General features: G+C 46.4%; 59 protein-coding genes, 1 pseudogene and 2 riboswitches (1 of these 62 only partly in view). Of the genes and pseudogenes, 16 read left to right on the top strand and 44 right to left on the bottom strand.

Features of this window, described 5'->3' with window-relative positions; genetic code table 11:
* Positions 1 to 291: 291 nt before the first annotated feature.
* Positions 292 to 849 (top strand): TetR/AcrR family transcriptional regulator, encoded by a 558-nt coding sequence (locus R5H20_RS03140; RefSeq protein ID WP_006638788.1) that lies wholly within the window; start codon positions 292 to 294, stop codon positions 847 to 849.
* 49 nt (positions 850 to 898) lie between these two features.
* On the opposite strand, the gene R5H20_RS03135 is transcribed toward R5H20_RS03140, so the two are convergent.
* The 13 genes from R5H20_RS03135 to R5H20_RS03075 all read right to left on the bottom strand — a co-directional run bounded on the left by R5H20_RS03135 (position 899) and on the right by R5H20_RS03075 (position 11247).
* Entirely contained in the window at positions 899 to 3061 is a 2163-nt protein-coding gene (locus tag R5H20_RS03135) for a Tex family protein (RefSeq protein WP_006638787.1), read from the bottom strand.
* 80 nt (positions 3062 to 3141) lie between these two features.
* On the bottom strand, positions 3142 to 3741 hold the full coding sequence (locus R5H20_RS03130) for a PP2C family serine/threonine-protein phosphatase (RefSeq protein ID WP_006638786.1): 600 nt from the start codon (positions 3739 to 3741) through the stop codon (positions 3142 to 3144).
* Positions 3738 to 4529: an RNA polymerase sigma factor SigB gene (gene sigB, locus R5H20_RS03125; RefSeq protein ID WP_006638785.1), complete on the bottom strand. Its 792-nt coding sequence runs from the start codon at positions 4527 to 4529 to the stop codon at positions 3738 to 3740. Before sigB ends, R5H20_RS03130 begins: the two co-directional genes overlap by 4 nt.
* A complete protein-coding gene (gene rsbW, locus R5H20_RS03120; RefSeq protein WP_006638784.1) occupies positions 4495 to 4977 on the bottom strand; it encodes an anti-sigma B factor RsbW in 483 nt (160 codons plus the stop codon). Before rsbW ends, sigB begins: the two co-directional genes overlap by 35 nt.
* On the bottom strand, positions 4977 to 5303 hold the full coding sequence (locus R5H20_RS03115) for an anti-sigma factor antagonist (protein WP_006638783.1): 327 nt from the start codon (positions 5301 to 5303) through the stop codon (positions 4977 to 4979). The genes rsbW and R5H20_RS03115 overlap by 1 nt, the downstream gene beginning before the upstream one ends.
* 58 nt (positions 5304 to 5361) lie before the next feature.
* Positions 5362 to 6369 carry a PP2C family protein-serine/threonine phosphatase gene (locus tag R5H20_RS03110; RefSeq protein ID WP_006638782.1) on the bottom strand — a complete coding sequence of 336 codons (1008 nt, stop codon included), beginning with the start codon at positions 6367 to 6369 and terminating at the stop codon, positions 5362 to 5364.
* Positions 6370 to 6379: 10 nt separating this feature from the next.
* A complete protein-coding gene (locus R5H20_RS03105; RefSeq protein ID WP_006638781.1) occupies positions 6380 to 6781 on the bottom strand; it encodes an anti-sigma regulatory factor in 402 nt (133 codons plus the stop codon).
* A gap of 2 nt (positions 6782 to 6783) precedes the next feature.
* Positions 6784 to 7149 (bottom strand): STAS domain-containing protein, encoded by a 366-nt coding sequence (locus tag R5H20_RS03100; protein WP_006638780.1) that lies wholly within the window; start codon positions 7147 to 7149, stop codon positions 6784 to 6786.
* Between the two features lie 3 nt (positions 7150 to 7152).
* Entirely contained in the window at positions 7153 to 7980 is an 828-nt protein-coding gene (locus R5H20_RS03095) for an RsbT co-antagonist protein RsbRA (RefSeq protein WP_006638779.1), read from the bottom strand.
* A gap of 119 nt (positions 7981 to 8099) precedes the next feature.
* Entirely contained in the window at positions 8100 to 8450 is a 351-nt protein-coding gene (gene ndoA, locus R5H20_RS03090) for a type II toxin-antitoxin system endoribonuclease NdoA (RefSeq protein ID WP_003179128.1), read from the bottom strand.
* Positions 8451 to 8454: 4 nt separating this feature from the next.
* Positions 8455 to 8736: a CopG family ribbon-helix-helix protein gene (locus tag R5H20_RS03085; protein WP_006638778.1), complete on the bottom strand. Its 282-nt coding sequence runs from the start codon at positions 8734 to 8736 to the stop codon at positions 8455 to 8457.
* 104 nt (positions 8737 to 8840) lie between these two features.
* On the bottom strand, positions 8841 to 10016 hold the full coding sequence (alr, locus tag R5H20_RS03080) for an alanine racemase (protein ID WP_006638777.1): 1176 nt from the start codon (positions 10014 to 10016) through the stop codon (positions 8841 to 8843).
* A gap of 214 nt (positions 10017 to 10230) precedes the next feature.
* Positions 10231 to 11247 carry a LolA family protein gene (locus R5H20_RS03075; RefSeq protein ID WP_087962525.1) on the bottom strand — a complete coding sequence of 339 codons (1017 nt, stop codon included), beginning with the start codon at positions 11245 to 11247 and terminating at the stop codon, positions 10231 to 10233.
* Positions 11248 to 11528: 281 nt separating this feature from the next.
* Between R5H20_RS03075 and R5H20_RS03070 the strand changes: the two genes are divergently transcribed.
* The gene (locus R5H20_RS03070) at positions 11529 to 12128 is read left to right on the top strand and encodes a rhomboid family intramembrane serine protease (RefSeq protein ID WP_006638775.1); all 600 of its coding nucleotides are present in this window, start codon (positions 11529 to 11531) and stop codon (positions 12126 to 12128) included.
* Here R5H20_RS03070 and R5H20_RS03065 read toward each other — a convergent pair.
* The 6 genes from R5H20_RS03065 to R5H20_RS03040 form a co-directional block, all read right to left on the bottom strand.
* Entirely contained in the window at positions 12125 to 13606 is a 1482-nt protein-coding gene (locus R5H20_RS03065) for a PH domain-containing protein (RefSeq protein WP_040348458.1), read from the bottom strand. The genes R5H20_RS03070 and R5H20_RS03065 overlap by 4 nt on opposite strands.
* On the bottom strand, positions 13596 to 14075 hold the full coding sequence (locus tag R5H20_RS03060; RefSeq protein ID WP_006638773.1) for a PH domain-containing protein: 480 nt from the start codon (positions 14073 to 14075) through the stop codon (positions 13596 to 13598). Before R5H20_RS03060 ends, R5H20_RS03065 begins: the two co-directional genes overlap by 11 nt.
* 101 nt (positions 14076 to 14176) lie before the next feature.
* Positions 14177 to 15640 carry a degradosome RNA helicase CshA gene (gene cshA, locus R5H20_RS03055; protein ID WP_006638772.1) on the bottom strand — a complete coding sequence of 488 codons (1464 nt, stop codon included), beginning with the start codon at positions 15638 to 15640 and terminating at the stop codon, positions 14177 to 14179.
* Between the two features lie 412 nt (positions 15641 to 16052).
* The gene (locus R5H20_RS03050) at positions 16053 to 16742 is read right to left on the bottom strand and encodes an alpha/beta hydrolase (RefSeq protein ID WP_006638771.1); all 690 of its coding nucleotides are present in this window, start codon (positions 16740 to 16742) and stop codon (positions 16053 to 16055) included.
* Positions 16743 to 16831: 89 nt separating this feature from the next.
* Positions 16832 to 18202: a UDP-N-acetylmuramoyl-tripeptide--D-alanyl-D-alanine ligase gene (locus tag R5H20_RS03045; protein WP_006638770.1), complete on the bottom strand. Its 1371-nt coding sequence runs from the start codon at positions 18200 to 18202 to the stop codon at positions 16832 to 16834.
* Between the two features lie 148 nt (positions 18203 to 18350).
* The gene (locus R5H20_RS03040) at positions 18351 to 19436 is read right to left on the bottom strand and encodes a D-alanine--D-alanine ligase (protein ID WP_006638769.1); all 1086 of its coding nucleotides are present in this window, start codon (positions 19434 to 19436) and stop codon (positions 18351 to 18353) included.
* 157 nt (positions 19437 to 19593) lie between these two features.
* Here R5H20_RS03040 and R5H20_RS03035 point away from each other — a divergent pair, with 157 nt between their 5' ends.
* From R5H20_RS03035 to fbpB, 3 genes are all read left to right on the top strand, one after another.
* Positions 19594 to 19914, top strand: coding sequence for a thioredoxin family protein (locus tag R5H20_RS03035; protein ID WP_006638768.1), 321 nt, complete (start codon positions 19594 to 19596; stop codon positions 19912 to 19914).
* Between the two features lie 463 nt (positions 19915 to 20377).
* On the top strand, positions 20378 to 20524 hold the full coding sequence (locus R5H20_RS03030; RefSeq protein ID WP_006638767.1) for a Fur-regulated basic protein FbpA: 147 nt from the start codon (positions 20378 to 20380) through the stop codon (positions 20522 to 20524).
* Positions 20505 to 20648, top strand: coding sequence for a Fur-regulated basic protein FbpB (gene fbpB / locus R5H20_RS03025; RefSeq protein WP_006638766.1), 144 nt, complete (start codon positions 20505 to 20507; stop codon positions 20646 to 20648). Before R5H20_RS03030 ends, fbpB begins: the two co-directional genes overlap by 20 nt.
* Before the next feature lie 28 nt (positions 20649 to 20676).
* Here fbpB and R5H20_RS03020 read toward each other — a convergent pair whose 3' ends face one another.
* The 8 genes from R5H20_RS03020 to R5H20_RS02985 form a co-directional block, all read right to left on the bottom strand.
* Entirely contained in the window at positions 20677 to 21846 is a 1170-nt protein-coding gene (locus tag R5H20_RS03020) for an acyl-CoA dehydrogenase family protein (protein ID WP_040348455.1), read from the bottom strand.
* 101 nt (positions 21847 to 21947) lie between these two features.
* Positions 21948 to 22277: a hypothetical protein gene (locus tag R5H20_RS03015; RefSeq protein ID WP_006638764.1), complete on the bottom strand. Its 330-nt coding sequence runs from the start codon at positions 22275 to 22277 to the stop codon at positions 21948 to 21950.
* A 100-nt stretch (positions 22278 to 22377) separates the two neighbouring features.
* A complete protein-coding gene (locus R5H20_RS03010; RefSeq protein WP_006638763.1) occupies positions 22378 to 23145 on the bottom strand; it encodes an ABC transporter permease in 768 nt (255 codons plus the stop codon).
* Positions 23129 to 24064 (bottom strand): ABC transporter ATP-binding protein, encoded by a 936-nt coding sequence (locus R5H20_RS03005; RefSeq protein ID WP_006638762.1) that lies wholly within the window; start codon positions 24062 to 24064, stop codon positions 23129 to 23131. The genes R5H20_RS03010 and R5H20_RS03005 overlap by 17 nt, the downstream gene beginning before the upstream one ends.
* Before the next feature lie 72 nt (positions 24065 to 24136).
* A complete protein-coding gene (locus R5H20_RS03000) occupies positions 24137 to 25381 on the bottom strand; it encodes a dicarboxylate/amino acid:cation symporter (protein ID WP_006638761.1) in 1245 nt (414 codons plus the stop codon).
* Between the two features lie 74 nt (positions 25382 to 25455).
* A riboswitch (cyclic di-AMP (ydaO/yuaA leader) is annotated at positions 25456 to 25596 on the bottom strand.
* Positions 25597 to 25667: 71 nt separating this feature from the next.
* Positions 25668 to 26708, bottom strand: coding sequence for an AI-2E family transporter (locus R5H20_RS02995; RefSeq protein ID WP_006638760.1), 1041 nt, complete (start codon positions 26706 to 26708; stop codon positions 25668 to 25670).
* A 290-nt stretch (positions 26709 to 26998) separates the two neighbouring features.
* Positions 26999 to 27436, bottom strand: coding sequence for a glucose starvation-inducible protein GsiB (gene gsiB, locus R5H20_RS02990; RefSeq protein ID WP_006638759.1), 438 nt, complete (start codon positions 27434 to 27436; stop codon positions 26999 to 27001).
* Positions 27437 to 27552: 116 nt separating this feature from the next.
* Positions 27553 to 28245, bottom strand: a complete 693-nt coding sequence (locus R5H20_RS02985; protein WP_006638758.1) for a DUF4937 domain-containing protein — start codon at positions 28243 to 28245, stop codon at positions 27553 to 27555.
* A gap of 126 nt (positions 28246 to 28371) precedes the next feature.
* On the opposite strand from R5H20_RS02985, the gene R5H20_RS02980 reads away from it, so the two are divergent.
* The gene (locus R5H20_RS02980; protein ID WP_040348472.1) at positions 28372 to 29664 is read left to right on the top strand and encodes a Na+/H+ antiporter NhaC family protein; all 1293 of its coding nucleotides are present in this window, start codon (positions 28372 to 28374) and stop codon (positions 29662 to 29664) included.
* A gap of 38 nt (positions 29665 to 29702) precedes the next feature.
* On the opposite strand, the gene R5H20_RS02975 is transcribed toward R5H20_RS02980, so the two are convergent.
* Positions 29703 to 30524 (bottom strand): EcsC family protein, encoded by an 822-nt coding sequence (locus R5H20_RS02975; protein WP_006638756.1) that lies wholly within the window; start codon positions 30522 to 30524, stop codon positions 29703 to 29705.
* Positions 30525 to 30895: 371 nt separating this feature from the next.
* Between R5H20_RS02975 and R5H20_RS02970 the strand changes: the two genes are divergently transcribed.
* A complete protein-coding gene (locus tag R5H20_RS02970; RefSeq protein WP_224254457.1) occupies positions 30896 to 30988 on the top strand; it encodes a DUF2188 domain-containing protein in 93 nt (30 codons plus the stop codon).
* 28 nt (positions 30989 to 31016) lie between these two features.
* Here R5H20_RS02970 and R5H20_RS02965 read toward each other — a convergent pair whose 3' ends face one another.
* Positions 31017 to 32213 carry a macrolide family glycosyltransferase gene (locus R5H20_RS02965; RefSeq protein WP_006638753.1) on the bottom strand — a complete coding sequence of 399 codons (1197 nt, stop codon included), beginning with the start codon at positions 32211 to 32213 and terminating at the stop codon, positions 31017 to 31019.
* Positions 32214 to 32519: 306 nt separating this feature from the next.
* Between R5H20_RS02965 and aspA the strand changes: the two genes are divergently transcribed.
* From aspA to R5H20_RS02940, 5 genes are all read left to right on the top strand, one after another.
* Positions 32520 to 33941, top strand: coding sequence for an aspartate ammonia-lyase (gene aspA, locus R5H20_RS02960; RefSeq protein ID WP_006638752.1), 1422 nt, complete (start codon positions 32520 to 32522; stop codon positions 33939 to 33941).
* A 97-nt stretch (positions 33942 to 34038) separates the two neighbouring features.
* On the top strand, positions 34039 to 34299 hold the full coding sequence (locus tag R5H20_RS02955) for a GlsB/YeaQ/YmgE family stress response membrane protein (RefSeq protein ID WP_006638751.1): 261 nt from the start codon (positions 34039 to 34041) through the stop codon (positions 34297 to 34299).
* Positions 34300 to 34478: 179 nt separating this feature from the next.
* Positions 34479 to 35759, top strand: a complete 1281-nt coding sequence (locus R5H20_RS02950; RefSeq protein WP_006638750.1) for an Nramp family divalent metal transporter — start codon at positions 34479 to 34481, stop codon at positions 35757 to 35759.
* Positions 35760 to 35816: 57 nt separating this feature from the next.
* Complete coding sequence (locus R5H20_RS02945; RefSeq protein WP_006638749.1) at positions 35817 to 36365, top strand: GNAT family N-acetyltransferase; 549 nt, start codon at positions 35817 to 35819, stop codon at positions 36363 to 36365.
* A 67-nt stretch (positions 36366 to 36432) separates the two neighbouring features.
* The gene (locus tag R5H20_RS02940) at positions 36433 to 36684 is read left to right on the top strand and encodes a hypothetical protein (RefSeq protein WP_006638748.1); all 252 of its coding nucleotides are present in this window, start codon (positions 36433 to 36435) and stop codon (positions 36682 to 36684) included.
* A 79-nt stretch (positions 36685 to 36763) separates the two neighbouring features.
* Here R5H20_RS02940 and R5H20_RS02935 read toward each other — a convergent pair whose 3' ends face one another.
* Positions 36764 to 37594, bottom strand: coding sequence for an SDR family NAD(P)-dependent oxidoreductase (locus R5H20_RS02935; RefSeq protein ID WP_006638747.1), 831 nt, complete (start codon positions 37592 to 37594; stop codon positions 36764 to 36766).
* A gap of 114 nt (positions 37595 to 37708) precedes the next feature.
* On the opposite strand from R5H20_RS02935, the gene R5H20_RS02930 reads away from it, so the two are divergent.
* Positions 37709 to 38677 carry a helix-turn-helix transcriptional regulator gene (locus tag R5H20_RS02930; RefSeq protein ID WP_029418966.1) on the top strand — a complete coding sequence of 323 codons (969 nt, stop codon included), beginning with the start codon at positions 37709 to 37711 and terminating at the stop codon, positions 38675 to 38677.
* 38 nt (positions 38678 to 38715) lie between these two features.
* On the opposite strand, the gene R5H20_RS02925 is transcribed toward R5H20_RS02930, so the two are convergent.
* A complete protein-coding gene (locus R5H20_RS02925; protein ID WP_006638745.1) occupies positions 38716 to 40437 on the bottom strand; it encodes a pyruvate oxidase in 1722 nt (573 codons plus the stop codon).
* Between the two features lie 111 nt (positions 40438 to 40548).
* Entirely contained in the window at positions 40549 to 42369 is a 1821-nt protein-coding gene (locus tag R5H20_RS02920; protein ID WP_006638744.1) for an APC family permease, read from the bottom strand.
* Positions 42370 to 42472: 103 nt separating this feature from the next.
* A riboswitch (cyclic di-AMP (ydaO/yuaA leader) is annotated at positions 42473 to 42619 on the bottom strand.
* A gap of 438 nt (positions 42620 to 43057) precedes the next feature.
* On the opposite strand from R5H20_RS02920, the pseudogene R5H20_RS02915 reads away from it, so the two are divergent.
* Positions 43058 to 43605 (top strand): annotated as a pseudogene (locus R5H20_RS02915) (class I SAM-dependent methyltransferase).
* Positions 43606 to 43943: 338 nt separating this feature from the next.
* Here the strand turns inward: R5H20_RS02915 and R5H20_RS02910 are convergent.
* Positions 43944 to 46127, bottom strand: coding sequence for a DNA topoisomerase III (locus tag R5H20_RS02910; RefSeq protein ID WP_006638741.1), 2184 nt, complete (start codon positions 46125 to 46127; stop codon positions 43944 to 43946).
* A 63-nt stretch (positions 46128 to 46190) separates the two neighbouring features.
* Positions 46191 to 46625, bottom strand: a complete 435-nt coding sequence (locus R5H20_RS02905; protein ID WP_006638740.1) for a transcriptional regulator LrpC — start codon at positions 46623 to 46625, stop codon at positions 46191 to 46193.
* Between the two features lie 116 nt (positions 46626 to 46741).
* Between R5H20_RS02905 and R5H20_RS02900 the strand changes: the two genes are divergently transcribed.
* Positions 46742 to 47152, top strand: a complete 411-nt coding sequence (locus R5H20_RS02900; RefSeq protein WP_006638739.1) for a carboxymuconolactone decarboxylase family protein — start codon at positions 46742 to 46744, stop codon at positions 47150 to 47152.
* 75 nt (positions 47153 to 47227) lie between these two features.
* Entirely contained in the window at positions 47228 to 47524 is a 297-nt protein-coding gene (locus R5H20_RS02895) for a DUF3817 domain-containing protein (RefSeq protein WP_006638738.1), read from the top strand.
* A gap of 35 nt (positions 47525 to 47559) precedes the next feature.
* Here the strand turns inward: R5H20_RS02895 and R5H20_RS02890 are convergent, their stop codons facing one another.
* The 10 genes from R5H20_RS02890 to R5H20_RS02845 form a co-directional block, all read right to left on the bottom strand.
* Entirely contained in the window at positions 47560 to 48507 is a 948-nt protein-coding gene (locus R5H20_RS02890) for an LCP family protein (protein WP_006638737.1), read from the bottom strand.
* 163 nt (positions 48508 to 48670) lie between these two features.
* On the bottom strand, positions 48671 to 49474 hold the full coding sequence (locus R5H20_RS02885) for a lipid II flippase Amj (RefSeq protein ID WP_006638736.1): 804 nt from the start codon (positions 49472 to 49474) through the stop codon (positions 48671 to 48673).
* Between the two features lie 100 nt (positions 49475 to 49574).
* Positions 49575 to 49850: a hypothetical protein gene (locus R5H20_RS02880; protein ID WP_006638735.1), complete on the bottom strand. Its 276-nt coding sequence runs from the start codon at positions 49848 to 49850 to the stop codon at positions 49575 to 49577.
* A 75-nt stretch (positions 49851 to 49925) separates the two neighbouring features.
* Positions 49926 to 50348 carry a pyridoxamine 5'-phosphate oxidase family protein gene (locus tag R5H20_RS02875; RefSeq protein ID WP_006638734.1) on the bottom strand — a complete coding sequence of 141 codons (423 nt, stop codon included), beginning with the start codon at positions 50346 to 50348 and terminating at the stop codon, positions 49926 to 49928.
* A gap of 312 nt (positions 50349 to 50660) precedes the next feature.
* On the bottom strand, positions 50661 to 51164 hold the full coding sequence (locus R5H20_RS02870) for a D-lyxose/D-mannose family sugar isomerase (protein WP_006638733.1): 504 nt from the start codon (positions 51162 to 51164) through the stop codon (positions 50661 to 50663).
* A gap of 15 nt (positions 51165 to 51179) precedes the next feature.
* Positions 51180 to 52049 (bottom strand): SDR family oxidoreductase, encoded by an 870-nt coding sequence (locus tag R5H20_RS02865; protein ID WP_034326168.1) that lies wholly within the window; start codon positions 52047 to 52049, stop codon positions 51180 to 51182.
* A 114-nt stretch (positions 52050 to 52163) separates the two neighbouring features.
* The gene (locus R5H20_RS02860) at positions 52164 to 54242 is read right to left on the bottom strand and encodes a BglG family transcription antiterminator (RefSeq protein WP_006638731.1); all 2079 of its coding nucleotides are present in this window, start codon (positions 54240 to 54242) and stop codon (positions 52164 to 52166) included.
* A gap of 268 nt (positions 54243 to 54510) precedes the next feature.
* Positions 54511 to 55662, bottom strand: a complete 1152-nt coding sequence (locus R5H20_RS02855) for a mannitol-1-phosphate 5-dehydrogenase (protein ID WP_006638730.1) — start codon at positions 55660 to 55662, stop codon at positions 54511 to 54513.
* The gene (locus R5H20_RS02850) at positions 55659 to 56099 is read right to left on the bottom strand and encodes a PTS mannitol transporter subunit IIA (RefSeq protein WP_006638729.1); all 441 of its coding nucleotides are present in this window, start codon (positions 56097 to 56099) and stop codon (positions 55659 to 55661) included. Before R5H20_RS02850 ends, R5H20_RS02855 begins: the two co-directional genes overlap by 4 nt.
* Positions 56100 to 56172: 73 nt before the next feature.
* Positions 56173 to 57017 carry the 3' portion of a PTS mannitol transporter subunit IIBC gene (locus R5H20_RS02845; protein WP_006638728.1) on the bottom strand. The gene runs 589 nt beyond the window's last position, so only the last 845 of its 1434 coding nucleotides appear in the window; the start codon falls outside the window, past its right edge; the stop codon is at positions 56173 to 56175.

Raw genomic sequence — 57017 nt, 5'->3', positions numbered from 1 at the left:
CGGCAGAAAAAGCCGCCTGCTAGCCTTGTCCTTGCTGTTTTTCATTACTTCATCACTTTATTCGCAAAAGTGAAAGATCATACATTTTACAGGATAACTGCTGAACCGCTTGATTTACTTATCGGCTGATGACCGTTGATATTTGAAGAGTTGAAAAAGATAAACATCTATTGATTAATAAACACATGTTCATTATAATTTGGGGCAAATGCGGTGTTCAATCGGCAATTGGGATTGAGATGTTCAATAATGAACAACATACGTAAATTTGTCTATAAACGGAGGCTACCGATGGAGGATAGAAGGGCAATTAAAACAAAGAGAGCGATAAAAGAGGCTTTTTTAAAGCTGCTTCATGAGAAAGAAATCAATAAAATTACCGTTTCCGATTTATCGAGGCGCGCTGATTTAGGACGCGGAACTTTTTATCTACATTATCGTGATGTTTTTGATTTGTATGAACAAATCGAGAATGAGCTGTTTGATCAGCTGGGGAAATTTTATGATGATTATTTTCCGAGCGAAGATCCGCACCATCTGCTCACCTTCATCGAAAAAACGACCGAATATATTTATCAAAACGCTGCGATCTTCACTTTATTGACGAAACCGAAAAGAAATATTTTGACCATCAATAAATTTAAAGATTTTTTTAAACAGAAGATTTTTGAAGAATTGAGCATGATGCAGCAATCAGGGAATGAGATGGCATGCGATGAAATGGAAATAACATTTCTAGTATCAGGAGCGGTCGGCATTCTGGAAGAGTGGATCAACGACGGCATGGTTCAGACGCCGGCACATATTGCAGGCGTCGTCCACCGCATCCTGTTAAAAATCGCGATGTAAAAGATAAGCCCGCCGGAATATAAAGCTTCCGGCGGGCTGACCTCAAGTCCTACCGATCTTTTACCATCGATAAGGAGACCCTTCCTTTTGCAGCGTCGACATCTTCCACCCATACGGTGACGATGTCCCCGACCGACACAACGTCGAGCGGATGCTTGACGAAGGAATGGCTGAGTTTGGAAATATGGACGAGCCCGTCTTGTTTGACGCCGATGTCGACAAATGCCCCGAAGTCAACGACGTTCCGCACTGTCCCCTGCAGCTCCATCCCTTCTTTTAAGTCCTCCAATTGAAGCACATCGGTTTTTAAGAGCGGTTTAGGGACTTCATCCCTCGGATCACGTTCAGGCCGTGTGAGCTGGGCGCAAATGTCTTTCAGGGTGATTTCCCCGATTCCCAGCTGTTCAGCTGCTTCTGCAATATTCAATTCGTTGATTTTGTCCTGAAGCTCTTTTGTGCCGATTTGGGCTGTTGACAGGCCGAGCTTTTTCAGGAGCTCTCTCGTCTCTTTATAGCTCTCCGGGTGGATGCCTGTCCGGTCGAGCGGTTCATCGCCGTCAGGCACCCTTAAAAAGCCGATGCATTGCTCATACGTTTTCGCGCCCAGGCGCGGAATGTCTTTCAGCTCTTTCCGGCTCGTGAATTTTCCGATTTCATCCCGTTTTTTGACGATGTTGGCCGCGACTGTTTTCGATAGCCCGGCCACATATTGCAAGAGCGCGGCTGACGCCGTATTCACGTTGACGCCGACTTGGTTGACGACGGTTTCCACGACGAAGCGGAGCGAATCGTTTAGTTTTTTCTGGCTGACATCGTGCTGGTACTGGCCGACACCGACCGACTTGGGATCGATTTTGACGAGTTCGGCGAGCGGGTCTTGGAGTCTGCGTGCGATCGACACGGCGCTCCGTTCTTCAACCTGCAGATCGGGGAATTCTTCCCTCGCAAGCTCTGATGCCGAATAGACGCTGGCTCCCGCTTCATTGACGATCAGATAGTACACCTTTCTGTCGATGTTCTTCAAAAGATCAGCGATAAACTGTTCCGTCTCTCTTGATGCCGTTCCGTTCCCGATTGCGATGACCTCGATTTGAAAGTCTTCGATGATGCGTTTCACTTTTTCGATGGCGGCGCTTTTCTTATTGACGGGAGGGTGCGGGTATATGACGTCGATCTTGAGCATCTTTCCCGTCTCATCCACGACTGCCAGCTTGCAGCCTGTGCGGAATGCCGGGTCGACGCCGAGGACGAGCTTTCCTTTCATTGGCGGCTGCAGCAGCAGCTTGCGCAGGTTCTGGGCGAAAATGTGAATCGCCTGATCTTCGGCTTTTTCTGTCAGTTCTTTTCTGATTTCTCTTTCGATGGACGGCTGAATCAGACGTTTGTATCCATCCTCTATTGCATCCTTCAGAACGTCTTTTGCCGTCGTCTGCTTCTGTTTGACGATTTGTTTTTCCAAATACGCCTGGATGTGATCTGCCGGCGGTTCGACGGATACCTTCAAAATGCCCTCTTTTTCGCCGCGGTTGACGGCGAGCACCCGATGGGGAACGACTTTCTGTATCGGTTCTTCATATTCATAATACATTTCATAAATTTTCTTTTCGTCGGCTTCTTCATCCTTGACCGCGGATTTTAAGGTTCCTTTTTTAAAGGTCTCTTGCCGGATCCATCTTCTGTATTCCGGTTCATCGGAAATCCGTTCCGCCAGAATGTTCTTCGCTCCTTCAAGCGCTTCTTCTGCCGTGAAAACTTCTTTTTCTTCATTTATGTACTGCCGGGCTTCAGCCAATATGTCTTTGTTCTGCGGAAGCGCGATAATGAAATCGGCCAGCGGCTCAAGCCCCCTGCTTTTGGCGATGGTTGCCTTCGTTTTTCGTTTTTGCTTGTAAGGCCGGTATAAGTCTTCGACCTCCTGCAGTTTCTCCGCTTTTTCAATTTTGCGCTTTAATTCGTCCGTCAGCTTGTCCTGCTCGCCAATCAGCCGAATCACTTCTTCTTTGCGCTGATTTAAGTGCTGAATGTATCCCCAGCGTTCGGAAATCGTTTGAATTTGCACTTCATCCATGGAACCTGTTTGTTCCTTGCGGTATCTCGCGATAAAAGGGACGGTGTTTCCATCCTCCAATAATTGAATCACATTGCCGACATGTTTGGCTGTCAGGCCGGTCTCTTTTGCGACTTGTTTGACGATTAACGCTAAAGTATCCATTGTAGCCTCCATAAGAATATTGTCTTCTTAGTGTACCAAAAGATTTTAAAAAACACCTATATCAAAAGGACAGCTTTCCGTTAAAAAAGCTGTCCGATGATATAGGTTAAATCGTCATTTCCCATTTTTGTGTACGCCTCGAGCTGATTGGAGATGTCTTCGGGCGTAACGTGATGCTTCAAATACGTACGGAGAGACGAAACGGCGAGTCCGTCAGAATGAATGATAAACCTAGATCCTTTTTCATACGTATAGGTGAATGTTTTATATGTTTGCGGTTTTCCAGATAAGTACCCCGTGACGGGAAGAGGGTAAATGTATTTGTCTGAAGGAGCGTACAGAATAAAGCGGATATTGCCGACAGAGCTGTAGACGATGGTCCTCGTTTTAAAATCGGCTTTTAAAATCGAAACGGTCGCACCCCTTTTTTGTTTCAACGCTTGATTGCAGCGTTCCATCAAACTTGAGACATCGTCATCCCTGTGCTCTTTGACAATGCTGCTGATCGCTGAAGAAGATTCATGAGCCATTGAACCGCTGCCGAGTCCGTCAGCCAGCGCACATATCATTCCTTCGTCCGTCGCATTGAAATAAAAACTGTCTCCGCAGACGGATTTTCCTTCTTTCGGCAGCTGATAAACGAGTGCTTGAATATGTTCATTCGACTCGGTCCAGATCATCGCCTGATCTCCATAAACGGATCTTCCGCCAAGGCTTCCCGCAGCCGTTTAACGGCTTTTCTCTGCAGTCTTGATACGTGCATTTGCGATATACCCAGGATGTCCCCGGTTTCCTTTTGGCTCTTATTTTGGACGTATGTCAGCTCAATGATTTGCTTTTCACGGTCAGACAGGACGTGCAATACGCTTTCAAGCATCAGCTTCTGGTTCACTTTCTCATAGCCCTCTTCCTGGGAGCCGACGATATCGAGGATTGTCACCGTGCTGCCGTCGGCATCCGCCTCGATGCTGTGGTCTACGGACAGCGCCTGATAGCTTTTGCCCATTTCCATCGTTTCCAGGACTTCCTCTTCTGTCACTCCAAGAAAATCGGCAATCTCGTCGACTCGCGGAGAACGCTGGGTTTCTGCGGTTAATTGATCAACCGCCATTTTGATCCTCGGTCCCAATTCCTTGATCCTTCTTGGAACGTGGACACTCCATGTTTTGTCTCGGAGAAATCGCTTGATTTCCCCGACGATGGTTGGAATGGCAAAGGCCTCAAACGATTTTCCCACTTCAGGATCATACCGCTTGATGGCTCCCAATAAGCCCAGCATTCCGACTTGGCAGAGATCTTCATGGAAGCTTTTTCCCCTTGAATATTTTTTGGCCAGCGTTTCGACCAAACTGCTGTACGATTTCACAAGGGTCAGTTGAGCGTCTGCATCCTGGCTGGTCTGGTATTCTTTAATCAGACGATCCACTTCATCTTTAGTTAGTTTCGTAGTTTTGGACGGTTGTGCCATCATCAACTCGCTCCCTGTTTAAGAACTTTGTCATCGATACGGTCACGCCTGAGTCAATCTGCACATTCACTTCATCCATCAGCGTCTCCATCAAATATAAGCCGAGCCCTCCTTCTGATAATTGTTCTGCCGTATGCTCCGGGGAGTACGGGCCGAGCCCCCTCTGCTTATCTTTTATATCAAAACTGTCGCCCTGGTCCGCGACAACGATTTCGAGACGGTCTTCAAAAACGCCGAATCTGACGGATACCTCTCCGTCTTTATCCGCTTTATAAGCATGCTGTACGGCGTTGGTACAAGCTTCGCTCACTGCGATTTTCAAATCTTCGATATCATCGTACGAATACCCCATCTTGCTCGCGATTCCCGACAGGGTCAAACGAATGATCCCCACATATTCCGGTTTGGCAGGTGACCTCATTTCAATGTAATCAACTGCTCTCTGCATTATAATCCACCCTCTGACTTTCCAGAAATATCAATGATGTCCTTTAAGCCTGTGATATCAAACAAACGGATCAAACGGTCGGACAGATTTTCAAGCACTAAAGAACCTCCTGTTTTGTTTACGGCTTTATATATCGCTACAAATACACCCAGTCCCGTGCTGTCCATATATGAAACATCTTCCAGACAAACTCTGAGGTCTCTCCCTTCTTCGGCGAGCGGCATCAGCTGTTCACGCAATGCGGGAGCGGAGTGTACATCAATTTCTCCCGCTACATTTACCTCTATCACATGATCGTTTTTTTTCGTATCGACTGCCAAATTCACAATATCACCTCTGATTCTCATTAATCACTATGATTTTGTTACCCGGCAAAGAAAGACGTTAAACCTTTCTTTTTAAAACAATGAGGGTGAAATCATCATGGAGCTGAAAATCCTGAAGCTTGAGCAGACTGTCGTAAATATTTTCAGCCATTTGCTGTGCAGGCTCTCCCATATGTACGGAGATCATGTTTTGGAGGTCTGATCGTTCTAAAAATCCGGTTTCTGTTCTGCACTCGGTCACTCCATCCGAAAAGAGGATAATCATATCGCCTATGTCGAGCTTTTGCTCATATTGTTCATACTCATAATCCGATGATATGCCGAGAACGAGCCCTTTTCCTTTTAAATCGCGGAACTTGTCTTCCCTGCAATTATAATAAAAGCCTGGTTCATGACCGGCAGATGCAAACGTAAATAGGTGTTTTTCCAAGTGGTAATTCCCGTAGAACATCGTAATAAACATGCTCGGGTCCACATTTTGTTCGACGACCCTGTTTAAACTCTTCAGCACTTGCGAAGGGTGCGTTCCCGAGTCTGGCAGGGAATCCATCGCATATTTGATCATCGACATGCATAATGCTGCCGGTATCCCTTTTCCGATCACATCCGCAATGGCGATATTGATCGATTTCTTATCCCGGACAAAATGATAATAATCGCCGCTCATTTGCTTCGCCGGAACGCTGATCGCCCCGATATCAAGCGTTTCGTCTTTCGGGATTTTCGTTTCCAGGAGCGTCTGCTGCACATTTGCGGCAATTTCAATCTCGGATTTAATTTCCTGCTGAATGCCCCGGAGTGTCTGGTGCTCTTGATAGGCCAAGCCGTATCCAATCATTACTTCAATTAAAAAGTCGAGCGAATGGAACACATCTTCCGGAAGATCTGGATACAATTCAGACAGAACTTTTCGGTGTATGCTGATGATTTCTTCCGGCGGCACTTGATGCTCGATCGTTTTTCTGCTGAATTTCTGTCCCTGATATAAGGACGTCTCTGTTAAATCAGATATATAACGGCTAAGCAGCTGACGATAGCGCTGCTCAATCACTTCCCTGAAATCCATTCCTTCCCTCCTACCGAAGCCACTTTACGGCTTTTATCTCCGTTCCCTTTTCAGCGTCTGAATTCAGCTCAAATTGGTCCATCAGACGCTTTACTCCAGGCAGGCCGGCTCCGAGGCCCCCTGAGGTTGAAAAACCGTCTTCCATGACTTTGCGGATGTCGGCTATCCCAGGCCCCTCATCTTCCGCAATGATTTTCACCCCTTTTTTACCCCTTTCTTCAACCTCTTCAATACAAATCTGGCCTTTTCCCGCATATAAATAGATATTCCGGGCCAACTCCGAAATAGCCGTCGTGATTCTGGCCTGATCAACTGTGCCGAATCCAAGTTCTTTTGCGACATTTCGCCCGAGCTGTCTGGCAGCTACTATATCCCATTCTGTCAAAATCTTTACACAGGACTGGTCTTTCATACTTATTCCCCCAATTCCCGCTGCAATGTCTCGAGCCCTTTTTCGAGATCGAGGGCTGTCTCGATCTCGTCCAATGAAATGCCGAGTTCAATCAATGTCACCGCAACAGCCGGCTGTATGCCAGTCAGGACGACTTTAGCCCCCATAAGTTTTGACATTGTAATCACATCGCCGAGCACTTTGGCGATGAATGAATCGATGATGTCGACAGAGGTCAGGTCGATCACCACTCCGTTCGATCCCGTCTCATAAATTTTATTAAGCAAATCTTCTTGAAAATTTAGAGCGGTTTGGTCATCGAGCTCTACCTGGATGGAAACCAATAAAAAGTTGTAGAGTTTTAAAATTGGAATTTTAGGCACTCTCAAAACTTATTCCTCCAACGAAACAATTTTTCGGTCTGTCATTTCCAGTGCGGTTTGAATTCCTTTTTGCAGGGTATTTTTCGTAATAACCTGTGTTAAATCAATGCCTAAATTGACAATCGTCTGCGCGATTTCCGGACGGATTCCGACGAGCAGGCATTTGGCGCCTACCAATCTGACGGCTTCCGAGGCCTGGATGATATGGTGTGCAACCATCGTATCAACAACAGGGACTCCCGTAATATCGATTAAAACGACTTCAGAACGGTGCTTGACGACGCCGTTCAGCAGATTTTCCATAATCTTTTTGGCCCGCTCGGTATCGATCGTTCCGACAAGAGGCATCACTGAAATATTTTCAAAAACCGGAATCAGCGGCGCTGATAGCTCTTGCAGCGCGACCTTCTGCATGGCGACGGTTTTTTCCCAGGAAATGGCGTACTGATTTAAAATTTCGCTGTTAATCGGATCGATGAATTTGTCGATTTCCCAAATCAGATCATAGCACTGCTGATCTTCGGGGCGATCCTTGTTCATTTCATAGTAAAGGTTCTTCCAAAAAGCTGATAAACCTGAAGACAGGAGCTTTAAAGGAACACCCATTTGTACGGCTTTGGAAGAAAACTGATAAATATTGTCGATGACTTTCTCATCTTCAGCTCCCGAACCATTCATTAAAATATGAATATATTCGTTGCTGATCGTCTGATACATCTGTTCGGTCAGTTTCGAGTTTGACAATGTGCCATTCAACTCTTTCAGAATATCCGCCAAGCTTTCGGCAAGCTCGTTTTGATGTTCCGAAATATACTTTACTACCAATTGATTCGACATGTTTATCCCCCCAACTACATACAGTAACAATTTTTTGCCTAACATTTTCATTATATCGTTTGTCAATTTTGAAAACAAAAAAAGTTGCTCTTTCTTCTTGAGCAACTTTGTTCTCTTATTTAAAAATCGATAAGTGCCAAACTGATTTGTAAGGCTTCATTGACCTTTTCCATCATTTCATCATCGAGATGAGTGATTTTGTCCGTTAATCTTTGCTTATCAATCGTCCGGATTTGTTCGAGCAATATAACGGAATCTCTTTCAAAACCATATCGTTTCGCATCAATTTCGACGTGGGTAGGTAATTTTGCTTTCTGTATTTGGGCTGTTATGGCTGCAACAATAGCAGTTGGGCTGAAGCGATTGCCGATGTTGTTTTGAATCACTAAAACCGGGCGCACCCCGCCTTGTTCTGAGCCAACAACAGGAGATAGATCAGCAAAATAAACATCGCCGCGTTTAACAATCAAATGATTATCCTCCGCTTACTAAGCGCTCTACTGTGTTTTCAGCCTCATACTCTGCAAATTGTGCCTCTGAAGAGATGTTCAAATTGATCTTTGCCATCTCCATATAACCGCGTCTCATCGATTCTCGAATTTGTCGATTTTTGCGTTCACGCAAATACATTTTTGTGGCTTGGTAAATCAGTTCATTTCTGCTCCCGTTATCTTGCATGACGACACCATCCAGTTCTGATACTAAAGCCTCTGGCAAGCGAATCAAAATTTCAGTTGTAGCGCTGGATTCAGACAAAAACATACACCTCCACCAAACTTACGGATACAACACTCTATCCATTCCAATCATAATCATATCATTATTCTTTCCGCAAGCAAAGCTGTTTTTCAGCTTATGATTTATTTTTCAATATCATTCGGTAAGATCGGATTCCTTATTTCCATTATACTCCCTTTTTCCAAAAACATACGGGGGACCCTGGAACTTATCATACAGGTAATTTCATAATTGATCGTTTGCAGTTTTTTGGCGATTTCGTCGACTGAAATCGATTCGTCTTTTTGTTTACCGATTAATGTAACTTTCGTACCGACGGGATATTCTTCTGAAAGGGAGATCATAAATTGATCCATGCAGATTCTTCCGGCGATTTTCTGCCGTTTTCCGTCGATCAGCACTTCGCTTCCCGCAAGGCGCCGGAGCCAGCCGTCCGCATAGCCGACAGGTACGGTTCCGATCCATTCATCATGCTCAGCCGTATACGTCGCTCCGTAGCTGACGCTTTCCCCTTTATGGATTTTTTTCACATGGACGAGCTCGGTATGCAGGGAAAACACTTCCTTTAGCGGAAACGGAAGCTCGTCTTTTATTTCAGATGAAGGAGACAACCCATACATGCTGACGCCAAAGCGGACCGCATTAAAAAGCTGTTCCTTGAAGCGCATGCCGGCGGCGCTGTTTGATGAATGCACCATTAAACGGTCAAGCGGAAGGGGCTTGATCAGCTCCTTAAAACGGTCAAGCTGCATGTTGAAGTAATCTGTCTCCTTTTCATCCGCTGTCGCGAAATGGGTGAAAACGCCGCGGCAGTTCAGCTTGTCCGACGCTTCCGTCATGTCCATCATTTCTTTGATTTCTTCTTCTGTTTTACAGCCGAGACGCCCCATGCCCGTGTCGATTTTCAAATGAAAATCGAGGGGGACGCTGACGCTGCCGATGAAACCGAGCACGTCTTTCAGCCAGCGCACTGAATATGCAGTCACAGTAATGCGATGTTCTGCGGCGATGCCGACATACTCCGGAGGGACCGCTCCAAGCACGAGAATCGGGGCGTCTATCCCTTGCCCCCTTAAAGAAAGCGCTTCATCTAAAAAAGCCACAGCAAGAATAGACGCCCCTTCTTCAAGGGCCGCCTTCGCCACTTGGGCGTCTCCATGGCCGTAAGCATTCGCCTTGACGACCGCCATCAAGTGAACCCGCCCGCCGATATGCCGTTTCATATTCCTCACATTTTCTTTTACAGCTGTTAAGTCGATCTCAGCCCATGTCTTTCTGTAGAATGGTTTTAAGCTCATACTGACACTTCCTGTTCCTTGTTCAACTCAGTCTTTCCCCATCATACTAAAAATGCGGCAGAAAGGGAAATCCTGTACAGTGTTAGACGGGAAAACGCGAACAAAAGTTGTTGGTTTTATATACATTTTGCGGAAAAACAGATGAAAACATGCACAAAAAATAAAACAGCCCGTTCCCCGCAGGACCGGAGAACAGGCTGCTTGAAATGGAGGGCTATTTGGATGATTGGCCCTGCATGCTTTTTGCTACCATCAGGAGCTCATCCTGGGACAGATCCTCAGATGAAATGTAATAATCGACTCCTTCATATGTCCATGACAATGACTTTTCTGAAAGCGCGCCGACCGTAAATCCGAGATCAACAGGCTCGCCGTTCATGGAGACGGATGTTGACGTTTTGGCGACGCGGGCTTTTTCCTGAATTAATGTAAATGACTTTTCACCGCCGTATGTGATGACGATTCGTTTGCCGTCATCTGTGGCCATTTCTTTTTCTTCAAGCTTTTTCACGCCTTGAGGCAGATCAAGCGGAGTCTTGACGGCAAATGAGTCGGATGGTTCAGTGCTTGTGGCCACATCGATTTGCGAAAGCGTCATGTTTTTCTTTTCATCGAACGAACCTTTGTCAAGAGGCTTATCAAATTCAAAGCTCTCAAACTCCACCTTGACCATGGCTTTTCGGTCTGTATCCATCACTTTTACAGATGAAGGGGCCATATTTTTTTTATGAAAAACAATTTCCTGTGTCGGCAGCATTTGGTTATGCTGATAGTTTGTTTTCGTTTCGAAAATATACTTTGAATCCTTTGCCTTAAAGGATGCTTCTCCATCGCTTTTAATGTCTTTCACGAGTGATTCAAACAAGTACACCTGGCTGCTGTTGTTGGGCCAATCGCTGTGAAAACGGAAGCTTTTATTCAGGGACGGTGTAAGAACGAATACGCCGTTTTCATTCCGCAATATCACCTGGCTCTGGTCTTTTTTAGGGTTTTCTAAATAGACCCTGTAGAAGGAAGGTTTTTTATGCCAGATCTCCACGTTGTACTCCTGCGGTTCATTTCCCGTTTCAATCGTCATTTTTGCTTTTGCCTTATAGGACGTGTATTCTTTTGCCTTCTTGTCGAGCCCCGTGACAACGTCTTCTTGCGATTTTTGGCCGCAGGCAGAAAGCATCAAGACAACAAGCAGCCCCGTTAAAAGCAAAACAAAGCTTTTTCTCACCTTTTTCAACCCCTTTTTAATCATTGATGTAAAAAGGAAGAAACCGCTTGTTCGACTTAACGGTACGCCTGAAAAAAGGGGCCGGCTGGTTCGGCATGCGTACCATAAAAGCCTGCAACGACTTGTCTCCCTTATTGCACTACCCAATATATGAGGGAGGTGGAGACAATATGCAGACTAGCATGACAACCTTTTGATTGATTTTATGTCCGTACTATTTAGCGAAATGATGTCATAAACGTGTTACTATGTATGTACAAGATGATTGCAAAGGGGCTTATGACAAAAACATGTTTATCAGAACGGAAAATTTTCGGACGTTTATCAGGCTCTACCCGGCCACTGCCGCCATATTGGCCCTGCAGCTTGCGATATGGGTTCTTTTTTTAATTCCGCTTCCAGCCGTGCAAATGTGGTCGGATTTGACGATAGGGTTTAACTGGGGGATCGCGGAAGGAGAATGGTGGCGGCTTGTCACGCCAGTCTTTATCCATGCCGGGTTTTCCCATCTTCTCTTTAATTCGATGTCGCTCTTTTTATTCGCGCCTGCGCTTGAACGGATGATGGGAAAACTTCGGTTTCTCGCCGTTTATATCGGGTCGGGCGTGATCGGCAATATCGGCACATACTTCATCGAGCCGCCGGAATATACGCATGTAGGGGCTTCCGGGGCGATATTCGGCCTGTTCGGCGTATATTTGTATATGGTTCTTTTTCGAAAAGGGCTCATGGATACCGCGAACTCACAGATCATCGTGACGATTCTGGCGATTTCGATTTTGATGACATTCATCAACTACAACATCAACATCATGGCGCATATTTTCGGTCTGTTGGGCGGGCTGGCGCTCTCGCCCCCGCTTTTGCCAAAAAAGAGTGGCGGCTTTTAGCCGTTCACTCTTTTTTCATACGAATACCACTCAAAAATGTCCTGTGAATCTTTCTCCTCTGCGTCTACTACTGAAAATTTCTCCATCAGCACATTGGATTTTGTGACTGTGTGGATGGACACCAGCTGTTTGCGGCGCTGAAAATAGGAACGGCTCACCTCGTAGACCTGCATGCGCCTCCGCTGGATGACCGCTGTCGTTCTGCCGATCAGCCTCGATGACATGATCATCTTTTCGCCGCTTATTTTCCAACCGGCATCGCGATATGCCAAATATCCGATCATCCAGGAAAAAGGGATGGCTAAGATCGATACATACCCCCACGGCGGCAACAGCAGGCAGAGCGGGACCACTGCCGCTACAGGCCATGAAGCGCGCAGGAGATAACGGCTTAATGCGCGTTTCGGCAAGCGCTTCAGCTCTTCTTCAGGAGCATAATCAGGCAAAAATTCCTCGAGCCGTTTTCTCAACGATTTCCTGCTGATGATAGGAAACAAAACAGTAGACTTATCATCTTCCATGACGCTTCCGCCCGCACTTACAATCGTGACCGAGGCAAAACCGAGCGGCTGCCTGATCAGGCTTTCTTTTATTTTCACCGCCTGGATGCGGTGAAGCGGAATGGTGATTTGCTGTTTTTCAATCAGTCCTCTGGAAATGACGATTTCGTTGTTTTTGCGGACAACTTTAAAATCGGTATACTTCAGCATCATTCCAATGACGCTGAGCAACCATGCGATGAAAAGGGCGACAAAGACGACTAACGCGATGACAGTCACTCCTGCCTTGTTTAAAAAAGAAAATTGATCATACAGCCAGTCCAGGTTGAAAATATCGTCTAATTGCGTATAGATGGCTAAAATCCCTGAAATAATCACGCCGATGCCGCTTGAAGTTGAAGCGGCAGCCAGAAACTCCCGTCCGCTCATTGTGTATGTGATATCAGCCGCCTCTTTTTCGGCCGGTTCGGCAGCGCCCTCTTCCGGAACAGGCAGCTCTCCGCTTTCAAAAGCAGCGATTTCTTTTTTTCTCTCAAACAGGGCGCGCTTGATATGTTCGGCTTCGGCCTGTGAAATGGCTGCAAGGGTTACTTCAGCTTCTTTTCCGCCTCCTGCCGTTTCGACCTGAAGTTTGACAAGCTTGAATATTTGCTGGATGATGCCCGCGCTTGTATTGACTGTTTGAATACGCTCGATTGGAATGTACCTTTTTTTCTTCGTCAACAGACCTTCCTCGATCCGAAGCTCATCCTCTTCAATCCTGTAGGTGAATTTTCTCCATTTTATGATGCTGCTTACAATCAAAAAAATGAAAATCAAACACACAGCGCTGTACGCTGTGATCGTCACCACATGGTTCTTATTCAAAAAAAAGGCAACTCCGAAAGGAATGATATAGTTCTTCACTGTTTCAACAAGGCTGGAAAAGAAATTCAGAAGCATGGCTGCGGGATGGAGACGCTTCGGTTCAGACATCATTTTCTGTCACCCTTGCCAGACGGGAGATGAAATCTCTGAGCTGATCCGCTTCTTCCATATCAAGAGCCGGTATCGAATGGGTCGTAGCAGCTGTTGTAATTTGCACAGAAGCAAGGTTGTATTTTCTGAGCAGCGGCCCTTGTGATGTATCGACATGCTGCACTCTGACCATCGGCACGATCACGCGTGTCACTACGAAGATGCCATGCTGAATATCGATTTCATTCTCATGTACTTCATACCGCCAGATTCGGTGGCGGATGTTCGGAATAATAAAAATGATAATAACAGAAATCCCCAGCCATAAAACGGCCCCCAATATTCCGATCCACAACGGCCATTTAAAGAACACGGTTAATGTAAACAGTCCTGCGGCCATCAGAAATAATATACATGATGTGATGGAGGCGCTGATTTTCCATACTTTTACGCCCTCACGGCTGATTTGATTTTTCGGCTCGCTTCTCAACACTAGATTCCCCCAATCTTATGTCCTAATTACGATCCAGCCGCTCAAAATGTTTCACTTTTTAAAAAAGGCGAATCCGTTAAAAAGGATTCGCCTTTTGATTATGAATTATAGGATTTTTTTTGGCGTCTGTCACTTGAAGAACGCTTTTTATCATAGGACGAACGCGTGTTCTTTCCTTTTCCTCTGTATCCGCCGCCATCTCTGCGTTTTGTTGAGCGGTGGTTTTTATTCCGCTTCGTTCTGAGCGGTGCTTCTTCTGTCAAGCGTACAGGTGTATTATCCGGCTCTTTTGTCATCATTTTAATGGCAGCCGCTACGACTGTAACAGCGTCATGGTCTTCCAGCAGTTCAGCTGCAGCGGACATATAAAAGTTAAGATTGTTGTCTTCAATAATCGTCCGGATGCGGTCAACCGTTACCTGCTGCTGCCCTTCAATCGCCTCGTCAAGAGTCGGCGCTTTCATGCGGTCCATTTTGCGTTTTGTCGTTTGTTCAATCGCGCGCAGCATGTCCTTTTCACGCGGAGTGATGAATGTCATCGCCATTCCGGTCTTGCCGGCACGTCCCGTTCTTCCGATGCGGTGAACATAGCTTTCCGGATCCTGAGGAACATCAAAGTTATAAACGTGCGTGACTCCGGAAATGTCCAAGCCGCGGGCTGCAACGTCTGTCGCCACAAGCACTTCAATTGCGCCTTGCTTGAATTTGCGGAGAGCCACCATACGCTTCGCCTGTGTCAAATCTCCATGGATTCCTTCAGCCGTATAGCCGCGCAGATTCAACGCTTCCGTCAGTTCATCGACACGGCGCTTCGTGCGGCCGAATACGATCGCAAGCTCAGGAGACTGGATGTCAAGAAGACGCGTCAGCGTATCAAACTTTTTGCGCTCATGCACTTCAAGATAGAATTGCTGGATGTTTGACACCGTCATTTCCTTTGCTTTTACTTTAATGTGCTCCGGGTTGTTCATAAAGCGTTCGGCAATCCGCTTAATCGGCGCAGGCATTGTTGCCGAAAACAGCAGTGTCTGATGGTCTTCAGGCACATTGGAAAGAATGGATTCGATATCTTCGATAAATCCCATGTTCAGCATTTCATCCGCTTCGTCGAGGACAACGGTGTTCACCGTTTGAAGGCGCATCGTGCGACGGTTGATATGGTCAATCAGACGGCCTGGAGTTCCAACGATAATGTGGGGATTTTTCTTTAATGCGCGAATCTGGCGGCCGATATCCTGGCCTCCGTAAATAGGAAGAACCCGCGCGCGTTTATCCTGTCCGATTTTATATAGCTCTTCAGAAACTTGAATGGCTAATTCTCGAGTAGGTGCGATAACAATGGCTTGAATGTTAGGAGACTCGGGGTCGATTTTCTCAACAAGGGGGATGCCAAATGCAGCCGTTTTTCCTGTTCCCGTTTGTGCTTGTCCGATCACATCTTTATTTGCAAGACCAAGCGGAATCGTTTGCGCCTGGATCGGTGTTGCTTCTTCAAATCCCATGCGCTTAATCGCTTTTGTGAGATCAGAACTTAATTGAAAATCTTGAAACGTTATAGTCATGTATTCAAACTCCTTCTGCTTACTGTTTCAGTAATGTCGTGTTTCATCAATAAAAACTGCCCTTTATATAAAGGACAGGTTCATACTTATACAAAGCCCGAATTACTTTACATGTTATATTACCATTCCGATATGCGTTTTTCAACAAGACGACAATAAGGGATGTGCTTTGCGGGTGTTTTCATAAAGCAGGTTCATCCGGTTTTTTGAAAAAACGCCGGCGGGTCAGGGCATATGTATTCCGCGAAATGAAATCGCTGCGGCAAACATGCCGCTCCCCGTCGCAAACCGTCTTACCGCATGCCTTTTACACATTGTAACATAGGCTTTCATGGGTTTCGACAGTACAAGTTTATTTTTTCTTCAACCTGTTCCTTTCGCCATTATATTTTCCCGATTTGCGATCATTTATTTATGATCTCTTCAGAAAAGCTTCGACAGTATGAAAAAGAAATGAGGTGTTTTCTTCAAGACAAATATGGTGATGCGATTCCGGGAGCAGACATAGTTTTTTTTCGTTGGAAGGAATCGTTTCATATAAGTAAAAAGCGCTTGATACAGGTACGATTGAATCACGTTCTCCCTGAACGATGAGCACAGGGATACGAAGTTTTTTCAAAGCGGGTTTGGTGGCTTTGACGAGCTTGCGGAATTGCAAAGCGGAGGAAACAGGCGTGTTTGTCAGCTTTTTCTTGTATCTTTTGTATAGCTGATTGTCCTCCAGACTGCCTTGAAACGTATCTTTTATGACAGTTTTTAAATCTTGAATCAGCTGTGCGGGGCTGATATATCGGGCAGCCGCACTTAACAGCACAAGGCGGCTGACCGGATATTTTCCCGCCAAATAGGCGGCGATCATTCCGCCCATTGAAAAACCGATTACATAGACGTCATCGCATTCCTTCAGAAGGCGGATGAGCTCGACTTCCGCGCATGCAATCCATTCCTGATAACAGACGCCTTTTAAAACCGGAATGTCTCCGTGCCCCGGAAGCGTGATCATCTCAATCTTCCAATCGCCCGCTTGCTTCAAGTGGGCGGCCAGCGGCTCTATTTCATACGGAGCTCCTGTAAACCCATGAATGCATAAACACCCTATCATGACCTTTCACCCGTTTTCTTTTTGCTGTTTATCAAAAAAACCGACTGAATGATTCCATATGAAGAGCTTTTTGCACGCGAACCGGTTCCTTACAAATCTTTTACGACATCTTCAAGCTTCATTCCTCTTGATGCTTTCACCAGAATGAGATCTCCCCGATCCGCTTTTTCCTTCAGCACCTGTTTCAGGCTGTCTTTATCTTCGCGGCTAAAATGAAAAACCCGGTTTTCAGGGAAATGCTGAAGCGCCCCTTTTGCAATATATGCCCCAAGGTCTCCATATGCAAAAACAAATTCGATCAGCCCGGGATCAATCGATTGCCCGATTTCCTCGTGGAAGATTTTTTCATTTTCTCCAAGCTCTAGCATGTCGCCGAGAACAAGCAGTTTTTTGCCATACCCATCCAGCTGCTCGACAAGCTCGACCGCCGCCTTCATGGACGTCGGACTGGCGTTGTAGGCGTCATTGATGACGGCAATACCGGCTTCTGTTTTGACCAGCTCAAGCCTCATTCCCGTTACTTTCAGTGCTTTCAGCCCTTTGGCGATGTTTTCGCGGCTGACGTGCAATAGATCGGCCGCGGCAATGGCCGACAACGCATTCTTGACATTATGCTTTCCGAGGACAGGAATGAAAAAGGCGGTTTCGATCCCTCTGACACGGAAAAATGCGCCTTCTTCCGTCTGTTTTACGTCCTCCAGCTGGTAATCGAATGCCGGGTCTTCCCCGAATGTTTTTGTCTGATATGGCGGATGAATGATTTTTTCGGAGAGAAGCGGTTCATCTCCGACATAAATCAGCGTCCCCTCTTGTGAAAGGCCGTTGACGATTTCCAGCTTCGCTTCTGCGATTCCTTCTCTTGAACCGAGTTCAAGCAGGTGTGATTCGCCGATATTTGTGATGACGGCGATATCCGGACGGGCAAGGCGTGTCAAAAAATCGATTTCGCCTTTTGCGCTCATTCCCATTTCAAGCACGGCAATCTCGGCATCTTCCGGCATTGCGAGAATGGTAAGAGGCAGGCCGATGTGATTATTATAGTTCCCTTCCGTCTTGTGCACCTTGTATTCGGTATTTAAAACAGCGTGAATCATATCCTTGGTCGTCGTTTTTCCATTCGATCCTGTCACACCGACGACTTTCACCTGAAGCTCGTCGCGGTATGCCTTCGCCAGTCTTTGCAGGGCTTTCAGCGTATCATCCACAATGATGACTGCGCGTCCTTCCGGCGGATTCGGCTCATTCCGATTCCACAGGACAGCCGACACACCGGCCTGAAAAGCCTGCTCTGCAAACGCGTGTCCATTGAACCGTTCCCCTGCAAGCGGAATAAACAATTGTTCTTTCTCCAACTTTCTGGAATCTGTTGACACACCCTTTACCAATCGTTCGCCAAACGACTGATCCAGAAGAGTGCCTTCCGCCATATCGGCGATTTCTTTTACTGTTCTCTTTATCATGTCTGTCCCTCTCTTTCTCCAGCAAGGAAAAGAGACACTACCCGAAAAAAGATAGTGTCTTACAGCTTATAGAGAGCGGCGGTTGTCCGCTCCCCAAAAACCCGGCTGGGATGAATCAAGGCTTGCCGGCTTCCGGCCTGCCCCTCGATTAAAATGTATGTTTGATCTGCTGTTTTTCTTGATGACGCTCAACGGCCAAATCGACGAGCTTTTCGATCAGATCGGAATATTCGATTCCGGATTCCTTCCATAAAAGAGGAAACATGCTAAATGGGGTAAAACCGGGCATTGTGTTGACCTCATTGATCAAAACCTTTCCTTCATTGGTCAGGAAAAAGTCCGCTCTGACAAGGCCTGAGCCGTCAATCGCCTGAAAAGCCCTGATTGCCATCGTCCGCATTGTTTCGTATTCTTCTTCTGCCAAAGAAGCCGGAATAATCAAGTCGGTATCGCCGTCTTCATATTTTGCTTTATAGTCGTAAAAATCCTTCTTCGGAGCGATTTCGCCCGCCACCGAACAGATCGGTTCATCATTTCCAAGAACGCCGATCTCAATTTCACGGCCGATGACGCCTTCTTCCACGACGATTTTGCGGTCATATTGGAAAGCCAGTTCAAATGCCTGATCGAGCTCTTCACGATTCCGGCATTTGCTGATGCCGACGCTTGAGCCGAGATTTGCCGGCTTGACAAAACACGGATAGCCGAGCTCTGCTTCGACTTGATCATAGCTTTCTTCTTTCGCTTTACTCCAGGTTTTTTTCACAAAAGACACATATTTCGCCTGGTCAAGACCCGCTTGAGCGAACAGATGCTTCATAACCACCTTATCCATTCCTGCTGAAGAAGCAAGAACCCCGTTTCCGACATACGGAACATTTAACAGCTCAAGCATGCCCTGAATCGTGCCGTCTTCTCCGTTCGGCCCGTGCAAGAGCGGAAAAACAACATCGACCGGCTCTTCATCCTGTCCGGATTGTCCCGGGAACATATCCCGGTTCAGCAATGCAGGTGAAAATGTCTGACCCGTCTGTTCAAATTGAAGCATTTTTACGTTTGAAACAGGTTCTGACAGCTGCGGCCCTCTCAGCCACTCGCCCTTTTCTGTTATATAAATCGGATGTATATCAAATTTTTCAGTATCCAACGCTTTTGTAACGGCTAACGCGGTTTGCAGGGACACATTATGCTCCGCAGATTTCCCGCCGTATACCAAACCTAATCTTGTCTTCAATTCGTACTCCCCCCACTGGATTCATCTTTACTATCTTATCACTTTCCCGGGAAAATGATCTAATGATTTTAAACTTATTAAGCAACTGAAAAAAAGCATTTATATGTAATTCCTTCTCATTTTATATTAAAATGACTTTGAAAAGGAGAGATGGCAATTGAAAAAAATCACAACTGCAGCACAATTTAATGAACTCATCCAATCCGATAAAGAAATCATCATCAAGTTTTACGCCGATTGGTGCCCTGACTGCACACGGATGAACATGTTCATCGGGGACATCCTTGAGGCATACAAGGAAAACAAGTGGTATGAACTGAACAAAGACGACCTTCCAGAGCTTGCAGAGCAATATCAAGTCATGGGCATCCCAAGCCTCTTGATTTTCAAGAACGGAGAAAAAACAGGTCATCTTCACAGTGCAAATGCCAAAACGCCTGAAGAAGTAAATGAATTTTTATCAGAACATATCAGTTAATTCGTTTCACATCTGTTTTTTATGTCTTTCGGCACGGACGGGGCTTGATCTGTCCGTGCTTTTATATATATAGCTGCTTCATCCGTCATGATAAAAGACGGTCTAACGCCATATTTGTTACAAATAAAAACGGAAGATGCATTAGATCGACAAAGTATTTCCCGGGAAACGAGCAGACGACAAAATCGATCAAAAAAGTCCTTGATTCGATCATTAAATTCAGGTAGAATGTTTTTTGTTCCTATTTTGCAATTATTTTTTCTAGTTGAGTGAAGCCCATGTCGGCTTCTTTTTTTATTTGCTTTCATGGAAATATATTCATATTATAGAGTTTTCTTCAATACGGTGTTAGAGGTCTCACTTTACAGAGTGCGATTTGCTTTTGTATAATTGATAATGATTATCAATATCATATAGCTGTTGCGAGGTGAATATTGTGCCCCCTCAATCTGAAGATAGAAAAATGCAAATCATACAGCGGTTCATTCAGCTTGGAATATACAAAAAAGCGGAACGGCACCTTTACGAATTGTCCTTGAACGAACTTGAAAGCGAATACGAATCTATAAAGCGAAGAAAGGCGGACAACCATGTCAAAACGAAAAATTAAAACCTATCATCAGCTTGTCGACGAATATAAAAAAGAAATCATCCGCAGCCATAAGGAAATGGACATGATTTATGACCGGATCGACCGCAGGCTGACGGCCGTTTCCAAAGGAAAACAATCATGAAAAAAAGCCGGGCAGTTGTCCGGCTTTTTTATGTTTCGCTGAACGCCTTTCCGGCAAGCTTGGCGATGGTCGCATCATCCATTGGCGGGTTGTGAAGACCCGCCCTGACGTCCCGGTAATATCTTTGCAGCGGGTTTGTCCTTGCGAGGCTCTTCGCTCCGACGACCCGCATCGCTTTGTCCACAACATTGATCGCCGCATTTGTGACCGCATGTTTAACAGCTCCGAGTTCTCCTGTCAATTGACTGCGGCGTTTCGGATCATCATAGATTTCTGCGACATGGTACAAGAAATGACGGGCCTTCATCAGCTCCAAATCAATCTCCCCGATATGCCGCTGAACAGCGGGCACTTCTTTAATCGGCCCTTTCAAGCTGTTCGGCGTATAGACATTTGCAAAATGAACCGCATAATCCCTCGCCGCTTGGGCGATTCCGAGATAGACGGCCGGAATGTGAAGAAGCCAGCCGTTGATGCTTTCCGTTCTTTTGCCGGTTAGAAGCTCTACAAGCATTGAATCGTCAAGGCGGACATCTGTCAGCACAAGATCGTGGCTTCCCGTTCCTCTCATCGCGATCATATCCCATGTTTCCTCAATCGCCAGACCTTCAGCATCCTTGTGAATCAAAAAGACACCGATCGTCTGTTTTTCTTCGATCCATGCGGTGACAAGGAAATAGTCAAGCACAGGGGACATGGTCGTAAAGATTTTTCTGCCATTTACGATCCAGCCGCCCCCTTCTCTCACGGCATTGGTGCCGGGGCGTCCGCCTCTTGTGGGACTGCCGGTCTGTGCTTCGCTTGCCGCCCTGTTAACCAGCGCCCCCTTCAACGATTCTTTGGAAACCATCGAAAACACGTCGGGATCCCAGCTGTTTCCTTCCGCCAATTCCCCCATGACACTCAAATGCCAGCCGATGCTGAGAGCGGTTGGACCGTCTCCTTTTGCCAATCTTTCCTGAAATAAAAGCATGTCATAAAGTGAAATGCCTTCACCTCCGTACCTTTCCGCCACCGTCAGCGCGGTATAGCCCGAATCGCGCAATTGCTGGATATGCTCTTTTGGAAAAAGAGCATGTTCATCATAATAAGCGGCCGTTTTCGCAAATTCATCTGCGAGTTTCCCGATTTTTTCGAGCCATTCCCGCTGTTTTTCGTTTTTTACAAATAATGAGCACACATGGAAACCCCCTGACATTATTCCGATCAATTTAATATGTATTATAGTTTGCGAAATGCTGATGCGCAACCAATGAGTATTATAAAAAAGCGCGCTCTCGAAGCGAGGCGCACTTTCATTTACGCGGTTTGTCCGTCTTTCTTCATTCCGAGGTAAATCAGCATGTATGTCAAATAGCCCATCGTGATGACAAGACCGCCGAAGAAAAAGTCGGAAAACAGCGGTTCCTCATATGCGGCGATGCCGGCAAGCACGATCCAGCTTGCATACAGATAGCCGATAAAAAAGCGGAAACCAGTTTTTAATTTATATAACATTAACAAACCTGCAAGCGAAAACAATCCAAGCGCAAGTCTAAAATAGACAAGATGGTCAAAATGAAAAGCAAAAGAGACAAATGAAAATGACAACAGCAAGATCATCGGCATTGCCGTAATAAATTTTCGCATAGATTGGTCATCTCCTATTCCCTTATTATAAGGAAAAATAGGAGCATAAAACTGTAACCGCGACATGTTTCACAAAAATGTCATGCCTCCGCCACCGCTTTTACAGTTTGATGTCCCGTTTGCAGAAGCTCCACCAGGCCACACCGATAAAAAACACAAAATGAATGGCGATGATAACAATCGAAAATACCGGGGTCATTCCTGTAAAAAGCGTTTTTGCATGTTCGCCGTATTGCGTAAAATCGGTGTTGGCAAACAGCAAAAATTTTCCCCAAGGATTTTTTAAATACGCCATAATCGTCACAAGCGTTTTAGCTCCGTACAGCACGGCAATCGACACCATGATGCTGAGGGCGCTGCTTCTGAACAAAGCCGAACACAGGAACGCAAAAGCGGCCATCAGAAAAACCTCAAGCCATTGCGAGCCGATCATGCTTAACGTATTGAAAAATAATGTCCCGGCCTTTGGATCGAGTTTTGCTCCAAAAAAGACAAGACCGAACAGCAGTGAAAAGCCGTAATAGATCATAAAAAGCCAAATGCTTGCAAGCACGATTGTCAAAAACTTGGAGATCAGGATTTTCTCTCTGCTGACAGGGCGGATCAGCAAAAATTTAATCGTCTTTTTGTCATACTCAAATGAAATGATCGAAGCCGCCACTACAATCGTAAGACCCTGCAAAAGAATATTCAGGTTGGGCGCAAAAGAAAAGTAGCCGATGAAATGATCATCCGCGCCTGCGCCAGCCAAAATCCGTTTTGTCACCAATGCAAGCAGAAACTGAAACACAACAATTAACGCCAGCGATACAACGGTTACTTTTCGCTTGACCAGCTTGACATGCTCATTTTTAATCAGCCGAAACATCTGAATCTCCCTCCTCCATCGCAGCGGTTAATGTCATATATTCATCCTCAAGCGACTGTTTAAAAGGAGCAATCGAATATACATCAATATCATGGATGACAAGCTGTTTATTTAAAGCGGGAATTTGCCTTTTTTCAGCTTTGACAGCCAACAGCCCTTTTTCCATCCATGCTTCATAGCCATTCTCGGTCAGCCATTGAAGCGCCTTCTCCTGAGGCTGCACCTCCAAAAGCGCTGTTTCAAGCTTTTCTTCCGCCTCAGTCAGGCTGACTGAAGATTTCACCCTGCCTTTTTGAAGGATGACGACCCTGTCGCACAAATCTTCAACTTCCTTCAACAAGTGCGTTGCAAAAAGAATGACGGTCTCTTCCTCTTTGGCCAGCTCCCGCAGATGTTCCCGGAAATCCTTCATTCCCGCCGGATCCAAACCGTTCGTCGGTTCATCCAAAATCAGCAGCTTGGGACGGTGAAGAATCGCCTGGGCAATTCCAAGACGCTGTCTCATTCCAAGCGAATAGGTTTTCACTTTATCGTCAATCGCATCTTCAAGACCAACGCGGCCGACCACCTCTTCCAGCCTCTCCTGGCTGATCCCGGAATGCATATTGGCATAATGTTTAAGATTTTCATAGCCTGTAAGATATGGATAGAATTCAGGATTTTCCACAATGGCGCCAACAGATTGAATCGCTTTTTCAAATTGGCGGTCAATCGGGAAACCGTTAATGATGATCGAGCCGCTGCTCATTTTGATTAACCCGGTGATCAGCTTGATGAGCGTCGTTTTTCCGGATCCGTTCGGACCAAGCAGGCCGATGATTTCCCCCTTGCCGGCCTTAAGATGGATGTCTTTCAGTATCGTTTTGCCGTCAATGATTTTATTGACGCCTTCTATATGTAAAACAGGATGATCAGTCATGCTTGTCCTCCTTTTTCCAAAAAAATAAACAGTGCCAAAAGGCACTGTTTGATTATAGCATTTTTCACCGCATTACATAGACACTTCTGAATGAGGCGCTTCGATTTTGCCATGCTTTTTCTCCGTTTCGGTAACAATCACGGCACATGCCGCATCCCCTGTCGTGTTGACAGCCGTCCGGATCATGTCTAGAAGTCGGTCAATTCCCAAAATTAAGGCAATTCCGGCAACAGGAAGATTAACAGATTGAAGAACCATCGCCAGCATGATCAGACCCACGCCGGGCACCCCTGCTGTACCGATGCTTGCCAGCACGGCGGTCAACACAACCATCAACAGCTGTGGCATTGTGAGATCCACCCCGTAAACCTGAGCGATAAAGATGGTCGCAACCCCTTGCATGATCGCCGTTCCATCCATGTTGATCGTAGCACCGAGCGGCTGAACGAAACTGCTGATCGGCTCCGGCACTTTCAGCTTTCTTTGCGCGACATCCATGGAAACCGGCAGTGTCGCATTACTGCTTGACGTACTGAACGCAACGATCATAACCTCTGAGAAGTCCTTAAAGAATGTAATCGGATTCCGCTTTGCGAACAATGCAATCGTCGTACCGTAAGTGACGATCGTGTGGATGACAAGTGCCAATATGACAACGATCATGTACAATCCCATCGCTTTGATCGCGCTCCATCCCTGGCTGCCGATTGCTGTCGCGATCAAACCGAACGTCCCATACGGCGCAAATTTCATCACAAGGTTGACGAGATACATCATCAATTCGTTGCCTTGTTCAACCACTTTCAGAAGAGCGTCCGCTTTTTTCCCGAGCATTGTAATCCCGAGTCCCACGAGGATGGAGAAAGCGATGATTTGCAGCATATTTCCTTCGGCCATCGCTTGAACCGGATTTGTCGGAATGATGTTCAGCAGCGTTTCCGCTATGCTCGGCGCTTTTTCGGCTGAATATTCCGCAGAGCTTGTATCATATGACCCGATTTCTCCCGGTTTAATGACCAAGGCCAAGATAAGGCCGATAATGATGGCGACCGCTGTTGTCGATAAAAAGTACGCGATCGTTTTCGCACCGATTCTGCCGAGCTTCTTGGGATCTCCAAGCCCCGCTACCCCCAATGTCAGAGAAAAGAATACAATTGGAACAACAAGCATCTTAATGAGATTTAAAAAGATGGTCCCGAGCGGCCCGAATAGGAACGTATTGAGCTTCGAGAACAGGTCAGGCGATGTGACGTTTAACACAATACCGACTACCGCACCAAGAATTAAACCAATGATGATTTTCGTTGCCAATTTCAATAAAGTTTCCCCCTTTTGAAAAAAAGCCCATGAGAGAGGTCTCCCATGGACTTTTACCATTTGATTTGGTTCCACATGACTCTCTTCACGTTGATGAGGTTAGCTGACGGGTTCGGACGAAGAGATGTCCGTCTTTCCGCTCGCATGGAACGGAAAAATTCACCCCAAATGATCGGGTCCCCCACTCCTAAAAAAGGATTAAACGTGTGGCGTTATAAAGTTATATTACATTTATACCTGATAATTCGAAATATGTAAACAACCTTTTTCATTTTACAATTTTTTGCTATTTATTAGGATTCGCGTCCCGGTTTTCGTCCTTATTTGTCACCTCAAGAACATCAAGGCAAAACACAAAAATCGGAATCCCGATGATCAGGCCCCAAATGCCTATGAAATGCTCTGAGAAAATCAACACGATAAACGTGAAAAAAATCGGCAGCTCCGTCTTTGCAGACATCAATTTCGGATTAAGGAAATAGGTTTCAATCGCATGGACGATCATAATGACGAGCACCAAGGAAACGATATAAGCCATTCCGCCGATGCTGTAGGCGATAAAGCTTAACGGAATAAGAGAAATGACAACGCCGGCGACAGGAACCAAACCGAGGAAAAATACCATGACCGCCAGGCCGAAAAGCTGAGGAAAACCCATGATTCCAAGGGCGATGGTCGTTAACGCGCAGTTGACAGAAGCGATGATGAACTGAGCCTCAAGCACCTTGCCGAAAGTTCTCGTGAATTTTCTACCGAAAAAAGCAATCTCCTCATAAAAAACGGCCACTTTGCTCGTTTTAAATTTATCCATCAAATTCATGACTTTATCTTTTTCAATTAAGAAAAACATACTGAGAATCAAAGACATCACCATTTGCAGACCGAATGTGCCGATGTCCGTAATATATGTATAGATAAAGTTAAGTCCCTTTTCCAAATACGATGTCAGGTTGATATCGCCGAACATATTGGTGATCATATCGAGAAAAGGGATGCTGTCTGGATGAGAAGCGATATATTTTCCCTGTTTAATCAGCTGCTGAATCTGCTTGACGATAACAGGATAGTACAGCGCCCCGCCAAGCGAAAGCCCGAGAACAAGTGCAGCGTATAAACAGGATATAATCAGCTTCTGGCTGACTCTAATAAAGCGGTTTAAAAAATGTCTGATCACATTTTCCAAACGATTCATTAAAAATGTAAAAATAAATGTGAGCAGTATTAAATTCATCATGCTGCGTAAAAGGTATAAAACCCCCGTTAAAATAACAAAAACAAAAAAGCGCCTGACCCCAGGATGCTGAAAAAATTTAATCAACGCTGCCATTCTTGCACACTCCCACCAGTACTTTAGTCCTTAACTATTAGCATATTCAAGCTTTATAATTACAATTTGATGTATCATCTGTAAATTATATAACAAAAAAGCGCGGAAATCTCTTTCCGCGCTTAAATAAATCATAAAAAATTTTATATTTCAAAACAGCGAAAAAAATATACACCAGACGCCGGTTTATCACTGTTTGGCCATCGGTTTGATAGGTCTGTCTACTCAAATCCTTTAGTAGGATGCAGTGAAGAAGAGAAGGCCCCCAATGGAGCCCCCCTCTCTCCTTTTTAACCGCTTCTTCTTTGTCTTCCGCCTTTTTCGCCGATATCGCGGTAAAAATCTTTATCATGGTTTTTGCTTGTGGCTTCTCCGCCTTTTTCACCGATTTCCTGGTAAAATTCCTTTCCATGGGTTTCGCTTGTTTTCTCTCCGCCTTTATGGCCGATCTCCTGGTAGAACTCTTTGTCATGGTTTTCGCTTGTGGCCTCTCCGCCTTTTCGGCCGATCTCCTGGTAGAATTCTTTGTCATGGTTTTTGCTTGTAGCTTCTCCGCCTTTTTCACCGATCTCCTGGTAGAATTCTTTGTCATGGTTTTTGCTTGTGGCTTCTCCGCCTTTTTCACCGATCTCCTGGTAGAATTCTTTATCATGGTTTTTGCTTGTGGCTTCTCCGCCTTTTCGGCCTGCTTCTTCCCGGCTCATTTTGTTATCATTGTTGTCTGCCATTTTGAATTCCTCCTTTTTAAGTGGTATGGTTTTTACATTCCACGTCTGAAAAAGAGTAAACAAAAATAGCACATTTACGAAAGAGCCGGGAGAACATTCGGGATGATCAACGCTTATTACGCCCTGCAAGCGACCGTCCATTCCGGGACAAGGGCCGGCGAATGGCGTTTCAATGCCCGTCCGATCTCTGCCGGATCTTCTATCAGCTCAATATGGCTTGAATGAAACGTGTCTTTTTGATTTGTTGTTTCATAGATAAGATCGTGATCATTCTTCATGAAATTCATATAATCCTGTTTCGTCTTCCAAAGCGCCATGATCACGGCTTCAGGCCCTTCTTCAGCCTCCAGCCAGCCGCCCCACTGCCTGACGAATCCTTTTATGTTTGAAATCGGCTTCCATTTGGCCTGCGCTTCGCTGAACGGCTGCCGATTCCGGCCGGCCGGCTTGCACCGAATCAGCTTCAGCACATTATCTTTTTCAAATCCGACGGCTTCAGACGCTGTTTTTGCCACCGAGAGACAGACGGTCTGTTGATTGGAACGAAACCTGTAAATCGCGCCTCTTGGAATCAAAAATGAATCATTTCGTTGCAGAACTTCTGTCCTGTGATCCATGACATCGACCAATAGCTCCCCCTCCAACACGATGATCAGCTTTTCTGAATCCGGATGAAAGCGCCACTGGCATTCACCTTCTAAAACCGCGGCCCGCACGCAATGGTCATTTACTTCTGAAACGGCAAAATGAATATCATCCTTCGTTCCTTTTGCCATTTCGATTACATGTCGTACTGGATTGGCCTCCATATGCTCCCCCTCTTTTTGTTTGATGTTCTCCCGAACTTATTTTACCATTTGACTTTTAACCGTTCGCCTTTTAAAGTGTTGGATATTGATGAAAAAGGGTTTGAAGAAATAGAAGAGGTGTACATCATGCAAAACCAAACCGGAAAAGCCTCCGGGCTTTTGCCGCTCTTATTATTTGTCTGTTTATTCGTTGGATCAGGGATTGTAACCGGCGATTTCTACAGCCTTCCAATAGTCGCCGCCGCTCTGATCGCTTCGGTTCTTTCATTGGCCATGAACCGAAAAGAGACGCTCAATCAAAAGACGGAGTGGTTCGCAAAAGGCGCGGGCCACCCCGATATTATGATTATGATCATGATTTTTATTTTGGCCGGCGCTTTTTCGTCTGCCACAAAAGCGATGGGAGCCGTAGACTCGACGGTGCATCTGGCCCTGTCGTTTATTCCTGAACAGTTTATGGTTCCAGGCTTATTTATCATCGCTGCCTTTATTTCAATTTCAATTGGAACCTCGACTGGAACGATCGCAGCTCTTGCTCCGATCGGCGCGGGAATCAGCGGCGAAATCGGCGTTTCTGCTGCGCTTTCGGTGGCTGCCGTTGTCGGCGGAGCGATGTTCGGCGACAATTTATCATTTATTTCTGATACGACGATTGCAGCGGTTCGTACACAGAAAACGAAAATGGCGGACAAGTTCAAAACCAATTTCTTGATCGTACTGCCCGCCGCGGTGATAACGGTCATACTGCTGGTCATCTTCTCTCAAGGCGGGCATCTTGGGGCTCAGGAAGCGGCATACAGCTGGGTGAAGGTGCTTCCATACCTTGGCGTGCTGATTTTTGCGCTTCTCGGGTTCAACGTTATGGCCGTCATCCTCGGCGGAATCGTTTTGTCCGGTGTTATCGGAATCTTTGACGGCAGCCTGACGCTTCACTCCTATTTAAGCGCCATCACTGAAGGGATCGGCGGCATGTCTGAGCTGATCATTTTGTCCCTTCTGATCGGCGGAATGGCGGAAATGATGAAGAGAAACGGCGGAATCGCCTTTCTGCTTCACTTCGTTTCAAACCGGATCCGTTCAAAAAAAGGAGCCGAAGCCGGAATCGCCGGACTTGTCAGCACCGCCAACCTGGCCACGGCCAACAATACGATAGCCATCATTACTGCAGGGCCGCTCGCCAAAGATTTATCAGATCAATACGGCATCGACAATCGCAAGTCGGCGAGCATCCTTGATATTTTTTCTTGCGCTATCCAGGGGCTGATCCCCTACGGCGCACAAATGCTGTCAGCGGCGCAAATTGCGAAAATATCGCCGATCAGCATTCTGCCTTATTCCTTTTATCCGATTTTGATCGGCATCTGCGGGATTGCCGCGATCATATTCGGGCTGCCGCGTTTCACAAGAACATCAAAATGATTTACGGGCTGCCGATCTAATCGGCAGCCCGTTTTTTCTTATTCCGCCTGTTCTCGCTCCAGCTCTGCAAGCTTTTCAAGGATTCTCCGTTTTTTATACATCATCATCCCTGCTTCAGCAACCCCGCCAACCATTGAGCGGTTTGAGATTGCCCCAAAGAGAATGCCGGCGACAGGCACCATTTGAAAGAGCTTTTTCCAGCCGAAAGAATCGCGGTACGTATAGACGACTTCCCGCCATCCCTGAATTTGCGAGATCATGTTCTGGCGTGCGCCGGGTTGTTGATGATATGTACTGAGCTCTTCGATGATCGCTTTTTTTCCGACTATGTCCGCCGCACTGAGCTGAAGGCATTTAATGATGAACATGCGCTCCATTTTATCCTTCGGATCGTAGCCGTATGAGACCGCGATATCCTGCAGCGTTTTCAAGGAAAGGCCGAGAATGGCGGGAATATCAACGGCAAGGGTAAACAAACCGCCGACACCCGTTGTCGCGCCTTGGACGGCAGCAGTGTTCGCCCTGTTTTTTCCCAGCTCTTCACAAATATGATCCATCACAGAGAGCGGTGCTTTTTTGATATCCTCAATTGTTTGAATCGTTTCTTCCGGAAGCTTTTTTTGAAACTGCCGGATGAGATGTTTTTCAGACGTCAAATATTGCCCGCCATTTTGAATAAAGCCTCCGATTTCATCGAGCAGGACGCCGATTTTATCCTGGATAAACGCCGGCGTAAGCTTGTCCAGCACTTTAAACGGAATCCGGCCGATCCGTTCCCAAAACCATACTTTCTGTTGTTCCTTTTCCCATTTCTCAATGGCTTTCAGCTGGGCCTCTAGGTCTGTCTGTTCATTATGCATGGAACGCCTGTCCTCCTTACCGTTTTTTATAGTATACAATGATCAGCCTTAAGAATCCGTGTTTTTTTACCTATACGAAAAAGGAGGGGTGAGAGGATGCCATGGTCAGTGAGCGATGATTATTCCGCTCAAAACAAAATCGCACGAGGGGTATGAAGAACGGAGCGTAATTCCGATCGCAATAAGCCGGGCAAAAGAGTGGGCTGAAAAACAGAAACCAAGACGTTTTTGGAAAATGATGGTGAGACAAAACTGGATGGCGGCGGATTGAATCAGCGCCCCGAGCTCACGGAAAAGCGCGGGCATGTCATAGGCCGGGCGGTGAAAGCCGATGATGCCAAGCGCGCCATTGAAGTGAAAAAACAAAGTCTGTGGCGGTGGAACGGGCGAAGGAAATCGGCCGCAATAAAGGAACCGCCGTCATCGTTCATAAGAAAGACGGCAGCATGATACGGATAGACTAAAAAAAGACGCTCCTGATGTTGGAGCGTCTCATGTTTGCCGGATGATGCCGAAAATGGCATCCGCCGCCCTGCTGTAGCCGCCGGCGTCCCGCAGCGACCGGCCGATGTCCGCGGCGCCGGCGGTATAGGAGCCGTTATTGATGATTTCTTCTATTTTTTGCCGCAGCACTGCTGAGGAGAGCTCCTTTTTGTCAAGCTTCAGCCCGGCCCCTGTCTTCTCGACCTGGGCGGCGACAAGAAATTGATCTCCTCCCATCGGGATGACGAGAAGCGGCGTATCGAAGTAGAGCCCTTCATTTGTGCTGTTCATTCCCCCGTGCGTGACGAATAAATCGGCTATTTTCAAAAGCTCCAGCTGCGGAATATACGGCCTAACAATAAAATGATCAGGGATCGGATCAAGATCGGCCGGGTCCGTATATTTGCCGATTGACATCACCACTTTGCCGTCAAAATCCTTCAGAGCTTCAATGCACATATTGTAAACCTCTTGTTGCCGATTAAAAATCGTCCCCATCGAAATGACGATGACTTTTTCACCCTCCAGTTCGACGAACGGAAAATCGGCAGATTCCGGCCGGCTGGTGATGGACGGCCCCACAAACAAATAATCGTCTCCAAACTTATCCGCTTGCGGCTGGAATTCTCTTGAAGTAAAGACAATCGTGATATCCCCCGGACAAAGGAAAACATCGAACGGATCCTCAAATCTGACTGGATAACGCTCGTTTAGTTCTGCAACCATCCGTTTGAATTTTTCAAAATAAGGTGAGCTTTCCAAGTCACCCTGCTTATTTTGAAACGATCTTCCCATGTCTTTATTGATCGCGAACGTCGTGCACAATGAGATGCCCGGAAGCCCAAGCTTTTCGGCAATGATTTTTCCCGCCAAAAAGTGATGATCAAAAATGACATAGTCGTACGTTTCATGGCGGACTTCTTCATATATCAGATCAACGATATCGATGGCTTTTTTCGCCATATGGTACATCATTTCGGCATAGTCCCTGTTTTCATCGCCCGTCATGTTTTTTCCAAAGGATATCGTCTCTCTGAAGTCCGGGTACAAACGGACCTCAGCCCCTGTTTTTTTGATTTTTTCTGCATATTCTTCAACAGCATAATAAACGATCGTCTCTCCCCTGCTTTGAAGCTCTTTTGTCACGCCTAAAGAGGGATTGATGTGACCTTCGCCGGGGAAGTTGATCATCAGCGCTTTTCCCATTGTGATCTTCCTTTCTTTTGAAATTTTATTAAGGACTTTACTACAAAAAAGCGTGATCGTAAAGTATTTAATTAAGTTAATAATAAATAGACATAACTATTTTACTATTTATATCTTTTTGCATATGTTTCCTTAAAAATTCCCCTGCATGCAAATAAGCGGATATGTTTAATAAAAAAGGGCTTTTTATTTCTTGACAGCCGGCATTTCCGAGCCAATTTTACTTTTTTTTCGTTCAAAAACTAAAACCCGGTGGTTCGTGGCACACTACAGCATAAGAAACAACATTACGGAGGATGTCAAACAATGGATACGAACACCACCCGGATTGAAAAAGATTTTTTAGGCGAAAAAGAAGTCCCAGCAGATGCATATTACGGCGTACAGACGATGAGGGCCGTTGAAAACTTTCCCATTACCGGCTATCAGATTGATGAAGAGCTCATTAAAGCGCTGGCGATGGTCAAAAAAGCCGCCGCCCTTTCCAATATGGAAATTAAGCGGCTGTATAAAGATCTTGGCGAAGTGATAGTAAAAGCGGCCGGTGAAGTGATAGACGGCCATTGGCATGATCATTTCATCGTCGATCCCATTCAGGGCGGAGCCGGAACTTCAATGAATATGAATACAAACGAGGTCATCGCCAACAGAGGATTAGAGCTTTTAGGGAGAGAAAAAGGAGATTACTTCCATTTAAGCCCCAATACTCACGTCAATATGGCCCAGTCAACGAATGACGTTTTTCCGACAGCCATTCATCTGGCAACCTTAAATCACATGAGAAAGCTGATAGCGACGATGGAGGATATGCTGGACGCCTTCCGAAAAAAAGCGGCTGAATTTGACTCCGTCATTAAAATGGGGAGGACCCATCTTCAAGACGCCGTGCCGATCCGCCTCGGGCAAGAGTTTGAAGCGTATTCGCGCGTCATCGAACGCGACATCGAGCGGATTAAACAATCCCGGCACCACCTCTATGAAGTCAACATGGGGGCGACGGCGGTGGGAACCGGCCTGAACGCCGATCCGAGATATATCAGAAACGTAGTCAAACATTTATCCGACATCAGCGGGTATGAGCTTGTCGGGGCAGAACACCTTGTCGACGCCACCCAAAATACGGACGCCTACACAGAGGTATCATCTGCACTGAAAGTAGGAATGATGAATATGTCCAAGATCGCCAATGACCTCCGTCTAATGGCGTCAGGCCCAAGGGCCGGACTCGCAGAGATCCGCCTCCCTCCCCGCCAGCCCGGTTCTTCCATTATGCCGGGCAAAGTGAATCCGGTGATGCCCGAGGTGATGAACCAGATCGCATTCCAGGTCATCGGCAATGACCATACCATTTGCCTTGCTTCTGAAGCGGGCCAGCTCGAATTAAACGTCATGGAGCCTGTCCTTGTATTTAATCTGCTGCAATCGATCAAGATCATGAACAACGGATTCCGCGTATTTACGGATTATTGTGTCGCAGGGATAGAAGCGAATGAAATCAGGCTGAAAGAATTCGTCGAAAAAAGCGTTGGCGTGATTACGGCGGTCAACCCCCACCTCGGCTATGAAGCCGCAGCGCGGATTGCAAAGGAAGCGATTGCCACAGGACGGTCTGTCCGCGAGCTCTGCCTGCTGCATGATGTTTTGACAGAGGAAGAGCTTGACTTGATTCTTGATCCTTATGAAATGACGCATCCCGGCATCGCCGGCGCTTCATTGCTTGAGGAATAAACGTCTTTTCAAACGCTGATATGCTTTCAAACGTTTATATTCGTCTTGGCAGGGCTAAAGACATAATATAAATCATTTGAAAGAGGGTGAAAGGACAATGTTAGGATTTCTCGTTTCAGTGATTGTTGCAATTGTCATCGGTTTAATCGGAGGTGCCATCGGCGGCAACGGCGCTCCGGGCGGCATCATCGGCTCAATGGTGGTCGGTTTTATCGGGGCCTGGATCGGCCATGGGCTGTTCGGCACTTGGGGCCCTGATATTGCGGGATTCGCCATCTTTCCCGCCATTATCGGCGCCGCGATTCTCGTCTTTATCTTAAGCCTGATCTTCCGCGGAAGAATGGGGTCTCAAGCATAAGCAGCATCCATGCCAGCATCGTTTCGCAGCGATGCTGGTTTTTGTTTGTGCAAAAATGCATACACTATAAAATCTAACAGTTGACAATTGATGATGGCAGGCATATGATGAACATATAATTTGCACTAAGGAAACATTTATAGCACAAGGAAAAACAACATAGAATCTAGGTGAATCAGATGATCAGTAACGATATGTCCAGACACACACAAATATCAAAAGACGCTCAAGACGCATTGGATGGAAAAAGCAGAGGCTTGAAAAGGCTTCTTCCCTTTTTAGGCCCGGCTTTTATAGCTGCCATCGCTTATATTGACCCGGGGAACTTTGCCACAAATATCGCTGCCGGTTCCAAATACGGGTATCTGCTATTATGGGTTATTCTTTTTTCTAATATTATGGCGCTTCTTATTCAGTCATTATCAGCAAAACTGGGGATTGCGACGGGAAAAAACCTGCCTGAGGTCGCCAGAGAGGAATTTCCAAAGCCGGTTTCTTTCGGCTTGTGGATTCAAGGCGAACTGGTCGTGATCGCGACAGACCTTGCCGAATTTATCGGCGCCGCGCTTGGACTTTATCTTTTGTTCGGCATTCCGCTTTTAGAGGCTTCCATCATTGCCGCTGTCGGGTCATTCGCGATTTTGGAACTGCAAAGACGCGGCTTCCGCCCCCTTGAAGCGGCGATTACCGGGATGCTGTTTATCGTCGTCATCGCGTTTGCTTTACAGACCTTTTTTGCAAAACCGGATCCCGTAGCGGTGCTTGAAGGGATGCTGGTTCCCCGCTTCAACGGCGCGGACAGTATTCTCTTGGCGGCGGGAATTCTCGGTGCGACGGTCATGCCTCATGCGATTTACCTTCACTCCGCACTCACACAGAGGAGAGTGGTCGGTAAAACGGAAGCGGAAAAGAAAAAGATTTTCCGCTTTGAATTCATCGATATTTTAATCGCGATGCTTGTCGCCGGGGCGATCAATGCCAGCATGCTGATTGTTGCCGCCGCATTATTCTTCAAAAACGGCATTTTCGTCGAGGACCTTGATGTGGCCTTTCATCACTTCAGCAGCATGGTCAGTCCGCTATCCGCCGTATTATTCGGCATCGGTCTTCTCATTGCCGGATTATCAAGCTCTTCTGTCGGGACGCTTTCAGGGGATATTATTATGCAGGGGTTTATCAATTTCAGGATTCCGCTTTACCTGAGACGTTTTATTACGATTCTGCCGCCGATCGCCATCATTGCATCAGGCGTCAATCCGACGACAGCTCTCGTGTTAAGCCAGGTCGTCCTGTCTTTCGGAATCGCCTTTGCCCTGATTCCGCTCATTTTATTTACGAGCAATAAACGGATTATGGGAAGCCTTACAAATGCGAAGTGGGTGACAGCCGTTTCCTGGCTCATCGCCGCGCTCATCGTCTCACTGAACATCTTCCTGATCTTTGATACAATTTTTGGTTAGAAAAGCTGACTTCGGTCGGCTTTTTTTATATGATACTGTTAAAAAGGAGGATCCTGGATGTTTACACTGACGATCAATGATGACTTGTATTTAAAGATGCTTGAACCGAAAGATGCGCGCGACGTTTATATGATGGTTCAGCAGTCTAAGCGTCATTTAAGAAAATGGCTGTTTTGGGTAGACGGGACGAAGAAGCTTGAAGACAGTGAAGCCTTTATTGAAGAAAGCATGAAGCAGACCGCGGCGAATAACGGTTTTCAGGCGGGGATCTGGTATCAAAACGAGTTCGCAGGAATCATCGGACTGCACTATGTCAATTGGATCAACCGCACGACTTCTCTGGGTTACTGGCTCGGGGAGCCGTTTCAGGGGAAAGGAATTATGACGGAGGCATGCCGCGCGCTGATTGACATGCTGTTCAATGATTATGAATTAAACCGGATCGAAATCAGGGCCGCAACAAAAAATATGAAAAGCCAGGCCATCCCTGAAAGGCTGGGCTTTACGAAAGAGGGCCGCCTCAGACAATGCGAATGGCTCCATGACCATTTTGCCGATCATTTCGTTTACGGCCTGCTGCGGGAAGACTACCAGAACATGATTTAGGAATTTGTCACACGCATTTTCACCTGAAATCTGGTATGATGAGATAAAAAAATATGGAGTTTTGAAGATGAAAGTACTGATATTATTTTACCTATGGATCATTCCGCTGATTGTCGGACTGATATTTTTTCTGATCACCCAAAAGACAAGCTTTCAAAAAAGATTTTATCCGGCCTTCTCGATGATCGGGCTGGCGGTGGTCATATTTGCTGTCTGCTATTTGATCGGTCAGCCGTATCTCGGGAATTTCTTCGGCGGCACAATGCTGTTCGGAACGGTTCTTCCATTCATGGCCGCGGCGATGAAGAAAAAGAAATGAGCTAATCATAAACAAAGTAAAATACACGGATTTAGAAAGCCTGCTTTCCGAACATGTCGGGGCAGGCTTTCCCGTTTTATCATTCAAACGGCGGAATTCTCCGGCCGTCTACATCTGTAAACCGGTATTCTTCCGCCAAGTCTCCGGCTCTGAGCACCTTGCCGCTTTTCTCTAAAATATTCGGATCACCTGCCAGACAGACCGCCGCCCGTCCGACATAATGCGGCGATTCCGTCCGCTCCAATTCCTCTTTTTCATGCCAGTGCCCCTCATCTGTCTGAAACGCCCGCAGCACGAGCTCCGTCCTCATAAAACCCGGAGACAATGCCAAAACGGCGATGCCATCCTTCTTCAGCTCAACCGAGAGTCCGTACGCCATCCGGTTCAACGCATTTTTGGCCAGATCGTAGTAAAAATTACCGATATACTTGTCTCTGTTCCAGAAGGTCGTGTGGATGATCACTCCCGCCCCATTTTGGCGAATAAGCGGTATGGCATAGTAATTGGTCATAAGCTGCGCGCGGACCCCTGCTGTGAACATATGATCCCAATGCTCTCGCGGCTGCTCCCAAAAAGAAGTTGATTCAATTTTCAGCTCGTTTCCGCCCCAGACATTGTTGACAAGGATATCGAGACGTCCTTGTTCTGCCCTGATTCGATCGATGAGACGCTCTGTTTCCGAGTCGTTCGTATGGTCGCATACCGCTCCCGCCGCTTTCCCTCCTGCTGCCTCAATTTCCGACACGGTATCATCAATCGAGCCGGGCCACCGGTTTGTCGTATTTCCTTTCGTGCTTCTTCCGCTGACATAGACCGTGGCCCCGGCCTTTCCCAATTCTATCGCAATCGCGCGGCCCGCTCCCCTGCTTGCACCCGTTACAAGCGCAATTTTTCCTTTCAAGCTTTCCATTTATCCGTCATTCCTTTCTTAGAGAATCGATGTCTATCATAAAGGTTTAATCTTGACACCTTTTGTCATGTTTTATTTAATGGAAGGCAGAACAAAGGAAAAAAGGTGATGGCGATGAGAGGAGACCGGCTGCTGTCAATTGTTTTGCTGTTGCAGTCTTACGGGCGGATGTCCGCAAAAACATTGGCCGAACAGCTTGAAGTGTCTGAACGTACGATCCACAGAGATATGGAAGCGCTCAGCAGAGCTGGAATACCCGTTTATGCAGAACGCGGGAAAAACGGCGGCTGGCGGCTGATGGAGGACTACCAAACAAAGCTTACAGGCTTAAAAGAACAGGAGATCAGATCGCTGTTCATTTCTCCTTCTTTACAGCTGCTTGAGGATCTCGGACTTGCCCGGTCTTCCCGGGAAGCGAGACATAAATTAATCGCCTCCCTTCCGCCTTTATACAGGGAACAGGCAAAGGAAGTGTGGAGCCGCATTCATATTGATACAGGCACTTGGCGAAACCAGAAAGAAAAAATAGCCGCTTTTGCCGTTCTTCAAAAAGCGATATGGAGAGAAAACAAGCTCAAGATCATTTATGAACGGGCAGACGGAAACACAAGCGTCCGGATTGTGTGTCCGCTTGGTCTGGCGGCAAAAGGGCGCGTCTGGTATCTTGTCGCGTCGCATGGAGAAAGCGTCAGAAACTACAGAGCTTCCCGCATCCGCTCTGCGGAGCCTCTCGACGAAACGTTTACCAGACCTGACGATTTTAATCTGGCCCAATATTGGGAAGCATCAATGAAATCGTTCATAGACAATCTGCCGACATACGAAGTACGCGGTTTGGCCGCACCAGCTATCGTTCCGAGGCTGATGTTCACGGGCCGGTTTGTGAAAGCCGTTGAAAAAGAGGCCCCAGGGGAGGATGGCTGGATACCGGTTACGTTCTCCTTTGATACAGAGAGGGAGGCAAAGGAATATGTATTGGGATTCGGCGATCAGCTAAAAGTGACGGAACCCCCGGAATTGCGCAAGGCCCTGATAAAAGCCGCTGAGGCGGCGGTCGACTTTTTCAGGCGGGAATACGAATGAAAAAATCACCTCTTAAAAAGAGGTGATCCGGGGATGGCCTAAAACAGACGCCTTAAGCTTTTCTTTAACGGAGGCAGGTCAAGCTCTTTTTTCTCAACGAATTTTTTCAGCATATATTTACTGAAGCTTGCTGCTTGTGTGTATGAAATTTTTCCCGGAAGCGGCGGTTCGTCTTCAATGGCCACATCAATGACGGCCGCTGTCTGTGACTTAAACGCGTTTTTCAGCGCAGGAATAAGCTCTTCATGCTTTTTCACGCTGAAGCCTTTTCCTCCGCACGCTTCTGCAAATTTGGCATAATCGACGTTTTCAAGCTTTGTTGCAAATTCAATATGCCCTTTTTCCTGCTGTTCATATTGAATCATGCCGAGGTTTTGATTGTTTAAGATGACGATGACAATCGGCAGATCATATTTAACCGCTGTCGGAAAGTCGTGCATTGACATACTGAAGCCGCCGTCTCCGCAAACGGCCACTGCCTGGCGCTCCGGGTGTGACAGCTTGGCGGCTATCGCGCCGGGCAGGCCGCAGCCCATCGTGCCGAGCCAGCTTGAAATGAGAAAGTCCTGATCGGCCATGTCAAAATGGCGGGCCATCCATACCGTCACATTACCGACGTCAACCGATAAAACCGCGTCGTCAGCCACCGCATCTTGAAGCCTTGCGATCACCTGCTGCGGCTTGAGCGGATCGGTCGCTTTCTGTTCATCCTTTTCAATATGGTACCGCCATTTGTTCATATACTCTGTACAGCTTTCCAAAAATGACCGGTTTGTTTTACGTTCGATTGTCTTTGTCAGCTCTGCCAGGCCTGTTTTTGCATCGCATACGAGTCCTGCCGTAACCGGATAGCGCTTCCCGATTTTCGCAGGATCAGCGTCAAGCTGAATCGCCGGGGTATCTTCCGGCAGATAATCCCGATACGGAAACGAGGTCCCCAGCATGATCAAAAGATCGCATTCTTCCATCGCTTCAGACGCCGGCTTTGTCCCGATATGGCCGAGATTCCCGAGCACATAAGGATGGCGGTCTGGAACAACGCCTTTCGCCGGGAGCGTAATGATGATCGGCGCCGCTGCTTTATCTGCAAATTCCAGCAGCTCATCTCCCGCTGATTTCATTCCTTTTCCGGCCAATATCACCGGCTGTTTCGCTTGATTGATCAATTGGGCGCACTGCAAAAGCTGGCTTTTTTTCGGCTGCAGTCCGCCATCGATATAAAGCGCCGACGTATAAGCAGGCTTCCGTTTGATTTTTTCCGCAAACAGGTCGTCTGATACGCTGAGGACGGCGACCCCTTTTTGGCTGTAGGCTGTCCGAATCGCCTGATTCAACAGGTCGGGGAGCGCTTCGGCTGAATGAACCTGCTGATTGAAAACAGATACATTCTCAAACATCCGCTCAAGACCGATTTCCTGAAACATATCCCTGCCGATTTCATTTGAGGCCACCTGCCCCGTAATGGCAAGCACCGGGACACCGTCCGCTTTTGCGTCATAAAGCCCGTTAAGCAGATGAACGGCGCCAGGCCCCGCTATCGAAAGACAGACGCCGATTTTCCCCGTCAATTTCGCATCAGCCGCGGCAGCAAGAGCGGCTGTTTCTTCATGGCGCACCTGAATAAAGCGGAGGCTGTTTTTTTCATGCCGCAATTCATTGATCAATTCATTGATGCTGTCTCCCGGCATGCCGTAAATATGATCGATATTCCATTCCTTCAGCAGTTCTGCTGCTATTTTTCCTGCGGTTTTGTATGCCATATCACGTCCTCCTTCCTTTCTTCCTTCCTTACCACATTCCATTTTTGCTCAAACGTCCCCCTGCGAATCCAAACAAAAAAAGCTTGCAGAGATGTGTCTCTGCAAGCTTTTTCACTTTTTAAAATGGTATGGGAGCGTGGCGACGACGATGTCTTTTTTCCATAAAAGTCTCAGCCGCAGCAAAAATGCGGACTGATTGTGAAGAATGTTGTGCCAGCTTTTTTTCGGGATAAACTGCGGAACAAGAACCATGACAGAATAGTTGTAAGTCGCCGCTTTCGCTTCAACCGTTTCCAGAAATTTTTCCAAAGGATAGATCAGGCTCCGGTATGACGAATAAAGCGTGACGAGTCTGACGCCGTTGTTCAGCTCCTCCCATTTTTTCTCGATCTTTTTCTCTTCTTCTTTGTCAAATGATACATGGACGGCAATCACCTGATCTGACAAGGTCTTCGCGTATTGGATCGACTTTTCGACGACGCTTGTCACACCGGCGACAGGGACGATGACGATGTTTCCTTCGATCGGTTCCAAAGGCTTTCCTGTCATCCTAAGCTGCTCGCCGACCGCATTATAGTGCTTTTTCACCGCGTAGAAGACCCAGATGACAATCGGCATGAAGACGAGGATCGGCCATACTAGCGGAAACTTTGTAATGAACAATATCAGCAGCACGGCGGCGGAGATCAAGGTGCCGATAGCATTGATCATCATTTTCCAAACCCAGCCGGCCGGCTTTTGCCTGATCCATTTCAGACACATGCCCGTTTGTGAAAGCGTAAACGGGATAAACACACCGACCGCGTATAAAGGAATGAGATGCTCCGTCTGTCCGTTAAATAATAGAATCAGCAAGATCGATGCAAAACCGAGAAAGATGATCCCGTTTGAATAGCCTAAGCGGTCGCCTCTGACCGTAAACATTCTCGGCATGTATTTATCCCGGGCCAAATTAAACGCAAGCTGCGGGAAGGCCGAAAATCCGGTGTTTGCGGCCAATACTAAAATCATCGAAGTCGTCCCCTGTATGAAAAAGTAAAGGAATGACCGCCCAAACGTTTCCGAGGCGATCTGGGAAACAACCGTTTCCTCGCCTTTCGGCATGATGCCGTAGCCGAACGCAAGCCACGTGATTCCGGAAAACAGAACGGCGAGCAATATTCCCATCATCACAAGGGTATTTGCGGCGTTTCTTGGCGCCGGGTCTCTAAAAGCCGGTATCGCATTCGAAATCGCCTCTACCCCCGTTAGTGCGGAACAGCCGGATGAAAAGGCTTTGAGCAGGAGAAACAGGGACAAGCCGGCGACAGGCGTCCCGATGGCTGCATGCTCCGCCGGTTCGATTTGTCCGGTCAGCAGTTTATAGCCGCCTACCGCAATCAGAATCAAGAGCGCGGCAACGAACAGGTAGACCGGATATGCCAATATCGAAGCAGATTCCGTCAATCCGCGCAAATTTAATATCATGATCAGCAAAACAAGTACGACCGCGATCAGCAAGTGATATGGATGTAAAGAAGGGAGCGCTGATGTGATCGCATCGGTTCCCGCTGACACGCTGACCGCGACTGTCAAAATGTAATCGACGAGCAGTGAGCCGCCTGCGAGAAGCCCCGGATTCACGCCGAGGTTTTCTCTTGATACAACATAGGCCCCTCCTCCATGCGGATAAGAGAAAATGATCTGTCGATACGAAAGGATTAATGCCGTCAACAGAATCAGAACACCTACCGCAATCGGCAGTGAATACCATAATGCAGCCGCACTGACAGCCGCCAATACGATTAAAATCTGCTCTGTACCGTAAGCGACGGAAGACAGAGCATCTGAGGATAGTAAAGCAAGCGCCTTTGTCTTCGTGATCTTTTGTTCCCCAAGCTCTTTTGATTTCAAAGGCTTACCGATTAAAAAGCGCTTTATTGTACTGTACATGATCGACTTCTCCTTCTTTGCTGGTTATTTCCGTATTTTTTCACACAAAAAAGCACAGAGGCAAACAGCCCCTGCGGAATCGGCTTTATGTGTTCCCAGGTGATTTCCCTCTCTCTTAACGCTTACGAGGTTAGCTGACGGATTCGGGCTCATGAGAGTTTGCCCTACCTTTTAAAAGGATTCACCCCAAAAGGCAATTATATGCCCCTGATTGGTTCCCCCGCTCTTTTAGATTAAGCGATTTTGAAATATACGTTTTATAGAGAGATCATACTCCCGTTTATGTCTGTTGTAAATACTTTTTTGGAATAGGCTATGTTAAATATTTATGTAGATATTTGATAAAAACAAAAGTTCTGGTCAGAGATTAAAAAACTGAATCAGATGGAATAATTCGGAATAATTATTCATTCCATTTCGTCATTTTCTGCAAGCAAACCCGTATTAAGAAGGAAAAAATGAAGATGATTGCATTTGTGTACATGGAGCTTCAATAATGATCACAGTCGATGAAAAAGATGGATGTAACGATTTAATGGTGCGGCTACCAAATACCTTCACCATATTCCAATTCTTAGCTGCTGACGGGCAATGAAACCTATCACTCAATAAAAACGTATCAATATGAGAAATTCCACTGACCAACTAATGAATTGATTAACATATATAGAATAGGAAATTTATGGAAATGGGTTTATTAAATCGTTTGATAGAACAAGCAAAAAATCCAAAAGGGTTTATTGGTTCAATTATGTTGAGAATAATGAATACTGCTCATACCGGAATGAACAAATGGGCTTTAGATAAGTTAAGGATTAGAGAAGATTCGAAATTTTGGACATCGGTTCTGGAGGGGGCAAAACAATACATGCACTGTACATAATAACCGAATACGGAAAATTATACGGTATTGATTACTCAAAACAAGCAGAAACATGTAAAGTAAACATTCGTCAAGCAAGTGTCTCCGATATTCCATTTCCGGGAAATGCCTTTGATATCGTAACTGCATGTCAAACGCATTACTTTTGGTCTGATTTAGAAAACGATGTAAAAGAAGTATTTAGGGTATTGAAACAAGATGGAAAATTTATGATTCTTGCCGAGTTATACAACATCAATTACCATATGAAATCTTGTAAAACTACGGAGGAAATGAAACAATTATTCTTTATAAGCGTAGAATTCTATGAGAATAAGAATAAAGGTTGGCTATGTATTATAGGGTTTAAATAGTAGTGTTAGATGTAGAGAAATATAAATCATTTAAGCTTCATTTCGCGTTCGAATTCATCAAAGTCAGAAAACTAAAGTGAGGAAACGTTATGACACTAATCCTGCAAAATATCGACTATTTTTTAACCGTCCTCTTGACTGTTTTTTTCTTATTCAAATTCGTTGAAGAAATAAGAAATCAAAAGAGAATTCCTGTCATCATGATCTTTCTATGCATAAGTTTATATTTTTTGACGAAAACGTTCTTTGTGCTTCGTATCATGTTTAACTGATGAAGCCGTTTGATTTGGAATGATGGATCAGCACAAAACAACCTGCCGATTGGCAGGTTGTTTTGGTTATTGATCAAGCTTCAGCTTTTTCAGCTGTTCGGCGAGCGCGTTGTTGATCGGCTCGTCTTTGTTTTGTTTTTTCATATAAGTGTGTACATCGCGTTTTGATGCTTTTGAGTTTTTGTCGTTTGCTCTGCGTTTTTCAAATACGGAGAGCTTTTCGCGGTGGCCGCAGACGCATGCGAAGGTCTGGCCCTCCCCGTGGCCGCGCAGTTCCATGCGTTTATGGCAAACCGGGCAGCGGGCGTTGGTTTGTTTGGCGATTGTTTTTCTGTGGCCGCATTCCCTGTCCTGACAGACGAGCATTGTGCCGCGTTTTCCGTTCACTTTCAGCATCAATTTTCCGCATTCCGGACAGTGCGTGCCTGTGATATTATCATGCTTAAATTTTTGATCGCTGCTTTTGATTTCCTTGATCGTCTGCTTCGTGTACTCTTTCATTTCCTTGATGAAAGCAGAGGATTTCAGCTTGCCTTTTGCAATGCCTGAGAGCTTTTGTTCCCATTCCGCCGTAAGCGCCGGGGATTTTAAGTCTGACGGGACAAGCTCCAGCAGCTGTTTTCCTTTCGAAGTGATGAAAATGTCTTTGCCTTTTTTCTCGATCAGGAATGTATTGAACAGCTTTTCAATAATGTCGGCCCGGGTGGCGACCGTACCGAGGCCGCCCGTCTCTCCGAGCGTTTTGACGAGATTTTTTTCCTCGCCCTGCATAAATGCGGCCGGGTTTTCCATCGCGGACAGAAGCGTTCCTTCATTGAAGCGGGCGGGCGGTTTTGTTTCGCCCTTTGTCTCTGTCAATGAACGGACAGATAGCGTATCACCTTTTTTAAGCTTCGGAAGGGTTTGATCCTTTTCTTCCTCATCGTCATCTTCCTCAGCATAGTCATATACGGCTTTCCATCCTTGGGACTGAACGGTTTTTCCCTTGGCGGTAAACGTTTCTCCGCCGATTTCGGCGAGCACCTTTGTTTCTTCATATTCAAACGGAGGCATCAACACCGCGAGGAAACGCTTCGCAATCAGATCATAAAGCTTTCTTTCCTTATCGCTTAAAGCGCCGAGTGAAAGCGGTTCTTCCGTCGGAATGATCGCGTGGTGATCAGAGACCTTCGCGTCATTGACAAAGCTTTTGCCCGCTTTAATGCCCCGCTGCAAAATCCGGCTGACATGCTGGGCATACGGCTTGACCTGCATCCCTTCGAGACGGTCTTTCAACGTCGGAACGATGTCGTTTGAAAGGAACCTGGAATCCGTCCGAGGATAGGTGACCAGCTTGTGCTGTTCATAAAGCTTTTGCAAAACGGACAGCGTTTCTTTTGCGGAAAAGCCGAAGCGTTTATGTGCATCCCTTTGCAGCTCTGTTAAATCATAAAGGCCCGGTGCAAAACTCTTTTTCGCCGTTTTCTTCAAATCGCTAATGACGGCCGGCTTGCCTTGGAGCGCTTTGGCGAGCTGAGATGTTACAGACGCATTGAATGTCCGGCTCTGCTTCGTTTTTTTGTCCTGCCATGTCAGCGTCATGCCGTCAACTGCGGCGCGCAGGCCGTAGTAAGGAACTGGTTTAAAGTTTTTAATGTCTTCCTCTCTTTTGGCGATCATCGCCAATGTCGGCGTCTGCACGCGTCCGCAGGAAAGCTGGGCATTGAATTTCGTCGTCAGCGCCCTAGTCGCATTAATGCCGACGATCCAGTCCGCTTCCGCTCTCGCCACGGCTGAATGGTACAGATTTTCAAATTCTTTGCCGCTTTTCAGATTTTTAAATCCGTCTTTAATCGCTTTGTCTGTAACAGATGAAATCCATAAGCGTTTCAGCGGCTTGTTCACCTTTGCCTTTTCGATGATCCAGCGGGCGACGAGCTCGCCTTCCCGTCCCGCATCAGTGGCAATCACGATGTCTTTGACGTCTTTTCTGATCAGCTGCGATTTGACCGCCTGAAACTGCTTGCCCGTCTTTTTAATGACGACAAGTTTTAAAGGTTCAGGGATAATCGGCAGGTCTTCGAGGCGCCATGATTGATATTCCTTTCCATAGCCTTCAGGGTCTGCCAATGTCACTAAATGGCCGAGCGCCCATGTTACAATGTAGCGGTCCCCTTCAAGATAGCCGTTTCCTTTTTTATGACACTTCAGCACTCGGGCCAAATCCCGACCAACCGAAGGTTTTTCTGCTAAAACCACTGTTTTTGCCAAGTCTATCACTTCTCTTTCTTATTCATCCATCCTTTTATTATAACAGATGAAAAGGATTCATCCCTAACGTTCAAATTCCTTCGTTTTGATTTCTGAAAAAATAACATGTGTCACGGTTTGGGCGTAAGGGGATGTTTGGTTAATAAATTCTTCTATTTGCTCAAGGCTTTCGGCGTTTATTTTCAGCATATAACATGCCGCCCCTGCGATTCTGTAGCAAAATTCGATATTCGGAAGACGTTCAATATAAGTTTTGAACCTTTCATATTCACCGTTCTTGACCGTCGCTTCAATGATGCATGATACAGGGAGTCCGATCTTCTGATAATCGATTTCCAGCGTATATTTTTGAATGACGCCGAATGATTCAAGCCGCCTGACCCTTTCGGTCACAGACGGTGCTGAAAGGCTGACCTTTCGCCCGAGCTCCCTCATCGACAAACGGCTGTCTTTGTTTAATTCTTTGATAATCATAAGATCAAGATCATCTAATTTCATTTGAAAATCAGTCTCCTTCATTTCATTTCAATATTTAAATATTAACAGACATCCCTTTACAAATGAAATTCCTATTTTCGTTTGAGTTAGATATGATAATAGAGAGGTGATCAGAAATGACAAGAATTCAACCATCACAAAAAGGAGACACCCCGTTTCAGCTGCTGTTGGGATATTCAGACTCTCTGCTGTCAACTTGGACAGCCTTAGCTGACGAGCTTTCAGGGGACGGTTTTTTATCAAAGGAGCTGAAGGAGCAGGTGCGCAGAGTGCTGGCTCAGGGAAACGGCTGTGAATATTGCAAAGCAAAAGGCAAACCTGAAGCGTCAAATCTGGAAAAAACAAGTCTTGCCATGGGCTTTGCCGAAGTATTTCTTTCTCAAAGGCAACAGGTCTCAGACAGGCAGTTCGCTGTGTTGAAAGAGACGTTTTCCGATGAGGAGATCTCAGAACTGATAGCATTTATCTGTTTTACAACGGCACAGCAATATTTCGGGGCGTTAATGAAAATTCCGGCCGCAACATAACCGCAGGCCTGTTCTATTTATCCTTTTTTTAGTCTATATTATAGAGGTAATACTTAGATTAGAGGGAGGTATCACATGCTGCAAACGCCGATTGGACGCCTTCGCGCGATGGGTTTTATTGAAGGCATGTCACTGCTTATCCTGCTATTTGTCGCTATGCCTCTGAAATACTGGGCGGGCTACCCGATGGCCGTCACGATCGTCGGCTCGCTTCACGGCGGATTATTTATCATCTATCTGATTGTCCTTTTATATGTGACATTCACCTTGAGATGGTCGCTGAAATGGCCTGCCGCGGGTCTTGTCGTCGCTTTTATCCCTTTTGGAAACTTCCTTTATGACCGCGGACTCAAAACATTTGATCCATCATAAAAGATCCGCCGTTTGTTTCGGCGGATCTTTTCCATTTAAGACTCATCAAGAAATTGGTGCAAGGCTTCTTTATTTTGTTCTAGGTCTAAATCCAATACCGCTCCATATGTAGGATCGGTCTTATTTGTAAAGGAGCCGTCAACGGGGAGCCTGAAGCTTTTGGTTTCTTTCACGCTTCCTAAAATGTAGTCTTTTCCGGCGGAAAATAAAAACCCGTTCGGAATGTTTGTTTCAACATAAGGGTCGATGATTCCCAGGAGCTTCGGCAGCTTGGCGATATTCCCCATGCTCATTGCTTCTTTTTCCAGCTTTGAGAAGATTTCCTGCTGTCGTCTGACCCGTCCGAAATCACTTTCTCTATCATGTCTGAAGCGGACATATCCCAGCAGTTTATCGCCGTGGAGAATCTGTTTGCCCGGCTCTATCGTCGTGCCGATGCCGTAGGACATTTTTTTAGGAACGTCGACTTCGATTCCATCAGGTGCAATAGCGTCGACGATTTTGGCGAACCCTTTAAAGTCGACGACAGCGTAGTAATTGATGTCCAGGCCAAAGTTTTCCTTCAGCGTTTTGCGCACCAGCTCTGGGCCGCCGAATGCGTATGCCGCATTGATTTTTTGCTTGTCATGGCCCGGTATATCGACATAGCTGTCCCTCATGATCGAAATCAGTTTCGGCTGTTTTTGTTTTTGATTGTAATGGACAACCATCATTGAATCAGATCTTGAATGCTCCTCTCCCCTTGAATCAATTCCAAGCACAAGAATGTTCACTTCATCTAGGTCAGAGCCTTCTCCGTGGAATTCAAACTGACCGTCTTTTGTAAAGCTTCCGTCAGATTCGGATAGGCCTTTATTGTATTCATAGATACTGTATCCGGCTGCAGCTATGATGAGCAGCAGGAGAATGGTGAACAGCCGTTTTATGATTTTCCGCCGTTTTTTCTTTACTTTTTTGACTCTTACTCTTTTCACCCTATCCACTTTTATCACCGCCACAAATAGACTATCACAGGATAATACATCCGGCAATTAATAAAAGAAAGTTTGAAAGGGTTCCCAGATCCCGAAAAAAGTCGTTTTCTCTTCTTTTGCTTACACATTGTAATAAAAATGATCAATATTAAACCATTCCGTCAGCAAAACACTACATCCATTTGGTCATCCATGCGATATAGTAAGAGGCGGGTATAAATAAAAGTTGTGCGAGAACCGTTCCTGTTACCCTCGATACTGCCATTGTGACCGAAGCCCACTTCAAATAGACATAGCTCCGCTTCCCTTTGGCTACATCATCGGCCAAAACCGACACCTTCGGATCAACAAACAGCGACAGAAGCATTGTCGCCACTCCGTTGACAAGCCCTGATGCCATGACAGCTGTAGTGCTCCTTTCAGGAACAAGCACGCCCGCATAAAGAGCGGCGAGCACCCCGATCGTATAAATTGCCGTAATGACCATATTTAACACAAACAGCCGTTTTGGAATAAAGCGGAATTGAAAATCTTTCACATAATGAAGGGTTGGTTTTTTCATATACCATCTGATGTTTTTCAGGTTTGATAGGCCCTTCCGAAACATTTGCAAAACCGATCCGTCTTGACCTGCCAGATGAATAATCGCCCTTGAAAAAACAGCCACAAACGTCGGCAAAAGGAGCATGCCGCAGATGGTGCCGACCGTCGAGCCGAAGATTAAAAACCGGAACTGCTGTCCGACGAGCGATAGCGCATCAGTCCCCGCGACATCGACAAGCTTTCCTGTGACAGGCTGCTGGATCATATTGGACATTCTTGACACGATCACCATAACGTTAAACAGCGACAGAGCCGATGCGATAAATCCGACTCTTGCGCCGGACAGCCTGGCTGCATAGGCCAGTGTTTCAATCGAATGAATCAGCAGCAAAAAAAAGAAAATTAAAAGCACCTTAGATGTTAAAAATTCCATTTTCGAATCCTCCAGTCTAATGTAAGACTATTTTAGAACAGAAAATGTTTCGCCATTTAAAAAACCGCTTCAGCAAAAGCCAAAGCGGTTTCCATTCATCTTATTCTTTTATATGAGCAAATAAATATTGTATATCATCTCCGCCAAGGCTGCGGATCATCAAGTTAGCATCTATTGTTCCGAGTGAAAGTAAACACCATGGAATTTCTGAAAACAAGACAACGAAAGCCCTACCTCTCAATCGTCCTTGCGGCTCCGAAGCCGCGCCAGTGTGAATTGTGAAACAAAAAGTCTTTTTTCCCTCTATCCTGTTAGGGGCGGTCAGAGGAAGAGAATAAGCATCTTCTAAGAAAGAAAAAAGAAGTTTACTTTCCATTTATTTGCTCTTTACGTGTTCCTAACTTGTATTATACTACAGTTCTTTACAAATGACAAACTGTTCAATACAGTGTTATAGATCAAGGATAACCGGCGTGCTTTTTCCTTCGTTCATCAGTCTGATTTCCGAAGGCTGGATTTCAAGCACGGACAAGTTCGGATCGTCTTTTCCGGCAAACCAGCGGCTGAGCTGCTCATTCCAGATCTGATCTTTCAGTTCTTTTGAGCCATTGATCTTTGCCTTTCCTTCGATTTCAAGATATGCATCGCCGAAGCCTTCGCCATCATAGCCGAGCAGCACGTGGACATTGGGATTGTTGTCGATTTCCTCCGCTTTGTGCGTTTCGACGCTTGTCGGGGTATAAAGGGTCAGTCCGTCGTGAAAAAAAGTCATGTAGCGGGAATGAGGCTTACCTCCTTTAACCGTTGCCAGCGAGCCGATTTTATGATGATCGAGAATATCGAGCACCTTTTGTTTGATTTGCTCCTGTTCCATTTTAAGGTCCCTCCTTATCATCGTATCCACTGTTACTTTTCCACATTGACCTGCAGATTAAACAATCAGGTTGATTCCATATGATCCCGAAAAACGAAGGATATCGTGACGGCGCATCCAGACGATAATCAGCGGATGATTAAGAAGCGGCTCCGGAAAGCGCGTCTATCGATTCTAAGCAAACCATACAAGTGCGAAAAAACGATGGTCGCATTCGATTCTATTTTGCTGATCCCGGACGCCTGAACTTCTTCGGTTTTTGATAGCGCTGATTTGCGAGAAAAAAGCGAACGAGAGCTTCCTCCCATTCGCCTATATTCTCGGATCTGTAAAAATATCATGGCTGTCTGTGCTCGGTGAAGAAAATTCCGTAATCACCGCGCCTTCGTTTCCGGCCTTGAACCAGTGCTTTGTATTCGGCGGGATGGTGTACTGTTCACCCGGCGACAGCTGGATTTCGTGCCAGACGGTGAAATGCTCGATGTCTTCGCGTGGCGGAAGAACGGCTGGATCGGTGTTTTTTTCTCCTTCAACATATAAATAGACGTTTCCATAGCGGCATCTGAACGTTTCCTCTTTCCCTTTTTCTCCATTGACAGGCGGATGGCGGTGTTCCGGGCATGTTTGCTCAGGGAACAACACAAGCTCCTTGGCGCAGTAGCGGTCTGTATTGACATAGACGAACAGCTGGAGCCCGAGCTGTTCCGGCTTGTTCAAGCCGTAGTCCATGAGCTGGATGCGCTCCTTTTCCTCTTCTGTAAGGACGATTCCCGCTTTTTGATAATATTGATTGACTTCTTCTTTCGTCACCTTCACTGCTCTTTCTCCTCCTTATGTCGTAATGAAGTCGCCGCCGTTCACATGAAGGGTCTGACCCGTCATATAAGAAGAATCGTCTGATGCCAGCAGCACATAACAGCCGACATGATCTGCAGGCTGGCCCGGCCGTCCCATCGGTGTGTCCGTGCCAAATGCGGCCACTTCCTCTGCTGAGAAAGTCGACGGAATCAGCGGTGTCCAAATCGGCCCCGGTGCAACAGCATTGACGCGGATGCCGTCTTTCACCAGCGCCTGTGACATTGACCGCGTAAAGGCGTTGATCGCGCCTTTTGTTGCCGTATAGTCAATCAACTGCGGATTTCCGCGGTACGGGTTGATCGATGTGGTATTGATAATCGCGCTTCCAGGCTCCAAGTAATCAATTGCTTTTTTTGTGAAGTGGAAATACGAATAAAAATTGGTTCTAAACGTTCGTTCCAGCTGCTCGCCGGATATCTCTTTAATGCTGTCTTTTGGATGCTGTTCTGCCGCATTGTTGACAAGGATGTCGAGCCTCCCCAATTCCTTGACCGTCCGTTCAACCGCATCATTGCAGAAGGCTTCATCACCGACATCGCCAGGCAGCATCAGGCACTTGACTCCTTCTTGTTCAATCCGCGCTTTCGTCTCCTGTGCATCTTCATGTTCATTCAAGTAGACGATCGAAATATCCGCGCCTTCTTTGGCGTAAGCAACAGCCACCGCTCTGCCGATTCCGCTGTCGCCTCCCGTAATGAGCGCGACTTTCCCTTTCAGTTTATCCGTTCCTTTGTGGTTATCATGTTCATAAACTGGACGGGGTTTCATCACGCTTTCGATCCCGGGCTGGCGGTCCTGCGTTTGCGCCGGTTGTCCATCTGTTTGCCGATTGCGCAAATCCATCATTGATTCCTCCTTTTTACGACATGATACTTCACCTTTAACCGTGCGGCATCTTGAATAAACATGCGTGTATGCAGGAAACAGAAAAAGCCCCGGATCATCGTCCGAAGCCTTTCACCATTTTTTGTCTCGTATGAATGTGTGAAACAACATGTTCAGCCTTCTGTAGAGAAGCTCGGCATCTCCCGTTCCATATGCGGCCAGGCTGTCGTCGCTTTCAATGATCGATGAGCTGATGCAGCTCAACAGTTCAGATCCTTCAGGTGGAATATCGTCGGGCGCCAGCATGATCAGCATCCGTTTCATTTTGATAGAGCTTCCGTCCATCGCTTTAATGTCATACGGCTTTGTCAGATCAACGGCTTTAAATAATGGAATGTTTGCTGCTTCGTTTTTTAAATGAAACAGTGCGAACGATGTGCCCGGTATGCCGAGGCCCCCTTGCGCTTCTCGACTGAGCAGCCCCTCTGCCATTTGTCCGGCGTCTCTGATCAGACCTTGCTCTTCAAGCAGCAGGCAAACGCGTTCAACCGTCTGTACATGGCTCTCTGCCGTCTTCACTACTTCAACCGTAAAATGGCTGACAATATGCCGTATCGCGTTTGCGTAATGGCTGATTTTTTCCGCTACGGCGAGCATATCCGGAAATGGCGCGGTTTTTTTTTGTTCGGCCCGCCTTTTCTGAAGGATCAGCGGAATTTTCCGTGTAAGCTGATGCTTGACTTGTTTTACGTCTTCTTCATCAAGGAGCGGGCTGACGATGACGTAGTCGATTCCTTCGTACGGAATCTGAACGGTGGACACGATGATGTCATATGCAGCCGTATCCTTCGTTTTCAGCTCCATCAATGAAGAAATGTCAAAGGACGCGATTTCCGGAAGCTCTTTTTTCAGCCTGGAAGCGAGCATTTTGGATGACCCGATTCCGCTCGAACAAATGACAAGGGCATTGATGTTGATTTCCCCCTTGTTCATTTCAAGCACAGATCCGAAGTGGAGAACGATGAACGCAATCTCTTCATCCGGAAAATACGTATCCGGGAAAAACCGTTCGACCCCTTCCTCAATCGCCATATATAAAAGGAAGTAATCCTTTTTGATCTGCTCTTTTAAAGGGTTGTGAATCAACATTTTTTCTTTGATGCGGATGATGGCCGGTTCAAGGTGGGCGATCAACCCTTCGTAGAGTGACTGATTGTCATTGAGATTAACGCCCATTTTTTGCGAAATGAAATCAATCAGTCTTTTCGTGCGCAAAGCGGTGTCAAGCTCGATGTCTTCCGCTCTGTAGTCCGTTTTATAGCTTCGATTGGCACTTCTGAGGTGCATCGTGATATAGCCGGCCTCGGCATCGGGGATCTTCACGTGAAACACTTCTTCAAGCGATTTGGCAATTGTGAGGGCGAGCTCAAATTCTTTCGTGTGCTTCAGCTCAGCCAATTCTTCTTCGTTCATATTGATCACTTCGCCGAGCTGAATCCGTTCCACCGCAAATGTCAAATGGACGACAAGGGCGATATACGCGCTGTCGGAAAGCGAAAGTCCGTGCTGTTCTTTGGCCTGTGACAGCACTTTTTCCGCCTTGAGCAGCTTCCCCCTGCTGACAACTCCGAATATTTTTTCCGATGTCTGGTTTCTTCCTTTAATGTTCATTTCAATGGTTTCCAAAAATTGCTGCACATCAAGCTTGTCTGCCATTAAATTCCCGACGATTTTTCGCTTTGCATCTTCAGGGCCCCTCAATTCGATCCCATAGCCTCTTTTTCTGATCAAAGAAAGGCCGAACGGAGCGATCCAGTTCTCCAGTTCATCGAGGTCATGGCTGATCGTTGCGGCGGTCACCTGCAAATCGTTTGCGATCGTATAAAGCTTGATCGGTTCTCCGGATTCAAGCATGGCACATAAAATCAAGAGCTTCCGTTCATCTGAGGTGTATTCGACATGGCTGTCATTTGAAAGATCGTGTAATAGCCGCTGCTTATCACGGGAAGGCCCGACGAGCTTTAAACCTTTGCCAGGCTGTTTATCGAGCTGAAGGCCGTACGCCTCAAGGACGGATTTAACCGCTTTCAGCTCACGGTGAACGGTTCTCGTACTGACCTCAATATAATCCGCGATTTCGCCGACTTTTACATAACGGTTTTGATGTAAAAGATATTTAATGAGTTTTTGTTCCCTTGCTGTCATGTACATAAAGCGCCCTCCGGTGATTGTTGATTTTCGCGGTAAGCCTCATGGGGATGCTGCTGGGGAGAGAGTGGTAATCCTATCATAAAACGCTTACAGAAAATCTTCAATTCAAGCTAATAAAATTTTCGATAAATTTCTCTGTAATATTATGAAAAAATTGGATCATCGATAAATGGAAGCACCAGCCGGCTGCCGATGCTTCCAGGTTATTTTGTCTATTTTCCCGCTCCTTGATCCAGGTTCCGGGTTTGTTATTGTCTATTCTTGACATCTAGCATTTTTCATGTTGATCCACATGTTTTAAAACCAGCGGCACTAAAGGGTTGTCATTCTGCAGGCCGCATACTTCGCGAAGAACTTCTTGATAGCCTTTTTCCCTGATCATGATTTGCAGCTGAACAGCTTCCGGATCATCCGCGAAATCGAATTGAAGCGCCCGGGCAATTCCTTCGGCTAAATGAACGGGCTTATATCCGATTCCGTTCAGCTTTTGGGCGGGCCGGATCAGGCGGTCATGTTCGCCAAGCTTGCGGAGCGGCGATCTTGCCACACGGGTGATGTCATCTGAGATAAATTCATTTTCAAACCGGCCGATGATTTTCTGTATATAGCGCTGATGTTCTTCTTGTGTAAAGCCGTATGTCTGGATCAGATAGTGCCCTGTTTCTTCAAGTGCGCAGGTTACCATTTGTCTGACTTCCGGATGGCGGACGGCATCTTTAATCGTTTTGAGGCCTTTTTGATAGCCGGCATAGGCCGCAATCGCATGTCCGGTATTGACGGTGAACAGTTTTCTTTCAATATAAGGTGCAAGGTCTGATACATACATCACCCCTTGAATATCAGGCGCTCCCCCGACAAATGCGGTTTTGTCGACCGCCCATTCGAAAAAGGGTTCGACAGACACTTTCAGCGGATCATCATGCTGCTGAATCGGCACGATCCGGTCTACCGCGGAATTTGGAAAACCTACCCTCTTTTGAAGCGCTTCCTGCTCTTCTCCGCTTAAATAAGTGAAAATCTCTTCTTTTAAATGGCTGCTTCCGCCGATCATATTTTCACAGGCTATGATATTTAAAGAGCTTTGATTGGTGTTGAGGCGCTTCTTCAGCCCTTCTGCCAAAGGCTTTGCGATCAATTTCAAAACCGATGGCCCCACGGCTGTCGTTACAAGGTCGGCCTTTGCGATCAGTTCATATAATTCGTCAAGCTCCTTGCCGCTGTTGATCGCTCTGACGGGGCCGATGATGTCCGTTTGCCGCGATTCATCGGCGAGCTCGACCGTATATTTGCGTTTCTCATTCAATTCATTGATGACCGCCTCATTCACATCTGCAAACACGACTTCATACCCTGATCTCGTGAGCAGGGCTCCGATAAAGCCCCGGCCGATATTGCCAGCACCGAAATGTAAGGCGATCATAGCTGGCCACCTTCTTCAAATACCGCCATCAATTCGTCTTTATCCTTCGCATTGATTAAGCGTTCGACATTGTCCTCTTCAGAGCAGACGATCGCAATCTTTGAAAGAATATCCAAATGTTCATCATTTTTTCCGGCAATGCCGAAGACCACTTTCGCTATGTTTCCATCTCCGTATTCAACGCCATCAGGAATTTGAATGACCGAAATTCCGGAATGGAGCACTTCCTGCTTTGCGTCCTCTGTGCCGTGCGGAATGGCGATCGCGTTTCCCATGTAAGTGGAAGATACGTTTTCTCTAGCAAACATCTTTTCTATATAATCAGCCGTCACATAGCCGGTTTCCACAAGGGCCTCTCCGGCAAGACGGATCGCATCTTTTTGCGAGGCGGCAGATTGGTTTAAGTAAATGTTTTCTTTTGCGAGTACTGGTTTCATTGGGACATCACTCTCTTTCAAACAATGTTTTTCGTGGGCCTGGTGGAACAGGCCCGCAGCTTGGTCAAATCGGTTATTGATTGAGCTGATCGATCAACTCGTCATACCTTGGACTATTGAGGAAATTTTCCACCGAGATGTGCCTTGCGTTTGGAAGCTTCGCCTTTGCACGATCGGTCAAGTCTTTATGTGTGATAACGATATCTGCATCATCCGGCAGATTGTTAATCGAAGTATTAGAAACCTCAATATCAAGTCCGGCTTTTTTCACCTTATTTCTCAAAATGGAAGCGCCCATTGCACTTGAGCCCATGCCGGCATCACAAGCAAAAATGATTTTGCTGACATCTTCCGCTTTGATTTGCGCTTCTTCCGCTTGTTCTTGTTCAGCCGACGTCAGAGCGGAAACGGCTTGGCTTTTCTTCCCTTTCATTTGCTGCATTTTTTCAGCAGCCGCTGTTAAATCATCTTCTTCGGCAGCTTTTGACGTCCTGAGAATGAGGGCCGCCACAATGAATGAAACAGCTGCTGCAACAAGAACGCCCAAGATAATGCCGATGTGGTCTCCTTTCGGCGTCATTGCCAGAATCGCAATGATGCTTCCTGGTGAAGGAACAGCGGCGAGTCCTGCGTTAAAAATGGAGAACGTCAGCACACCGCTTGCCCCCCCGGCAATCGCCGCTAAGATTAAAAGCGGCTTCATCAAAATGTAAGGGAAATAGATTTCGTGAATTCCACCGAGAAAATGAATAATTGCAGCCCCTGGGGCGGTTTGCTTCGATGTACCTCTGCCGAAGATCATGTAGGCCAAGAGAATGCCCAGTCCAGGTCCCGGATTCGCTTCAAGCAGGAATAAAATCGACTTTCCCGTTTGTGCGGCCTGTTCAATTCCAATCGGGCTTAAAATTCCGTGGTTGA

Origin of the sequence: Bacillus sp. KICET-3, from assembly GCF_033261025.1 — a bacterium.
GTDB classification, from domain to species: domain Bacteria; phylum Bacillota; class Bacilli; order Bacillales; family Bacillaceae; genus Bacillus; species Bacillus sonorensis.
This window is presented reverse-complemented; position numbering and strand designations above follow the sequence as displayed.

Bases quoted from the DNA above. Each gene is read 5' to 3' on its own strand.
- R5H20_RS03015 (WP_006638764.1), bottom strand. From the start codon at position 22,277: ATGCGAAAATTTATTACGGCAATGCCGATGATCTTGCTGTTGTCATTT.
- alr (WP_006638777.1), bottom strand. From the start codon at position 10,016: ATGAGCTTAAAACCATTCTACAGAAAGACATGGGCTGAGATCGACTTA.
- R5H20_RS03130 (WP_006638786.1), bottom strand. From the start codon at position 3,741: ATGATCTGGACCGAGTCGAATGAACATATTCAAGCACTCGTTTATCAG.
- R5H20_RS02925 (WP_006638745.1), bottom strand. From the start codon at position 40,437: ATGGCATACAAAACCGCAGGAAAAATAGCAGCAGAACTGCTGAAGGAA.
- R5H20_RS03105 (WP_006638781.1), bottom strand. From the start codon at position 6,781: ATGAAAGACCAGTCCTGTGTAAAGATTTTGACAGAATGGGATATAGTA.
- fbpB (WP_006638766.1), top strand. From the start codon at position 20,505: ATGTCAAAACGAAAAATTAAAACCTATCATCAGCTTGTCGACGAATAT.
- R5H20_RS02850 (WP_006638729.1), bottom strand. From the start codon at position 56,099: ATGAAACCAGTACTCGCAAAAGAAAACATTTACTTAAACCAATCTGCC.
- R5H20_RS02905 (WP_006638740.1), bottom strand. From the start codon at position 46,625: ATGAAATTAGATGATCTTGATCTTATGATTATCAAAGAATTAAACAAA.
- R5H20_RS02995 (WP_006638760.1), bottom strand. From the start codon at position 26,708: ATGGCAGCGTTGATTAAATTTTTTCAGCATCCTGGGGTCAGGCGCTTT.
- R5H20_RS03020 (WP_040348455.1), bottom strand. From the start codon at position 21,846: ATGTCAGGGGGTTTCCATGTGTGCTCATTATTTGTAAAAAACGAAAAA.
- R5H20_RS02865 (WP_034326168.1), bottom strand. From the start codon at position 52,049: ATGGATTTGCGCAATCGGCAAACAGATGGACAACCGGCGCAAACGCAG.
- R5H20_RS03045 (WP_006638770.1), bottom strand. From the start codon at position 18,202: ATGATAAAGAGAACAGTAAAAGAAATCGCCGATATGGCGGAAGGCACT.
- R5H20_RS02940 (WP_006638748.1), top strand. From the start codon at position 36,433: ATGAAAGTACTGATATTATTTTACCTATGGATCATTCCGCTGATTGTC.
- R5H20_RS02920 (WP_006638744.1), bottom strand. From the start codon at position 42,369: ATGTACAGTACAATAAAGCGCTTTTTAATCGGTAAGCCTTTGAAATCA.
- R5H20_RS02930 (WP_029418966.1), top strand. From the start codon at position 37,709: ATGAGAGGAGACCGGCTGCTGTCAATTGTTTTGCTGTTGCAGTCTTAC.
- R5H20_RS03030 (WP_006638767.1), top strand. From the start codon at position 20,378: ATGCAAATCATACAGCGGTTCATTCAGCTTGGAATATACAAAAAAGCG.
- R5H20_RS03140 (WP_006638788.1), top strand. From the start codon at position 292: ATGGAGGATAGAAGGGCAATTAAAACAAAGAGAGCGATAAAAGAGGCT.
- R5H20_RS02855 (WP_006638730.1), bottom strand. From the start codon at position 55,662: ATGATCGCCTTACATTTCGGTGCTGGCAATATCGGCCGGGGCTTTATC.
- R5H20_RS03010 (WP_006638763.1), bottom strand. From the start codon at position 23,145: ATGTTTCGGCTGATTAAAAATGAGCATGTCAAGCTGGTCAAGCGAAAA.
- R5H20_RS03135 (WP_006638787.1), bottom strand. From the start codon at position 3,061: ATGGATACTTTAGCGTTAATCGTCAAACAAGTCGCAAAAGAGACCGGC.
- R5H20_RS02895 (WP_006638738.1), top strand. From the start codon at position 47,228: ATGCTGCAAACGCCGATTGGACGCCTTCGCGCGATGGGTTTTATTGAA.
- aspA (WP_006638752.1), top strand. From the start codon at position 32,520: ATGGATACGAACACCACCCGGATTGAAAAAGATTTTTTAGGCGAAAAA.
- R5H20_RS02885 (WP_006638736.1), bottom strand. From the start codon at position 49,474: ATGGAATTTTTAACATCTAAGGTGCTTTTAATTTTCTTTTTTTTGCTG.
- R5H20_RS02880 (WP_006638735.1), bottom strand. From the start codon at position 49,850: ATGGAAAGTAAACTTCTTTTTTCTTTCTTAGAAGATGCTTATTCTCTT.
- R5H20_RS02935 (WP_006638747.1), bottom strand. From the start codon at position 37,594: ATGGAAAGCTTGAAAGGAAAAATTGCGCTTGTAACGGGTGCAAGCAGG.
- R5H20_RS03095 (WP_006638779.1), bottom strand. From the start codon at position 7,980: ATGTCGAATCAATTGGTAGTAAAGTATATTTCGGAACATCAAAACGAG.
- R5H20_RS02955 (WP_006638751.1), top strand. From the start codon at position 34,039: ATGTTAGGATTTCTCGTTTCAGTGATTGTTGCAATTGTCATCGGTTTA.
- R5H20_RS03065 (WP_040348458.1), bottom strand. From the start codon at position 13,606: ATGATGTCTGAACCGAAGCGTCTCCATCCCGCAGCCATGCTTCTGAAT.
- gsiB (WP_006638759.1), bottom strand. From the start codon at position 27,436: ATGGCAGACAACAATGATAACAAAATGAGCCGGGAAGAAGCAGGCCGA.
- R5H20_RS03050 (WP_006638771.1), bottom strand. From the start codon at position 16,742: ATGATAGGGTGTTTATGCATTCATGGGTTTACAGGAGCTCCGTATGAA.
- R5H20_RS02900 (WP_006638739.1), top strand. From the start codon at position 46,742: ATGACAAGAATTCAACCATCACAAAAAGGAGACACCCCGTTTCAGCTG.
- R5H20_RS02965 (WP_006638753.1), bottom strand. From the start codon at position 32,213: ATGGGAAAAGCGCTGATGATCAACTTCCCCGGCGAAGGTCACATCAAT.
- R5H20_RS03110 (WP_006638782.1), bottom strand. From the start codon at position 6,369: ATGGATTTCAGGGAAGTGATTGAGCAGCGCTATCGTCAGCTGCTTAGC.
- cshA (WP_006638772.1), bottom strand. From the start codon at position 15,640: ATGACTATAACGTTTCAAGATTTTCAATTAAGTTCTGATCTCACAAAA.
- R5H20_RS02985 (WP_006638758.1), bottom strand. From the start codon at position 28,245: ATGGAGGCCAATCCAGTACGACATGTAATCGAAATGGCAAAAGGAACG.
- R5H20_RS03070 (WP_006638775.1), top strand. From the start codon at position 11,529: ATGTTTATCAGAACGGAAAATTTTCGGACGTTTATCAGGCTCTACCCG.
- R5H20_RS02860 (WP_006638731.1), bottom strand. From the start codon at position 54,242: ATGTACATGACAGCAAGGGAACAAAAACTCATTAAATATCTTTTACAT.
- R5H20_RS02975 (WP_006638756.1), bottom strand. From the start codon at position 30,524: ATGCATAATGAACAGACAGACCTAGAGGCCCAGCTGAAAGCCATTGAG.
- R5H20_RS03005 (WP_006638762.1), bottom strand. From the start codon at position 24,064: ATGACTGATCATCCTGTTTTACATATAGAAGGCGTCAATAAAATCATT.
- R5H20_RS02875 (WP_006638734.1), bottom strand. From the start codon at position 50,348: ATGGAACAGGAGCAAATCAAACAAAAGGTGCTCGATATTCTCGATCAT.
- rsbW (WP_006638784.1), bottom strand. From the start codon at position 4,977: ATGCAGAGAGCAGTTGATTACATTGAAATGAGGTCACCTGCCAAACCG.
- R5H20_RS02950 (WP_006638750.1), top strand. From the start codon at position 34,479: ATGATCAGTAACGATATGTCCAGACACACACAAATATCAAAAGACGCT.
- R5H20_RS02980 (WP_040348472.1), top strand. From the start codon at position 28,372: ATGCAAAACCAAACCGGAAAAGCCTCCGGGCTTTTGCCGCTCTTATTA.
- sigB (WP_006638785.1), bottom strand. From the start codon at position 4,529: ATGGCACAACCGTCCAAAACTACGAAACTAACTAAAGATGAAGTGGAT.
- R5H20_RS02945 (WP_006638749.1), top strand. From the start codon at position 35,817: ATGTTTACACTGACGATCAATGATGACTTGTATTTAAAGATGCTTGAA.